Here is a 57022-nt window from a genome sequence, read left to right as displayed (position 1 = left end):
CGGCCACCCGGTCGGCGGGCGACTCCACGTCCCGGTCGGCGGCGACGCGCATCAGCGCGCGGTAGCGGGCGGCCTCGGTGCGGCGGTGCCGGGAGATGAGCTTGGTGAGGATGCCGAACAGCCACGGCCTGGCGTCGGGGCAGCTCAGGTCGTAGCTGGTGCGGCGGGAGAAGGCCACCAGGAACGTCTCCCCGACGACGTCCTCGGCGGGCTCGGGGCCCAGACGCCGGGAGGCGTACCGGTAGAGCATGGCGGAGTAGCGGTCGAACAGGTTGGCGAACGCTTCGGGTTCGGTCAGCGAAGCGTTGATCAGTTCGGCGTCCGCACCCCTGGCGACGGCGGGTTGTGTGATCATCTCCGCCCTTCTGCGCGGGAATCGGTCGAAGATATCTCGCCACAACCCGCCGCCGGGGTTCACGCGGGCGGCCTACAGCTCCTTGAGGAAGCCGCCGTCCACGGCGAAGTCGGCGCCCGTGGTGCTGGCCGACCGCGGCGAGGCGAGCAGCGCCACCGCGTCGGCGATCTCCTGCGGGTGCACCAGGCGGCCGGTGACCAGGCGCATCATCTCGGGAGCCGCCTTGGTGATCACGCTGCCCTTGTCGGCGCCGACGAACCCGGCGATGACGTCGGCGGCTCCGCCGTCCTTGGTCCACCAGTCGGTCAGCACCGGGCCGGGCGAGACGGTGTTGACCCGGATGCCGCGCGGGCCGTACTCCTCGGACAGGGCCTTGCTGATGTGGTTCATGGCGGACTTGGCGGCGCCGTAGTCGACGTTCATCGCGCCGGGCTGCCGGGCCGAGCCGGAGGAGACGTTGACGATGGCGCCGCCACCGCGCTCCAGCATGACGGGCAGCGTGGCGCGGATCAGGCGGACCACGGCGAACAGGTTGAACTCGAACATCGCCTGCCAGTCGCCGTCGTCCGGCGTCAGGAAGCCGACGCGCGGCAGCGTCACGCCGGGGGGCGGCCCGCCCGCGTTGTTGACCAGGATGTCCACGCCGCCGAACGCCTCCACGGCCCGGGCGACGATCTCGGCGGGGGCCGCCGGGTCCATCAGGTCCACGGGCACGTGCAGCGCCTGCTCGGGCAGGTCGTCGCCGCGGGTGCGGGAGACGGCCACGACGTGGACGCCCTCCTCGGCCAGGGTGCGGGTGACGGCCAGGCCGATCCCCTTGGAGGCGCCGGTGACGACCGCGACGCGGCCGGAAAGCTGCAGATCCATGACATGTCCCTTTCGGTGTTCTCTATCGGTCGTAAGAACACCGGCCGGACCGGAGCGGTTGCACTTTCTAGAGGAACGGCGGGAAAGCGTGGCCGCGACGCAGCCTGAGCTGGTCGAGCAGCTGCTGGATGACCTCGCGGACGTGGTCGGTCAGGTTGAAGACGAGCATCGGGTCGTCGGCCGCGCCCGGCTCGTACTCGTCGGTCCGGATCGGCTCGCCGAACTCGATCATCCACTTCGACGGCAGCGGCACCAGCCCGAGCGGCCCGAGCAGCGGGAAGAACGGCGTGATCGGCAGGTAGGGCAGCCCGAGCAGCCGGGCCAGCGAGGGCAGGTCGCCGATCTTCGGGTAGATCTCCTCCGAGCCCACGATCGCGGTCGGCACGATCGGCACCCCGGCGCGGATGGCCGAGGCGACGAAGCCGCCGCGGCCGAACCGCTGCAACTTGTAGCGCTCGGAGAACGGCTTGCCGACGCCCTTGAAGCCCTCGGGGAACACTCCGACCAGCTCGCCCTTGCGCAGCAGCCGGTCGGCGTCCTCGGGGCAGGCCAGCGTGTGGCCGGTCTTGCGTGACAGGTGGCCGAGCACCGGGAGCTGGTAGACCAGGTCGGCGCCGAGCAGGCGCAGCGCCCGGCCCGCCTCGTCGTGCAGCGCCACCTGCATCATGAGCGCGTCGACGGGCAGCGTGCCGGCGTGGTTGGCGACGACGAGCGCGCCGCCCTCGTCGGGGATGTGCTTGAGCTCGGCGGTCTCCACCCGGAACCAGTGGCGGTAGAGCGGCCGCAGCAGGTCCAGCAGCACCTTGTCGGTCAGCTCGGCGTCGTAGCCGAACTCGTCGACCTCGTAGTCGCCGGTGAGCCGCCTGCGCAGGAACGCCAGCAGCTCGGCCGTCCGGTCAGCTGCGGGGTCGGCTGCGGGGTCGGCTGTGCCGTCCGCTACGGGGTCGGCCGTCACAGGTGCGCACCTCCCACGAGCGGGCGCAGCTCGCGCGAGCGCAGGAAGTCGTCGAACGCCGCCCCGGTGCTGAACTTGGGCTTCCAGCCCAGCTCGGCCTCCAGGTCGGCGGTGTCGACGGCCCGGCCGTGGCTCATCAGCCGCAGCTGCTCGGGCGAGTAGTCGACCAGCCCGGCGCGGCGCACGGCGGTGCCGAGGAGCCGGAAGGCGGGCGAGGGCAGGGGCAGCGACAGCCGCCCGGCCCGGCGCACGCACTGCGACAGCAGCAGCACGCCGGCCCCGGCCACGTTGTACGTGCCGGGGTGATCCTCGGTCGCCATCCGGCGCAGCACCTCGACCGCGTCGTCCTCGTGGACGAACTGCAGCCTCGGGTCGAAGCCGAACACGGTCGGCAGCACCGGCTGGGTGAAGTAACGGGTGAGCGGCGAGTCGACGCCCGGCCCGAGAAAGTTGGCGAAACGCAGCAGCGACACGGTGACGTCGGGCCGGCGGCGCGCGAAACCGCGCACGTAGCCCTCGACCTCCACCGCGTCCTTGGCGTAACCGTGGCTGGGGCCGTCGTGCGGCTCCAGGTCCTCGGTGAAGACCGCCGGGTCCCTGGGCGAGGAACCGTAGACGGCGGTGGTGGAACGGACGACCACGCGGCGCACCGTCGCCGACCGCTGGCAGGCGCCGAGCAACTGCATGGTGCCGATGACGTTGTGCTCTTTCATGGCCGCCCGGCCGGTGCTCCGCGAGGGAGCGCTCACCAGGCTCATGTGCACGACGGTGTCGATGTCGGCGGCCGCGATCACCTGAGCGATGTCGGGGCTGCGCAGATCGACCCGTACGTACTCGATCCGGCCGGCTGTGCCGTCGTCCCGGTTGCCCGGGGGAGGCGACAGCCCATCGGACGCAACATCGGACCCTGCGTCGGACACAGAATCGGGTCCTGCATCGGACACAGCGTCCACTCCGATGACGCGGCTGATGTCCGGGTCGGCCGCGAGAACACTCGCCACCCGGGCGCCGATGTGGCGCGAGACCCCGGTGACGAGCACGGTGTGGGTCATCAGCGCCTCGCAGCTGCGTCGTCTTACTTCTTGTTACGCCGCTGGATGCGCGTCTTCTTGAGCAGCTTGCGGTGCTTCTTCTTGGCCATCCGCTTGCGGCGCTTCTTGATCACAGAGCCCACGGGACCCCCAGGTACTGATAGCAAGTCTGAATCGATGTGCGAGCGCACACCGGGTGACAGACTACCGGCGATCGGCGGTGGATCGCCCCTCGGGGTGAGGGCCCGGCACCGCAATCGGCGACCGGGCCTCTCCCGCGACCGTATTCACGGCGCGCCCGGCGCGCCGCTACGCCTGTCTCACCCTGCTTCGATGTAGGCTTCGCGAAGATAATCGTGCACCGCCTGCTCGGGCACTCTGAACGAGCGGCCGACCCGGATGGCCGGCAACTCACCAGAGTGCACCAGCCGGTAGACGGTCATCTTCGACACTCGCATGACCGTGGCCACCTCGGCCACCGTCAGGAACTTCACCTCGCTGAGAGGTCTTTCGCCTGCAGCCATCGGACGCCTCTTCCGCACGTGTTTCCGGGTTATCCCCACTGGTGCCATTGCTCACGCACGTGTACTGCCGTCAGCGTAAGTCGGGACTCCGAGCGCGCAAACCCCCTAGTTTCTCAGTCCCCGCAGCCGCCTGTCAGCCGAACCCGCAAAGCCGCTGGCCAGACATCGCACCGAGCACTCAATCGGACGTTGGAACTGTCCAATTTGTCACCTATAAGAGTCGCCCGGGCTCCATCCAAAGTTGGCAAAGGGACGGCGAGCCTCTGGGAATGCAGGCGCGAAAAGACGGTATGGGGATGACCGATTTCAACTCATAGGGCTCGTGAGACTCGAGTGACGAGTCGTTCGGTCAACGGCGCGTAGTAGCGCGGTAGCACATTGTCGTCAAGCGGCACCACCACATCGATCTTGCCCTCGGCCTCTCCGACGAAGAGCCCGGGATCGTTGCTGTCGGCGAAAGCCACAGTGGGCACTCCCGCCTCTCCCGCTGCCCCTGCCCACCCGTGGTCGGCGATAACCAGGTCGGGCCGGTCGTCGCCCAGCTCGGCCAGCATGTGCTCCATCGGCGCGGCGTCGTGGGTGTGGACGAACGCGCCCTTGTCGTCGAGCATCGCCACGTCGCCGAGATAGCGGATGCGGCGCGGTCGCCCGAACCCGGAGCCGGAGTAGGTCCAGCCCTCGGCGGGCGACAGCAGCACGGCCCCGCGTTCGGCGGCGAGCCTGGCCAGCGGCAGGTGGACGGCGAGCAGGCCGGTCGGGTGCCCGGTGGCGAACAGCACGCGCGGGCTCTCCTGCGACAGCGCCGCGGCGATGCGGTCGGCCATGGCGTCGAGCGCGTCGATGGTCCGCTCGGGGTCGATGGTGTCCTGTCCCCAGCGGTGGCCCGGGTCGGCGACCACGCCCGCGGCCTTGGCCATCAGGGCCAGCACGTCGCGGTAGGTCCACGGCTGGTCGAACGTCAGCCCCAGCATGTAGTAGGGATCACGGTTGGCCAGCGAGCTGTAGTGATCCAGGTTGTTCTCGCGCGGGGTCGCGACGTCGCCGGCGATGCGGCTCATGATCAGGTGCTCGCGGAGTTCGTCGCGGGTCAGCACTGCGTGTCCTTAGGGCATCGGGTCGAGGCCGTGCAGGGGGAACACCGCGTGCCGGGTCGCCATGACCGCACGGTCGATGGGGTCCGCTGGGTCATAACCATGTGAGATGTCCTGAAATTCCGGGTCTCGGCCGTCTGTCATGGTGAGCGGGGCCGTCTCGCCTGTACGTTCCCGTACCAGCCGTTGCCAGGCCTCGCCCGTCGGGGTGGAGGGGGCGAGCGGGTGGCCCGACAGCTCCGCGATCAGGTGGGTCCACGCCCGCGGCACCACCTGGACCAGCTCGTAGCCGCCCCCGCCGGTGGCGATCCAGCGCCCGCCGGCGGTCTCGTGCGCCAGCCGGTGCAGGGCCGCGTAGGCGGTCCGCTGGCCGTCGAGGCTGAGCATCAGGTGGGCGAGCGGGTCGAGCGCGTGGCTGTCGCAGCCGTGCTGGGTCACCAGGACCTCCGGCGCGAACTCGCGCAGCAGCGGCGGCACCACCGCGTGGAAGGCCCGCAGCCAGCCGGAGTCGCCGCACCCGGCGGGCAGCGCCACGTTGACCGCGGTGCCCTCGGCGCCGGTCTCCCCCGGCCTGCCGGTGCCGGGGAACAGCGTCAGCGGGCTCTCGTGCAGGCTGATCGTCAGCACCCGCGGGTCGTCGTAGAAGGCCGCCTGCACCCCGTCACCGTGGTGCACGTCGACGTCCACGTACGCGACCCGCCTGGCGCCCTGGCGCAGCAGCCAGGCGATGGCCAGCGCCGGGTCGTTGTAGACGCAGAAGCCGCTGGCCGAGGCCGCCATCGCGTGGTGCAGCCCGCCCGCGACGTTGACCGCGTGCTCCGCCTCGCCCTCCCAGACGGCCCGGGCGGCGGCCAGCGACGCGCCCGCGATCAGCGCGGACGCCTCGTGCACGCCCGCGAACGCCGGGTTGTCGCTGCTGCCGAGCCCCACCGACAGGTCGGGGGCCCCGGTCGCGGAGACGCGCTTGACCGCCTCGACGTAACCGGGGTCGTGCACCATCGCCAGCTCGGCGTCCGTGGCCGGGTCGCAGCCTGCCAGGTCCACCTTGTCGAGCACCCCGAGCGCCCTGGCCAGCTCCATCGTGAGCGCCACCCGGACGGGAGCCAGCGGATGGCCGGGGCCGAAGTCGTAGGAGGTGAGGGCGTCGTCCCAGATGACCCGTGCCGACTGGCTCATGCATGCTCCCGTTTCCCGCGCCTTGAGGTGACGTTACCGCAGCGTCAACGGCACCGGTCCAGCCGGATCGCCCGGTCGCACGGGAGTTTCGTGACGTAATCTCGATCCCATGCGCATCGTGCGACGCGTCAAGGCCGCATGGCGGTTCTTCCGGCGTCCGCGGGTCTTCGACATCACGCTCGTGATCGCGCTCCTCCTGCCGGGGATCATCGGCGGGCTGGCCGTCCTGTCCCAGGGCCAGCCGATGACCTTCAGCCTGCACTACCTGCTGACCGTGCCGCCGCTGCTGATGCGGCGCAACCGGCCGGTGCTGACGGCGGCGCTGATCACGGCGCTCGACGTCGTCGCCGTCTCCGCCGACATCGTCTCCCCCGGCAGCCCGGTCACCATGATCGCCGCCTACAGCCTGGGCCGCTACACCTCCGGCCGCACGGTCTGGATCGCCGCCGGGCTGATCTCCCTCCTCTACGCGACCGCGAACGAGCTCGCCACCCGCTTCCAGCCCGGCCCGCAGCCTCAGGGCGCGTGGCTGACCGGCCTGACCCTCATCGCCATCCCCGTCGTTCTGGGCCAGTTCAACCGCGTACGGGCCGAGCTGCGCGAGCGCGGCAAGCGGGAGGCCGCCGAGAGCGCGGTGCGGGCCGAGCGGCGGCGGATCGCCCGCGAGCTGCACGACGTGGTCTCCCACCACCTGAGCGTCATCAACGCGCTGGTCGGCGGGGCGCGGGCGACGCTCGCGCCGGGCCAGGAGGTGACCCGCGAGGCGCTGTCCGGGGCCGAGCAGAGCGCCCGCCAGGCGCTGTCGGAGATGCGCGAGCTGCTCGACGTGCTGCGGGCCGACGACGGCGGCGGCTCCGACGCCGCGACCGGGGTGGGCGCGTCCCGGCTGCCCGCGCTGGTCGAGGAGGTCAGGAGCGCCGGGCTGCCCGCGAGCCTGGTCGTGACCGGCGAGCCCGTCCCGCTGCCCACGACCGTCGACCACGCCGTCTACCGGATCGTCCAGGAGGCGCTGACCAACACCCGCAAGCACGCCGAAGGCGCGCGGGCCAGCGTCCGCCTGGTCTACGATCCGGGTGCCATCGAGGTCGAGGTGCTCGACGACGGCGCCCCCAAGCACCCGATGGCGGCGGGGTTCGGGCTGGGCGGGATGGCCGAGCGCGTCGCCCTCTGCGGCGGGCAGTTATGGACCGGTCCCCGGTTGGAAGGCGGTTTCCGCGTGCACGCGCGCATCCCCCTGGAGAAGACGTGATCTCGGTGTTGCTGGTGGACGACCACGCGCTGGTCCGCAAGGGCTTCCGGCTGATGCTCGACGCCCAGCCCGACCTGACGGTGGTCGGCGAGGCCGCCGACGGTGACGAGGCGGTCGACCTCGCCACCCGGCTCAGGCCCGACGTGGTGCTGATGGACCTGCACATGCCCGGCCTCGACGGGGTGCGCGCCACCGAGCGGATCACCGGCGGCGTGCCGGGCGTGCGGGTGCTCGCGCTGAGCACGTTCGACCTGGACGAGAACGTGGTGGCGGCGCTGCGGGCGGGCGCCGACGGGTTCCTGCCCAAGGACGTCTCCCCCGAGGAGCTGGTCGAGGGCGTACGGATCGTGCACCGGGGCGAGGCGGCCGTGGCCCCCCGGCTGCTCACCCGCCTGATCGGCGCCTACGTGCGGGCGCCCCGGCCGCAACGGCACACGGCGCCCCTGCACCGGGCCGGGCTGACCGGCCTGACCGACCGCGAACGGCAGATCCTGGTGCTGATCGCGCGCGGCAGGTCCAACGCGGAGATCGCGGCCGAGCTGGGCGTGTCCGCCTCGACGGTGAAGAACCACGTGACGAGCGTGTTCGCCAAGATCGGCGTGAGGGACCGGGCCCAGGCGGTGATCGCCGCCTACGAGGCGGGGCTGATCAACCCAGGAGAGTAGGACCACGCTCCTACCGGCCCGCCCGCAGGACTGTCCCGCAGCAGGAAGATTCGGCCCGCGCCGCCGATCATCCTGAACATATGACCGCGATTCGGGCAACGAACCTGAGCAAGCATTACGGGAAGACCGCGGCCGTGACCGATCTGTCCTTCGACGTCGAGCCCGGCCAGGTGACCGGCTTCCTCGGCCCGAACGGCGCCGGGAAGTCGACCACCATGCGCATGATCCTCGGACTCGACCGCCCCACCGGCGGCGGCGTGCTCGTGGACGGCAAGCCGTACGGGGAGCTCAGGCACCCGCTGCGCAAGGTGGGCGCGCTGCTGGACGCCAAGGCGGTGCACGGCGGGCGCAGCGCCCGCAACCACCTGCTGGCCATCGCGCAGAGCAACGCGATCCCGGCCGCCCGGGTCGAGGAGGTGCTGGAGCTGGTCGGCCTGAGCACGGTGGCCAAGCGGCGCATCGGCGGCTTCTCGCTCGGCATGTCGCAGCGCCTCGGCATCGCCGCCGCGCTGCTCGGCGACCCGGAGATCCTGCTGTTCGACGAGCCGGTCAACGGCCTGGACCCGGACGGCATCCTGTGGATCCGCACGCTGATGCGCAAGCTGGCCGCCGATGGGCGCGCGGTGTTCGTCTCCAGCCACCTGATGAGCGAGATGGCGCAGACCGCCGACCACCTGGTGGTGATCGGCAAGGGCCGGCTGATCGCCGACACGAGCGTGCAGGAGTTCATCGGCCGCAGCTCCCAGGGGTACGTGCGCGTACGGTCGCCGCGCCTGGCCGAGGTCGCCGAGCTGATCAAGGGCGCCGAGCTGCACCCGGACCACCTGCGGGTGACCGGGGTGGAGCCGCTGGAGATCGGCACCGCGACCGCGCGGGCCGGACTGCCGCTGGAGGAGCTGACGTTCGTGCGGCCCTCGCTGGAGGCCGCGTACATGGAGCTGACCAAGGACAGCCTGGAGTTCTCGTCATGATGGACGTCATCCGGTCCGAATGGACCAAGATCCGCTCGGTGCGCTCCACGATGTGGACGCTGGCCTGCGCCGGGCTGCTGCTGATCGGGTTCAGCATCCTGCTGACCGTGTCGATCGCCAACTCGGCGGGCGAGCCGCCCACGGGGATCGAGGCCGCCAGGGTCACCCTGTCGGGCACGCTGTTCGCGCAGCTCGCGCTCGCCACGTTCGGGGTGCTGGTGATCTCGAGCGAGTATCGGACGGGGTCCATCAGGACGACGTTCATGGCCGTGCCGCAGCGGCTGCGGGTGCTGTCGGCCAAGATCGTCGTGTTCACCGTCGTGACGCTGGTGGTCTCGGCGGTCTCCGCCCTGGCGGCGTTCCTGGTGGGCGGACCGCTCATCCTCGGGACGGCGGCGCTCGGAGACCCGGGCGTCGCGCAGGTGGTGGTCGGCACCTCGCTCTACCTGACCGCGAGCGGGCTGTTCGGGCTGGCCCTGGGCGCGCTGATCCGGCACACGCCGGGCGCGGTCGTGTCGGTGATCGCGCTGATCCTGGTGCTGCCGCAGGTCACGTCCATGCTGCCGGGCGACCTGGGCAGGACGGTGCACCACCACTTCACCTCGAACGCCGGCCTGCAGGTGATAGCACCGAACCCGGACAACCCGCTGGGCCCGTGGTCCGGCTACGGCGTCTATCTCGCCTGGATCGCGGTCACGCTGGTCGTGGCGGCCGTGCTGATGCGGCGGCGCGACGCCTGACCCCATGACTCGCCGGCTGGGGACGACCGTGTCGAGGCGGTCTCCTCAGCCGGCGGCGAGCTCGCGGCCCCGGTCGCGGGCCGCCTCGATCGCGGCCAGGAAGGCGGCGCGCACGCTGTGGCGCTCCAGCTCGGCGATGGCGGCGATCGTGGTGCCGCCCGGCGAGGTGACCGCCTCGCGCAGGATCACCGGGTGCTCGCCCGAGTCGCGCAGCATGACGGCCGCCCCGACGATCGACTGGGTGACCATGTCGAGCGCGGCGGCGCGCGGCATGCCGAGCAGGATGCCCGCGTCGACCATGGCCTCGACCAGGTAGAAGAAGTAGGCGGGCCCGCTGCCCGACAGCGCGGTCGCGGCGTCCTGCTGCGACTCGGGGATGCGCAGCACCTTGCCGACCGGCCTGAGCAGGTCCTCGGTGAGCCTGAGGTGCTCCTCGCCGGCGTGGGACCCGGCCGAGATCACGCTCATCGCCTCGTCGAAGCGGATGGGCGTGTTGGACATGACCCGGACCACCGGCGCGTCGACGCCGAGGCGCTGCTCGACGAAGGCCGTGGTGATGCCGGCGGCGGCGGTGATGACCAGCCGGTCGGCGGGCACGCAGGGGGCGATCTCGGCCAGCAGCGCCGCCATGTCCTGCGGCTTGACCGCGAGGATGAGCGTGTCGGCGGACTTGGCGGCCTCGGTGTTGGACACCGTGCGGACCCCGTAGGTCTCGCGCAGCGCCTGGGCGCGCTCGGCGCGGCGCGCGGTGGCCAGCACGTCGCCGGGCTTGAAGCCCGCCCGCAGCAGCCCGGACAGCAGCGCCTCGCCCATCTTGCCGGTGCCGAGAATCGCAATCATGTGCGCAGCCTACCGGCGGCTATCGGCGTGACAGGAGCGTGCGCGCGAAGAAGGCGGGCCGCTCGGCGAGGCGACGCATCAGGTACGGATACCAGCCGGCGCCGTAGGGGACGTGGACGCGCACCCGCGCGCCCTGCCCGGCCAGGCGCCGCTGCTCGTCGGGGCGGACCCCGTACAGCATCTGGTATTCGAACCCGGCGGGTTCGAGCCCTTCGAGGACGGCCAGGGCGGCCGTGACGCGCAGCAGCCGGGGGTCGTGGGTGGCGATCATCGGGTAGCCGGCGCCGGACATCAGCACCCGCAGGCAGCGCGCGAAGGCGCGGTCGACCTCGGCGGGCGCGGTGCGGGGGCCCTTGACGAGCCGGACGCGGGCGCCGTCGAGGCGGGCGCAGCGCTCGGCGGAGCCGGGCTCGCCGGCGCGCACCACGACGCCCACGGCGGGGTGCTCCTTGCGCAGGGTGGCGTGGATGGAGTGCAGGCCGGTGGCGGCGCCGGGCCCGCTCGCGTCGAGCGTGAGCGTGACGCCGCGCTCGGCGGCGCTCTCGCAGAGGGTGGCCGCGTTGTCGAGCGCGAGCTGCTCCGACAGGCGCAGCCCGAGCGCGGTGAGGTCGACCGACACGTCGGCGTCGGCGTCGGCGGGCAGGCTCTCGACGAGCCGCTGGTGCGCCAGGACGTTGCCCTCGGCCTCGGCCCGGTCGCCGGCCTCGGCGACGAGGCTGCCGACGGTGACGAGCAGGCCCCTGCGGGTCAGCTCCGTCACGGCGGCCCCGACGTCGTCGGCGACGTAACGCCTGACCATGGTGCCGGTGAGCGGCGAGGCGGACACGACGCGCTCGGCGCGGTCGCTCCGGGATGCGGCGAGCAGGGCCTGACGAAGCACGCCACAACCCTAGCTTCGCCGACGCTGAACCGGTGGCCGATCTGATCCGTCGTAGAGGTATGCGCACTGTGACGACGACTCTCGTGGCCGGATGCCTGCTGCTCGCGACCGGGTGCGGCTCGGCCACGCCGCAGGAGCGGCCGCTGTCCAAGGCGCCCGGCGCGCCCGTGACCAGCGCCTCGGTGGCCACGACCACGCCGCCCGACGCCAAGCCCAAGCCGGTCAAGCCGACCGGCGACGCGCTCAACACGCGCAAGGTCCGCTGGACGAAGGCCAAGGCGGTGTCCAAGGGCCACAAGGTGCAGCTCAGGTGGTGGTCGGGCGTGGAGCCCTGCACGGTCCTGGACCGCGTCAAGGTCAAGGAGACGAGGAAGCGGGTCACGATCACGCTGTACGAGGGCACCTCGCCCAAGGCGAAGGGCGTGTCCTGCATCATGATGGCCGTGGAGAAGACGACCACGGTCAAGCTCAAGGCCCCGGTCGGCAAGCGGAAGATCGTGGACGGCGCCAAATCCTGACATGTCCACATGCGGACAACCCCAGTGACATTTGATCGATTTGTTGCGATACATCGATCAAGGCACCTAAGGCGCGGGGGCGCCCCGGTGATGGTGTGCGTGACTGGGGGAACCCGTGAAGCGGCTCGTTCGTGCCCTGCTGCCCGTCATCCTCATGACCACCGGACTGATCGGGCTGGCCGCGCCGCCCGCGCAGGCCCTGCCGGAACGCTTCGAGAAACAGACGATCTTCAGCGGGCTGACCAGCCCCACCAACGTCGAGTTCGCCGCTGACGGGCGGGTGTTCGTGGCCGAGAAGGGCGGCTACGTCAAGGTCTTCGACTCGCTCACGGACACCACGCCCACCGTCTACGCCGACCTGCGCACCAAGGTGCACGACTTCTGGGACCGCGGCCTGCTCGGCCTGGCCCTGCACCCGGACTTCCCGCAGGACCCCCGCGTGTACGTGCTCTACTCCTACGACGCCGAGCCCGGGGGCGGCGCGCCGCGCTGGGGGCAGGCGAACGACGACTTCGACGAGTGCCCCTCGCCGCCCGGCCCGACCGGGGACGGCTGCCGCATCACCGGCCGCCTGTCGGTCATCTCCCCCACCGGCGCCGAGACGCCCCTGATCACCGACTGGTGCCAGCAGTACCCCAGCCACTCCATCGGCGACCTGCAGTTCGGCCCCGACGGCATGCTCTACGCCTCGGCGGGCGACGGGGCCAGCTTCCAGTTCGCCGACTATGGGCAGGACAACCTGCCCGGTTCGGACGTCGTACCGGACAACCCGTGCGGCGACCCGCCGACGGCGGTGGGCACCTCGCCCACCCCGCCCGCGGCCGAGGGCGGCGCGCTGCGCTCCCAGGACGTGCGCACCGGCGGCGACCCGGCCACGCTGGCCGGCAGCATCATCCGCATCGACCCCGACACCGGCGCCGCCGCCCCCGGCAACCCGAACGCCGGCGCCGCCGACCCGAACGTGGCCAGGATCGTCGCCCACGGCCTGCGCAACCCGTTCCGCATCACCAACCGGCCGGGCACCGGCGAGATCTGGGCGGGCGAGGTCGGCTGGGGCTCCTTCGAGGAGATCAACCGCGTGGCCGACCCCACGGGCGGCGTGGCCAACTTCGGCTGGCCCTGCTACGAGGGCGCGCCCCGCGAGGACGGCTACGACGCGCTCAACCTGACCCTGTGCGAGAACCTGTACGCCGAGGGCGCGGCGGCCCACACCAAGCCGCACTTCGCCTGGAACCACGGCCAGCGCCTCTACCCGGGCGACCCGTGCGCCCCCGGCGGCCAGTCGTCCTCCAGCGGCGTCGCCTTCTACCCAGGTGGGCCCTACCCGCAGGCGTACGACGGCGCGCTGTTCTTCTCCGACTACAGCCGCAGGTGCGTCTGGGTGATGACCGAGGGCGCGAACGGGCTGCCGGACCCGGCGACGGTGACCGCGTTCGACACCGGGATCGGCACGGTCGAGCTGGAGAGCGGGCCGAACGGCGACCTGTTCGCCGTCGACCACGACGGCGGCGCGGTCGTGCGCTACATCTACGACAACGCCCCGCCCACCGCGGTGATCGACGCGACACCGACCTCCGGCGCGGCCCCGCTGGCCGTGACGTTCTCCGGCACGGGCTCCAGCGACGCCGACGGCGACCCGCTCACCTACGCGTGGGACCTCGACGGCGACGGCGAGCTGGACGACTCGACCTCCGCCACCCCGTCCCGCACCTACGCGCAGAACGGGTCCTACCAGGTCAGGTTACGGGTGAACGACGGCAAGGGCGGGCAGGGCGACGCCACCGTCACCATCAACGTCGGCAACAGCGCGCCCACGGCCGCCATCACCACCCCGGCGGCCACCACGACCTGGGCGGTCGGCGACACGATCGGCTTCTCGGGCACCGGGACCGACGCCGAGGACGGCGCGATCCCCGGCTCCCGCATGACCTGGACGCTGATCATGCACCACTGCCCCGGCGCCTGCCACGAGCACGAGATCACCCGCTACACCGGCGCGTCCGGCTCCTTCCAGGCCCCCGACCACGAGTATCCGTCGCACCTGGAGCTGCGGCTCACCGTCGAGGACGGGCACGGCCTGACCGACACCGCGAGCGTCCTGCTCCAGCCCAGGACCGTCGAGCTGACCTTCAGGACGGACCCGCCGGGGCTGCGGCTCGGGTTCAACCAGGAGCAGACGATCGCGCCGTTCACCCGGACCGTGATCGCCGGGTCGAGCAACTCCGTCACCGCGCCGTCGCCGCAGGGCGACCAGGCGTTCGACGCCTGGTCCGACGACGGCGCGGCCACGCACAACATCACCGCCCCGGCGTCGGCGGCCACCTACACGGCGACGTTCGAGACCTCGCACTCCCCGGCGGGCCTGGTGGCCGCGTACGCGATGAACGAGGGCTCGGGCACCGCCGTCGGCGACGCCTCCCCGGCCGGCAACCCCGGCACGGCGGCGAACACGACCTGGGCGGCGACCGGCAAGTTCGGCAAGGCGCTGGCCTTCGACGGCTCGTCGAGCTGGGTCACGGTCGCCGACTCGGCCAGCCTGCGCCTCACCACCGGCATGACGCTGGAAGCGTGGATCAGGCCGGAGACGGTGACGAGCTGGCGCACGGTGATCATGAAGCAGTACGGGACCGACCTGGCCTACACGCTGTCGGCCGGGAGCTACACCGACCGGCCGCACGCCGTCATCCACACCACCGGCGAGGTCGGCGCGGGCGGCACGGCCTCGCTCCCGCTGAACACCTGGAGCCACCTGGCCGCCACCTACGACGGCGCCACGCTGCGCCTGTACGTCAACGGCACGCAGGCCGCCGAGCGCGCCGCGGGCGGCCCGATCCGCACCGACGGCGGCGTGCTGCGCATCGGCGGCAACAGCCTGTGGGGCGAGTTCTTCGACGGCCTCATCGACGAGGTCAGGATCTACGACCGGGCGCTCACCCCGGCCCAGATCCAGCTCGACATGACCACCCCGATCGGCGCCACGCCCGAGCCGGACACCACGCCGCCGAGCACCCCCGGCTCCCTCGCCGCCACCGGCGGACCCGGCCACGCCCAGCTCGCCTGGACCGCGTCCACGGACGACAGGGGCGTCGAGGGCTACACCGTCCATCGTTCCGCCACCTCCGGCTTCACCCCCTCGGGAGCCAACCAGGTCGGCTCGTCGCAGACCACCGCGTTCACCGACCCGGGGCTGGCCGAGGGCACGTACTACTACCGCGTGGTGGCCTTCGACACGGCGGGCAACACCAGCACGCCGTCCGCCGAGGACGCGGCCGCCGTCACCGCGCCGCCCAGCAGCCAGGGCCTGGTGGCGGCGCTCGGCATGAACGAGGGCGCCGGGACCACCACGGCCGACTCCTCCGGCCTGGGCAACGCCGGCACGCTGAAGGACGCCACCTGGACGGCCTCCGGCAGGTACGGCCAGGCGCTGTCGTTCAACGGCTCGTCGAGCTGGGTCACGGTCGCCGACTCGGCCGGCCTGCGCCTCACCACCGGCATGACGCTGGAAGCCTGGGTCAAGCCGTCGACCGTGACGAGCTGGCGTACGGTGATCATGAAGGAGTACGCGGGCGACCTGGCGTACGTCCTGTCGGCCGGGAGCTACACCGACCGGCCGCACGCCGTCATCCACACCACCGGCGAGGTCGGCGCGGGCGGCACGGCCTCGCTCCCGCTGAACACCTGGAGCCATCTGGCCGCCACCTACGACGGCGCCACGCTGCGGCTGTACGTCAACGGCACGCAGGTGAGCCAGCAGGCCGCCGGAGGGCCGATCCGCACCGACGGAGGAGCCCTGCGCATCGGCGGCAACAGCCTGTGGGGCGAGCACTTCGACGGCCTGATCGACGAGGTCCGCGTCTACAGCGAGCCCCTGACCGCCGCCCGGATCCAGTCGGACATGAACACGCCCGTCTGAGCCCTCGAGCCGTCTCCCGGGAGTCCCCTCCTCGCCCCCTCTCCCGGGAGACTCGGGGGCTTTTTCGCGCGCCGGGGGTTGAGCCGAGTAGGCTCAAGTCGTTTGACAAAGACGGCACACATTCGTAGGTTGAGTCCAACCAACTCAACTTTGACCACAAGGACGTACTCATGGCACGTGCGGTAGGTATCGACCTTGGGACGACCAACTCCGTCGTCTCGATCCTCGAGGGCGGTGAGCCCACCGTCATCGCCAACGCGCAGGGCTCGCGGACCACGCCGTCCGTGGTCGCCTTCGCGAAGAACGGCGAGGTCCTGGTCGGCGAGGTCGCCAAGCGGCAGGCCGTCACCAACGTGGACCGGACGATCCGCTCGGTCAAGCGCGAGATCGGCACCAACTGGTCCCAGGAGATCGACGGCAAGAAGTTCTCCCCGCAGCAGATCAGCGCCTTCGTGCTGCAGAAGCTCAAGCAGGACGCCGAGGCCTACCTGGGCGAGAAGATCACCGACGCGGTGGTCACCGTCCCGGCCTACTTCAACGACGCCCAGCGCCAGGCCACCAAGGAGGCCGGCACCGTCGCGGGCCTCAACGTGCTGCGCATCATCAACGAGCCGACCGCGGCCGCCCTGGCCTACGGGCTCGACAAGGAGGAGGACCAGACGATCCTGGTCTTCGACCTCGGCGGCGGCACCTTCGACGTGTCCCTGCTCGACGTCGGCCAGGAGGACGGCCACGGCTTCGTCGAGGTCAAGGCCACCTCGGGCGACAACCACCTCGGTGGTGACGACTGGGACCAGCGCGTCGTCGACGAGCTCGTCAAGCGCTTCCAGAACGCCCACGGCGTCGACCTGGCCAAGGACAAGATGGCGCTCCAGCGCCTGCGCGAGGCGGCCGAGAAGGCCAAGATCGAGCTGTCCAGCCAGTCCGAGACCAACATCAACCTGCCCTACATCACGGCCTCCTCCGAGGGCCCGCTGCACCTGGACGAGAAGCTCACCCGCAGCGAGTTCCAGCGGCTGACGGCCGACCTGCTCGAGCGGACCAAGGGCCCGTTCAACCAGGTCATCAAGGACGCCGGCATCAAGGTCTCCGACATCGCCCACGTGGTGCTCGTCGGCGGCTCGACCCGCATGCCCGCCGTCTCCGAGCTCGTCAAGGAGCTGACCGGCGGCAAGGAGCCCAACAAGGGCGTCAACCCGGACGAGGTCGTCGCCATCGGGGCCGCCCTGCAGGCCGGCGTGCTCAAGGGCGAGGTCAAGGACGTCCTGCTGCTCGACGTGACCCCGCTGTCGCTGGGCATCGAGACCAAGGGCGGGATCTTCACCAAGATCATCGAGCGCAACACCACGATCCCGACCAAGCGCTCCGAGGTCTTCACCACGGCCGAGGACAACCAGCCGTCGGTGCAGATCCAGGTCTACCAGGGCGAGCGCGAGATCGCTTCCTACAACAAGAAGCTGGCCACGTTCGAGCTGACCGGCATCGCCCCGGCGCCGCGCGGCATCCCGCAGATCGAGGTCACCTTCGACATCGACGCCAACGGCATCGTCAACGTCTCCGCCAAGGACCTGGGCACGGGCAAGGAGCAGACGATGACGATCACCGGCGGCTCCGCGCTGCCGAAGGACGACATCGAGCGGATGATGCGCGAGGCCGAGTCCTACGCCGAGGAGGACAAGAAGCGCCGCGAGGAGGCCGAGGTCCGCAACAACGCCGACGGCCTGGCCTACCAGACGGAGAAGTTCCTCCGCGAGAACGACGACAAGGTCCCCGGTGACATCAAGACCGAGGTCAACGACGCGCTCGCCGAGCTGAAGAAGGCTCTGGAGGGCACCGACACCGACGTCATCCGCACCTCGGCCGAGAAGCTCGCCACGGTCAGCCAGAAGATGGGTTCGGCGATCTACGCCCAGGGCCAGCAGGCCGCCGGCGGCGAGGGCGCCCCGCAGGACGCCTCCGCCCCTGGTCAGGAGCAGAAGGCCGACGAAGACGTCGTCGAGGCCGAGATCGTGGACGACGAGCCGAAGAAGGACAAGTGATCAAGTGATGCCGCCGCGTGACAACGGGCACGATGAGCCGGTGATCCGCGACAATCGCAAGATCGACCCGGAGACCGGGGAGGTGCGGACGCAGGCCGAGGAGACCGAGGAGGCCGAGCAGCCGCCCGCGCCGGCCGCCGGAAGCGCCGCGGACGGCGCGGTCGACGGCGAGCTGCAGGCGCAGCTCGCCGAGCGGACCGCCGACCTCCAGCGTCTTCAGGCCGAATACACCAACTACCGCCGCCGGGTGGAGCGCGACCGCGTCGCGGTCCGCGAGCTGGCCGTGGCGGGAGTGCTCACCGAGCTGCTGCCCGTGCTCGACGACATCGGCCGGGCCCGCGATCACGGTGAGCTCACCGGAGGCTTCGCGAAGGTGGCAGAGTCTCTGGAATCGGTGCTCACCAAGCTCGGCCTCAGCCCCTACGGCCAGAAGGGCGACCCCTTCGACCCGACGGTGCACGAGGCCCTGATGCACAGCTACTCGCCGGAGGTGACCGAGCCGACCGCCGTCGAGGTGCTGCAGCTGGGCTACCGCATGGGCGAGCGGGTGCTGCGCCCCGCGCGGGTCGCGGTCGCCGAGCCCGGGGACGCCCCCTCGGCGTCCGATGACGAAGACAACTGACGAGGACGAAGGGCGTTAGATGAGCACCAAGGACTACCTGGAGAAGGACTACTACGCCGTCCTTGGTGTGCCCAAGTCCGCCAGCGCCGAAGACATCAAGAAGGCCTATCGCAAGCTGGCCCGCCAGTATCACCCCGACACCAACCAGGGTGACCCGTCCAAGGAGACCAAGTTCAAGGAGGTCTCCGAGGCGTACGACATCCTGTCCGACAGCAAGCGCCGCAAGGAGTACGACGACGCGCGCACGCTGTTCGGGTCGGGGGTGGGCGGCCAGCGCGCGGGCGGCGGCTTCCCGTTCGACTTCGGCGACCTGTTCGGGGGGACGGCCGGGCAGCAGCAGCCCGGCCAGGGCGCCGGGGAGCGCTTCAGCGACCTGTTCGGCGGCCTGTTCAACCGGGGCGGCGCGGGCACCCGCAGCACCGGCGCGACCAGGCCGCGGCGTGGGCAGGACATCGAGTCCGAGGTCACGCTCTCGTTCACCGAGGCGGTCGAGGGCACCACGGTCTCGCTCCGGCTGACCAGCTCGGCGGCGTGCACCGGGTGCAGCGGCACGGGGGCCAAGGCCGGCACCACCCCGCGGGTCTGCCCGACCTGCGAGGGCACCGGCGCGGCAAGCCGCAACCTGGGCAACTTCGCCTTCTCCGAGCCCTGCCGCGACTGCAAGGGCCGCGGCCTCCTCGTGGACGACCCCTGCCCCGTGTGCGAGGGCAGCGGCCGGGCCAAGAGCACCCGCACGATCCAGGCGCGCATCCCCGCGGGGGTCGCCGACGGGCAGCGGGTCAAGCTCAAGGGCAAGGGCGCACCGGGCGAGAACGGCGGCCCGGCGGGCGACCTGTACATCCAGACGCACGTCAAGCCGCACGCCGTGTTCGGCAGGTCGGGCGACAACCTGACCATCACCGTGCCGGTGACGTTCACCGAGGCCGCTCTGGGCGCCGAGATCAAGGTGCCCATCCTCAAGGGCATGCCCGTCACGCTGCGCATCCCGCCGGGCACGCCCAACGGGCGCACGTTCCGGGTCCGCGGCCGGGGCGCCGCCCGCAAGGACGGCACCAAGGGAGACCTGCTCGCCAGCGTCGAGGTCGTCGTGCCCAAGACGCTGGACGACAAGTCACGCGAACTCCTGACGGAGTTCAACACCGCGACCGCGGCCGAGGACCCGCGGGCTGATCTCATACAGAGAGCCAGAAGCGAGTAGCCGATGGACGCCAACTATTTCGATCTCTCAGACGACACACCCGTCTACGTGATCTCGGTGGCCGCGCAGCTGTCGGGGCTGCACCCGCAGACCCTGCGGCAGTACGACCGGCTCGGGCTCGTGTGCCCGGGCCGCACCGCGGGGCGCGGCCGCCTCTACTCCACACGCGACATCGTCCAGCTGCGCGAGGTCCAGCGGCTCTCCCAGGAGGAGGGCATCAACCTCGCCGGCATCAAGCGGATCCTGGAGCTGGAGAACGAAGCGCTGCGACTGCGCGAGGAGGTTCACCGGCTGCGCGCCGAGATGCAGATGGTCAGGGCGCTGATCCGCTACGAGCTGCCACCGGGGGCCTAGAAAGCAATGGACTACAAGCTCACCCAGAAGAGCCAGGAGGCTCTCGCGGGTGCCATGAGGCGCGCCGCCGCCGAGGGCAACCCCGAGATCGCCCCGGCTCACCTGCTCACCACGCTGCTCGGCCAGACGGGCGGCACCGCCGTGCCGCTGCTCGACGTCGTCGGCGCCGACTGGCGCACACTGCGCGCCAAGGCGGAGGAGCAGCTCGCGACGCTGCCCAAGGCGCAGGGCGCCACCGTCGGCGCCCCGTCGAGCTCCCGTCACCTCCTCAAGGTGATGAACACCGCCGCCCAGCACGCCAACCGTCTCGAAGACCTCTACGTCTCCACCGAGCACCTGCTCGTCGGCCTCGCGGCCGACGGCGGCCCGGTCGCCGACCTGCTCAAGGCGCAGGGCGCGACCCCGCAGGCGCTGCTCGACGCGTTCGAGAAGGTACGGGGCAACGCCCGCGTGACCAGTGAGACCCCCGAGGACACCTACCAGGCATTGCAGAAGTACGGCGTCGACCTGACCGAGCGCGCCCGCGCGGGCAAGCTCGACCCGGTCATCGGCCGCGACTCCGAGATCCGCCGCGTCGTCCAGGTGCTCAGCCGCCGCACCAAGAACAACCCGGTGCTGATCGGCGAGCCCGGCGTCGGCAAGACCGCCGTCGTCGAGGGCCTTGCCCAGCGCATCGTGGCCGGCGACGTGCCCGAGTCGCTGCGCAACAAGCGGCTCATCTCGCTCGACCTGGGCGCGATGGTGGCCGGCGCCAAGTACCGGGGCGAGTTCGAGGAGCGGCTCAAGGCCGTGCTTTCCGAGATCAAGGAGAGCGAGGGGCAGATCGTCACGTTCATCGACGAGCTGCACACCGTCGTCGGCGCGGGGGCCGCCGAGGGCGCCATGGACGCGGGCAACATGCTCAAGCCGATGCTGGCCCGCGGCGAGCTGCGCATGATCGGCGCCACGACGCTCGACGAATACCGCGAGCGCATCGAGAAGGACCCGGCGCTGGAGCGGCGCTTCCAGCAGGTCTACGTGGGCGAGCCCACGGTCGAGGACACGATCGCGATCCTGCGCGGCCTCAAGGGCCGTTACGAGGGCCACCACCAGGTCCAGATCGCCGACGGCGCCCTCGTGGCCGCCGCCGCACTGTCCGACCGCTACATCACCAACCGCTTCCTGCCCGACAAGGCCATCGACCTGGTCGACGAGGCCGCCTCGCGGCTGCGCATGGAGATCGACTCCCGGCCTGTGGAGATCGACCAGCTCCAGCGCAACGTCGACCGGATGAAGATGGAGGAGCTCGCGCTCTCCAAGGAGACCGACGACGCCTCCGTACAGCGCCTCGAACGGCTCCGCCAGGAGCTCGCCGACCGCCAGGAGGAGCTCAACGCGCTCGTCGGCCGCTGGGAGAACGAGAAGGCCGGCCTCAACAAGGTCGGCGAGCTGAAGAAGCAGCTCGACGAGGCGCGCGGCACCGCCGAGCGGGCCCAGCGCGACGGCGACTTCGAGACCGCGTCCAAGATCATGTACGCCGAGGTGCCCCGGCTGGAGCAGGCCATCAAGGCCGCCTCCGAGGCCGCGCCGCCCGACAACGCCATGGTCAAGGAGGAGGTCGGGGCCGACGACATCGCCGAGGTGATCTCGTCCTGGACCGGCATCCCGGCGGGTCGCCTGCTGGAGGCGGAGACGGCCAAGCTGCTCCGGATGGAGGAAGAGCTGGGCCGGCGCCTGATCGGCCAGCAGCAGGCCGTACAGGCCGTCTCCGACGCCGTCAGGCGCAGCCGGGCCGGCATCGCCGACCCTGACAGGCCGACGGGCTCGTTCCTGTTCCTCGGGCCGACCGGCGTCGGCAAGACCGAGCTGGCCAAGGCGCTGGCCGAGTTCCTGTTCGACGACGAGCGGGCGATGACCCGCATCGACATGAGCGAGTACGCCGAGAAGCACAGCGTCGCCCGGCTCGTCGGCGCGCCCCCCGGCTACGTCGGCTACGAGGAGGGCGGCCAGCTCACCGAGACCGTCCGGCGGCGCCCCTACACGGTCGTGCTGCTCGACGAGGTGGAGAAGGCCCATCCCGAGGTCTTCGACGTGCTGCTCCAGGTGCTCGACGACGGCCGGCTCACCGACGGGCAGGGCCGCACCGTCGACTTCCGCAACACGATCCTGATCCTCACCTCCAACCTGGGCTCGCAGTTCCTCGTCGACCCCCAGCTCGAGAACGGCGCCAAGCGCGAGGCCGTCATGACCGCCGTACGGGCCGCGTTCAAGCCCGAGTTCCTCAACCGGCTCGACGACGTCATCCTGTTCGACGCGCTCGGCTCCGAAGAGCTGACCAGGATCGTCGACCTCCAGGTCGACCGGCTCGCCCGCCGGCTGGCCGACCGCAGGCTCGTCCTGGACGTCACCCCGGCGGCCCGCGAATGGCTGGCGCTCACCGGCTACGACCCGCTGTACGGCGCCCGGCCGCTGCGCCGGCTCGTCCAGTCGGCCATCGGCGACAAGCTCGCCAGGGCCGTGCTCGCCGGTGACGTCGTCGACGGCGACAAGGTCCTCGTCGATCTCGGCGACGACGAGCTCACCGTCCAGCGCGGCTGACCACAGCCCGCACGCAGCGCCCGGAGGCCGGTCGGCCCCCGGGCGCACGCGTTCCACGCCCCGGTCATCGGCGCCCCGCGTGCGTAAGGATCGGCCCAGCCTTCGGGCAAGCCGCCCACCACGTGCCGCGGGCCTGGCTAGCTTCAGCGTTCGTCAGATCACCGAGCACGATCAGGGGGACGTGAAATGTCATCTCGGAGCATCCGAAGCATCCTTGCCATGGTCACTCTGACCGCGGGGGTCACCTGGCTGGGGGCGGGCGCCGCCGAGGCTGCCGCTCCGTGCCAAGAGCGGTCGGCGACCGTACGCGCCCAGCGAACCGTCACCACGATGTGCGACGGCGTCACCCGGTTCGGGGTGGACGACCCCACCGGCACCGCCGAGCTCGTCGAGTCCGAGACCTCCCGCCTGGCCCACAGCGCCGCCCGGCTCGCCCAGCGCATCGGCCTGACCGGTCTCGGCTCCGTCCGCGCCATGGGCCTCTCCGACCTCGGCGGCTTCGCCGCCTCCTCCGCCATGCCCGCGCTCTCCCAGGGCGTCCCCCTCTCCGGCGCGCTGCCCAGCCTCACCCGGCTGCCCGAAGTGCCGGACCTGCCCAACCTGCCCACCATCCCCGGCATCCGCGACCTGCCCGTCGGCGCCAGCGTCGGCAAGCTGCCCGACCCCGCCAAGGTCGCCGCCGAGGGCTTCAAGGCGCCCCTCAACCTGCCCCAGCCGGTCAACAAGCTCAAGGACGAGCTCGTCAACAAGATGCTGCCGCAGGTCCCGGCGGCCGTCGGCGGCATCAACGACGCCACCCGGCTCCCGGACGCGCACACCTCCCTCACAGGCCTGCTGGACGCCCTCGATCTGAGCTGACCACCGGGCCTGCCTTCCCCGGCCGCCCACCGACCGCACCGGCGCGGCGCCCCGGGAGCACGCCCCCCGCGAACCGTGGCGCGGGCCGCGCCACCCGCCCACGGTCCCCTGAGGGGCCGCGACCCCGCCGTCGCGGCCCCTCAGCACGTACGCGCCCGACAGAGCCCAGCGCAGGACGGCGAGGGCAACGCAGGACGGCGGGGCGTCGGCCCGTCTTGCGGGGCGTCGGCGGGCAGGGGGCAGCGCGGCGCCGCGCAGGTCGCCCCCGGGAGGCCGCTCGCAGATGGCCACGGCCGGGGGCGGCTCCCTCCTCGCGGAGGGCGTCGGCCCCGGGCGGGGTCAGGAGATCAGGGCGTCGAGGTCGTCTTCCGGCAGGCCGAGGTCGACCCGGATGCGGTAGCGGGTGCGGAGCATCGCCTTGTGCTCCGGGTCGTCCTCGTCACAGGCCAGCACCGCCTGGGTCACCCACTCGAGCCCGCCCTGGAGGTCACCGTAGGCGACCAGGGTCTCGGCGACGGTGTGGGCGGTGGCCGCCGAGGCGGCTCCTTCGGCGCGGATCGTCTCGATGACCTCCCTGGCCTCGTCGTGCCGGTCGAGCTCGAACAGCGTGTCGGCGATGCCGGCACGCGGGTCGAAGCTGACCTCGCCGCCGTCTTCGAGCGCGCGCTGGAAGCATTCCAGGGCACGCGCGGGCTGCCCGGCGGCTCTCCACTCCTCGGCTGCCTGGACCAGGATGGACGCCCTGGAAACGTCGCCGGTGGAATAGCTGAGCGCCACGTCGTACAGCCGCCTGGCCAGCGAGCTGTGGTCGTCGGCCAGCAGCGCCTGCTCGAGCAGGCGATCAAGGTGCTCACGGGTCACATGCGCCACAACGCGAGACTACCGAGCGCGCTGCGGTTTCGCCCGGCCAATGCGTATCGCGGATGACGATCGGCTATGGCAACGCGTTGGCCAAGGCTGCCCATGCCGTGCGTATCACCGCACGTCAACGGGCAGGTACGGAGTGTGCCTCCGCGACGGAAGGGGCTGACGATGGGCAGGTCCAGGCAGTTGACCTTCACGTTGGCCTGTGCCGTCGTGCTGTCGGCGCTGGTGCCGGGGGTGTCCGGCTACCTGTCGGCCCGGCTGGAGGCGATCGAGTCGGCGGAGCGCAACCTGCGGGCGCTGGAGGCGAGGCTCGACGCCCGGCAGGCGCGTCACGTCCGTCCGGTGTCGTTCCCGGCGCCGTGCGACCTGCCGGGCCGGCGTCCTGACTGGCTGCCGGAGTTGCTGGAAGCGCTGAAGGGTCAGGGCCGACCGGCGGTCGCCGATCGTCCGGGGCACGGCTGACGGGTCAGCCGGCCTGCCGGGCCCAGGAGGCGAGCTGGCGGGACAGGAAGCCGCAGACGAGCTGTTTCGCGGCTTCGATGATCTCCGGTGAGCCGTCAGGGTCGCGCCGGAAGGCGAGCTTGAGCACGGCGTCACCGGCCTCGACGGCGACCAGGACGGCCACGTCGAGCTGGTGGCTGTCGGCCAGCCCGAACTCCTTGAGCAGCAGCCCGCGCAGCCGCCCGGCGATCACGGTGTTGTTGTCGGAGTCGGAGTCGAGCAGGTTGAGGTCGACGACGTCGCCGAAGTGGAGGCTCTTGAAGCCGGCGACGGACCGGTGCATGGAGACGTACTCGTCGATGATCGCCTCGACGGCCTCCCACCAGCCCCGGTAGTCCTCCTCCATGAACCTGCGCCCGACCCTCGTGACGAACTGCTCCACGTTGCGCCGGGTGAGCTCCTGGGTGATGGCGCGCTTGTCGGGGAAGAACTGGTAGACGGAGCCGATCGCGACCCCGGCCCGTTCGGCGATGCGGGTCGTCGACAGGGCCTCGTAGCCGATCTCGTCGAGGAGCTCGGCACAGGCGTCGAGCATCCGCTCGACCCGGCGGGCGCTGCGGCGCTGGGTGGGCTGGCGGCGCAGCGGCTTCGGTGACGCACAGTCATCTTCTGCTAGCGGCGAGGACACAGGAAACATCTTCCCCCCATGGGGCCGATCGTTACCTGCGATTCTGCGGATTTCCTGGGGGCCGGTCCGTCAGCGTTCGGCGGACAGCCCGGCGCAGGAGCGCAGGGCCTTCCAGTCGGCGATGGCGCCGGTCCGCGCGGTGCCGGTCATGGGCACCGGGACGCCGCCCTGGATGGTGGCGGGGGTCCAGGAGTCCTTGAGCACCTTGCGGCCGTTGATCGTCAGCGTGAGCACTCCGGTCCGGCCGGTGGTGGCCGGGTTGGAGTTGTAGAAGACGAAGTTGCCGAGCCCGTAGCTGACGTAGGCGTTGTCCAGGTAGCCGGAGCCGAGCAGGATGTGCGCGTGCCCGCCGACGATCACGTCGGCGCCCGCCTTGATCAGCTTGGGGGCGAGGGAGAGCTGCGCCTGGTTGGGGCACTTCTGCATCTCGGTGCCCCAGTGCAGGTGGACGATCACGGTGTCGGAGTTGCGGCGCGCCTGCCGTACCGCCTTGATCAGGCGGGGCTCGTTCTTCGCGGAGGCCAGCCCGCCCTTGTCCGGCGTGGCCGTCCACGCCTGGATGAACTCGTCGTCGAGCACCTGCGTCGCGCCGATGATCGACACGCGGTTGCCGTTGACGACCTTCCGGTACGGCTTGTACGCCTGGGCCTCGTCGGCGCCGATGCCGACGACGGGGAACCTCGACCGCTTGACGGCGGCCAGCGAGTCCTGGAGGCCGCTGTCCATGTAGTCCATGCCGTGGTTGTTGGCCATCGACGCCACGTCCACGCCGGCGGCCTTGAGCGCGGTGAGCGCGCTGGCCGGGGCGCGGAAGGTGAACTGCTTGCCGGGGGCGGGGGTGCCGCCGGTGGTGATGGCCGTCTCCAGGTTGACCATGGCCAGGTCGGCCTTGCGCAGCACCTTGGCGATGGGGCCGAGGGCGGTGCGGGGGTCGTTCAGCCGCGGCCTGAGGATGCCCTCGAAGTGCACGTCCCCGCCGAAGGCGATGGTGTACGGCTTGCGCTGCGGCTTGGGGGGAGCGGTCGGCTCGGCGGACGTCTTGCCCGCGAGCTGCTCACGTCCGGGGGCGGCGGGTTCGGCTGATGAGCAGGCGACGAGGGACGCGACGACGACGGCTAACGCCGGGAGGACGCGGGGGAGGTTCATCGGTCGCCATTTCCGCTCGATTCAGACTTTCAGGGATGAGCATGCCATGTGCGGATGTTCCCCGCGCGGCTCGGCATCCCAGTCGAGAGCAGACCGTGACCAGCCAAACTGGATTCGTTCTCAAAGTTGAATGATTCAGGTTTAGGGCATAGCCTGGGCCGCATGAGGGACGATGACCTGCTGCGTCAGGCCGGACTCCGCGTCACGGCGGCCCGCCTGGCGATCATGCACACCGTGCGCGCCGGCGACCATCTCGACGTGGACGCCGTCTGCCGCGGGGTGCGCGAGCGCGTGGGTCAGGTGTCCCTCCAGGCCGTCTACGACTCGCTGCACGCGATGCACGGGGCCGGTCTTCTGCGGAAGATCGAGCCGATGGGCAGCCCGGCCCGCTACGAGGCCAGGGTGGGCGACAACCACCATCACCTCGTGTGCCGGCAGTGCGGATCGGTCACGGACGTCGACTGCGTCGCGGGGGCCGCCCCCTGCCTCGACCCGGTCGACTCCGCCGGTTACGTCGTGGACGAAGCCGATGTCACGTTCTGGGGCGTGTGCCCGAGCTGTCAATGATGATGATTCCGGAGGATCACGCGATGCCGACCAGGCCTCTCACCACCGACGACGCGGGCGTTCCCGCGCCGAGCGACGACCATTCGCTCTCCGTCGGCGCGAACGGCCCCCTGCTTCTTCAGGACCACTACCTGATCCAGAAGATGGCGCACTTCAACCGTGAGCGCGTGCCCGAGCGCGTGGTCCACGCCAAGGGCGGCGGCGCGCACGGCCGGCTGCGGATCACCGAGGACGTCAGCCAGTTCACCCGCGCCGGGCTCTTCCAGAAGGGCAAGGAGACGCCGCTCTTCCTGCGCTTCTCCACCGTCGCCGGCGAGCTCGGCAGCGCCGACACCGCCCGCGACCCGCGCGGCTTCGCGATCAAGTTCTACACCGACGAGGGCAACTACGACATCGTCGGCAACAACACGCCGATCTTCTTCATCCGCGACCCGCAGAAGTTCTCCGACTTCATCCACAGCCAGAAGCGGCGCGCCGACAACCACCTGCACGACCACAACATGCAGTGGGACTTCTGGACCCTGCACCCCGAGTCGGCCCACCAGGTGTCGTTCCTCATGACCGACCGCGGCACGCCCGCCTCCTGGCGGCACATGCACGGCTTCGGCTCGCACACCTTCCTGTGGTACAACGCCGCGGGCGAGAAGTTCTGGGTCAAGTATCACTTCAAGACCGACCAGGGCATCCGCAACTTCACCGCCGCCGAGGCCGACGCGCTCGTCGCGACCGACCCCGACTACCACATCCGCGACCTGTACGACTCGATCAAGCGCGGCGACCACCCGTCGTGGACGGTCAACGTGCAGATCATGCCGTTCGAGGACGCCGCCGACTACCGGTTCAACCCGTTCGACCTGACCAAGGTGTGGCCGCACAGCGACTACCCCGAGATCACGATCGGCAGCTTCACCCTCGACCGCAACCCGGACAACTACTTCGCCGAGGTGGAGCAGGCGGGCTTCGAGCCGGCCAACCTGGTGCCGGGCATCGGCCCGTCGCCGGACAAGATGCTGCAGGGCCGCCTGTTCTCCTACCCCGACGCGCACCGCTACCGCATCGGGCCCAACTACCTGCAGCTTCCGGTCAACCAGCCGAAGTCGCCGGTCAACTCCTACAACTTCGACGGCCCGATGACGTTCCGGAACCCGCAGGACCCGGTCTACGCGCCCAACAGCTACGGCGGCCCGGCGGCCGACCCGTCGCTGTACGAGGGCTCGCACTACAGCGTCACCGGCGAGATCGTCCGCTCGGCCTACACCAAGCACGCCGAGGACGACGACTTCACCCAGCCGCGCGCGCTGTGGGAGAACGTGCTGTCCGACACCGACCGCGCCCACATGGTGTCCAACATCATCGGCCACGCCTCCAAGCCGGAGGTCACGGGCGAGATGAAGAAGCGGGTCGTGGACTACTGGACCAACGTCCACAAGGACCTCGGCCAGGGCGTCGCCCAGGGCCTCGGCCTGCTCTGACCTGACGGATCCGGCGGCGCGTCCCTCCCCGGAGGCACGCGCCGCTCCCGTGCGGGGGAAGTTCGCACTCGGGGAGCGGGGAGGCGCGGCACGAATGGCCGTGTCGCGGGTGATCTTGGGACGGGTGCTGTGCCAGGATGTGGCTCCTGCGAACGGCCCTGCGGGTTGCTGCGACCAACACGCCAGGGCCGTTCGTCACGCTCCGGCCGTCAGGGCCTCCAGGTCGAACTCACCGTCGCGGACGCCGGCGGTGAAGGCCGCCCATTCGGCCGGGGTGAAGACCAGGATGGGGCCGTCCTGCTCCTTGCTGTCCCGCAGCGCGACGTTGCCGTCGGCCAGGGGGGCGACTTCGACGCAGCTGCTCGCGCCGTTGCAGAAGCTGCTCTTCTGCCATGCCGCCATCATGGGTTGGGTGCGCATTTTCTCCCCAAATGGGTAAAGGGGCGCCATTGCCCCTTGATGTTGTTCTTTTCGCTAGCCCCGCCACATCATGGCCTTGCGCTGGATGAGCACGCGTGATTCGTCCTCGTCAAGCGCCTGCGACCTGATGTGCTCGAAGGCGGTCTCGTAACCAGCCACCCGTTCGAGATCTTCGACGAAGTGTGCAGTATAGAGCTGCTCCAGGTAGACCACATCGTCGAACTCCGCGAACTTCAGGTGAATGAACGCCCCGGTGTTGACCGGATGGAGCGCGTCCATCGGCAGCACCTGGACACTCACGTGCGGCAGCAGGGACAGCTCCAGAAGGTGCTCCATCTGCTCCCGCATCACCGAGGGCTCGCCGAATCGGCGCATCAGGGCCGGCTCGTCGAGCACGAAGCGCATCTGGCAGGGATCCGCCCGGTGCATGACCAGCCGCTGACGGTCGAGGCGGGCCTCGACCCGGCTCCGGACACCGCTGTGCGTGATGCGCACGATGCCGCGGACGGCCAGGATGACCTCTCGCGCGTAGTCCTCGGTCTGTAGGAGGCCAGGCACGATCTGGGGTTCCCAGTTGCGCTGAAAAGTGGCCTCCGCCTCCAACCCGAGGAATCTTGTGTATTCCTCAGGCAGAGCGTCTTCGTAATCCTCCCACCACCCACGCTGGTCCGCGTCTCGCAACAAGCCGAAGAGTTCTTCAAGTTTGTCGCCGTCGGCACCGTAGAGCTTGGCCATCGCCTTGACGTCTTCGGTGCTGGGCATGGTCTTGGCCGCTTCGATGCGGCTGATCTTGCTGGGCGACCAGCCGAGCTCGTGGGCGGCCTTGGAGCCGGTCAAACTGCGCCGCTCGCGCAGGAGGCGCAGCTCCTGGCCGAGTCTCAGCCTGCGGACGGTGGGGCTGCCCTGCTTCGATGGCACCGTCGACTCTCCTTGCCGGGAATGAAGGTGTAGCCGGAAGGGATCGTTTCGAGCCCGCCGTTCTGGGCCGTTCTCTTAATCTTACACTGCAACTTGCACGAGTACTGCCGCGAGGCCTTGCCAGAAGGCTGACATGGGTAGAGCGTAGAGGCAAGCAACGCTCCTCAGGGGAAAGGAGCCGGGGGCCGTGTTCGCCGTGTTCGTCAACCCATTCCGCGCCTCTATACGCCCGCGCTTATTGCGTGCAAGTTGCATTGACCTGTGCACCGCAAGTCGTCGCACAATCTGCGAAGAAATTCCAATCTTTCTTGCGAAAGGTATTGCAGCAGGGCAGGGGCGGGAGGACGATCGTCCCAGGAAGGTTCACCTTCTCGCTGAAAGCGGCTCAGGCCGCCACACCGGCAACGTCGCCGTCCCGGATTCGAATCACCGCCCCAGGGAGGCCGCCTGCCGGAGGGATCTCGCACTCGCCTGAAGAATCGCCGCCGTCATCGCTCATCAGAGCACAGCGAATGCCGGACCGAGGCCAACGTACGCGCCCGCCGCATCAAGGGCTGCCACCCTGCGACGCGGCCGTCATCGGCCTGCAGTCCGGCGGAAAGAAGCCACCTCGAGTAATGCCGCGAAAGGGGTCTTCTATGTACTCACAAGGTACCAAGGGACTCGGTCGAATCAAGTCCCGGCTCCTGGAACACATCGCCTGGGCCGACAGGGAGATCTGCTGGGAGCCCGACGAGTTCGCCATGCGCAGGGGCTGGACCGTGACCAGGACCGGCTTCGGCGCCCGTCGCTACCGCGACCCACGCTTCGACCAGCTCAGGATCGCGCTCAAAGTGCCGGAGGAGGTGTCCTGACATGCCGAGGAACCCGCGCAACCAGATCTTCCCGGCCAACGAGGACCTGCCGGCCGCGCGCGGCGCGGGGCCGCTGGTGCGGCTCTGGCGCGCCCGCAGCGAGCTGCTGCTGGCCGCCGCGCTCGCGCTGTTCGCGCTGACCGTGCTGGGAGCCGCGCAGGAGGGCAGCTGGCTGCCGTTCATCCTGCTGACCAGCGCCGTCTCCATGCCGGCTGCCACGAGGGCCGGCCGGAGCTGGCTGACCGCGCACTTCTGGTGCGTGGTTTCCCGGCACCGGCTGCAGCGCACCTGCCTGGAGACCACCATGCACACCAGGGCGGGCCGGATCCCCCTGGTGCTGTGGATCACCCCGACCACCACAGGTGAGAAGGCGCTGATCCTGACCAGGGCCGGCATCAGCGCCGAGGAGTTCGGGGCGTACGCGGAGGAGATCGCCGCCGCCTGCTGGGCCAGGAGCGTCACTGTGCACCGGCACCGGGAGCGGGCCAACCTGGTGATCGTGGAGATCGTCCGGCGGGACGAGCTGCCGGGCGCCGTCTCCCCCGGGCTCGACCGGCTCTTCGGCCGCAGCGCGTGGGAAGCGCTCCGGCCCGGCCTCCGCGGCGACGTGCGCGAGGTGGAGGAGCCGCCCGATCTGAGCCGGCGGCTGGCGCTGCCGCAGCCGGGCTGAGACTCCGGCGTCCGCCCGGGGCCAAGGGGCGGACGCCGGTACGAGGCCCCGGGGACCGCGGGGGCTCCGGGGCTTCCCAACGCCCTCTGCACCGGACGAGCATGCGGAACGGGCCTTCCCCGCGGAGGGCGTACGGGTGAAGATGAGTTCAGATGACGAACTCAGGAGTGGCGATGACCTCGACCGTCCACCGGACCTGCCCGCTGTGCGAAGCCGTCTGCGGGCTCACGCTCACCCTCGACGACGGCGGCCGGGTCACGAGCGTGCGCGGCGACCGCGACGACCCCTTCAGCAAGGGCTTCATCTGCCCCAAGGGCGCCAGTCTCGGCAAGCTGGACGAGGACCCGGACCGGCTGAGCAGGCCGCTGATCCGCGAGGGCGACGTGTGGCGCGAGGCGGGCTGGGACGAGGCGTTCGCCGCCGTGAAGCAGGGTTTCGACCGGGTGGTGGCGGCGCACGGCCGCCAGGCGACGGGCGTCTACCTGGGCAATCCGAACGCGCACACGATGGCCGGGACGCTCTACGGCACGCCGCTGATCAAGGCGCTGGGCACCCGCAACGTGTTCTCCGCCAGCACCGCGGACCAGATGCCCAAGCACGTGGCCAGCGGGCTGATGTTCGGCCATCCGATGACCGTCGCGGTGCCGGACCTGGACCGCACCGGCTACCTGCTCATGCTGGGCGCCAACCCGCTGGAGTCCAACGGCTCGCTCTGCACCGCGCCCGACTTCCCCGGCCGGCTCAAGGCCCTGCGGGCCAGGGGCGGGCGGCTGGTCGTGGTCGATCCGCGCCGCACCAGGACCGCCGCGCTGGCCGACGAGCACGTGTTCGTCCGGCCGGGCTCCGACGCGTATCTGCTGGCCGGCATCGCCCACACGCTGTTCGCCGAGGGCCTGACGGACGTGCGGCAGCGGGTCGCCGGGCTGGCCGAGGCGCGCGACGCGGTCAAGCACTTCCCGCCCGAGGCCGTCTCCCGCCGCACCGGCGTGCCGGCCGAGGTGATCGTACGGCTGGCCAGGGAGCTGGCCTCGGCACCGGCCGCGGCCGTCTACGCCAGGATCGGCACCTGCACGGCCGAGTTCGGCACCCTGGCACAGTGGCTGGTGGACGTGCTGAACGTGCTCACCGGCAACCTCGACAGGCCGGGCGGCGCGATGTTCCCCAAGCCCGCCACGGGTTCGGCGGGCCGGCGCAGGACGTACACGGTGGGCCGGTGGCGGAGCCGGGTGCGGGGGCTGCCGGAGGCGAACGGCGAGCTGCCGGTGGCCACGCTCGCCGACGAGATCGAGACGCCGGGCGAGGGGCAGATCCGGTTCCTGGTCACGGTGGCGGGCAACCCGGTGCTGTCCGCACCGCACGGCTCCCGGCTGGACGAGGCGCTCGCCGGGCTCGACTTCATGGTGAGCGTGGACCCGTACCTGAACGAGACCACCCGGCACTCGCACGTCATCCTGCCGCCGCCGCGCGTGCTGCAGTCGGGGCACTACGACTTCGCGCTGCTGGGGTTCGCGGTGCGCAACTACGCGCGTTACTCGCCGCCGGCGCTGCCGCTGGACGGGCGGCCGTCCGAGGCGGAGATCCTGGCCAGGCTGACCATGATCGCCTCGGGGCTGGAGGGCGATCTGGACGAGTTCGTGATCGGGCAGACGCTGGCCAGGGCGGTCGGCACGCCGGGCTCCGGGGTCGAGGGGCGCGACGTGGCGGAGCTGCGGGCCGCGCTGGACGGCGACACGGGCGCGGAGCTGCGACTGGACCTCATGCTCAGGCTCGGGCCCTACGGCGAGTGGTCGGGCGAGGGGGACCTGTCGCTGCGCAAGCTGCTGGACCATCCGCACGGGCTGGATCTCGGGCCGCTGGAGCCGCGCCTGGACGAGGTGCTCAACACCGCGTCGGGGCTGGTCGAGCTGGCCCCGCCCGAGATTCTCGGGGACGTGGAGCGGCTGCGTGCCGGGCTGGAGTCGGAGCCGCCCGACCTGGTGCTGATCGGGCGGCGGCACCTGCGCTCCAACAACAGCTGGATGCACAACGTGAGCCCGCTGGTGGGCGGCAGCAACACGTGCACGCTGCAGATCAACCCGGCCGACGTGGCCCGGCTCGGGCTGGGCGACGAGGCCGAGGTGCGCTCGGCGACGGGCCGGCTGACGGTGACGCTGGAGCCGACCGACACGATCATGCCGGGGGTGGTGAGCCTGCCGCACGGCTGGGGGCACACGGCGGGCGGCCAGCGCGTGGCGGCCGAGCACGCCGGGGTCAGCGCCAACGTGCTGACCGACGCGTCCACCCTGGATATTCTGTCCGGTAACGCAGTGTTCAACGGAGTTCCGGTAAGTATTTTGCCAACTGGGGTGATCACCGCACATTAGGGTGTCGCGCGTGACTATCGCACCAGAAGAGGACCGCCTGAACACACAGATCGCCTTCGCCGTCGAGATCGACAAGTTGAAGCGGATCATCCGCCGCAACCTGCTCATGGACGGCTCCCGGCGGGAGAACGACGCAGAGCACTCCTGGTACGTGGCCACGCTAGCCATGGTCCTGGGCGAGCACGCCCCGCCCGGGACCGACCTGCAGCGCGTGACGGCGATGCTGCTCGTGCACGACCTGGTCGAGATCGACGCGGGTGACACGTTCATCTACGACCCCGTCGCGGTGGCCGCGCAGGCGGAGGCCGAGCGGCAGGCCGCCGACCGGATCTTCGCGCTGCTGCCCGGCGACCAGGGGGCGCGGCTGCGCGAGCTGTGGGACGAGTTCGAGGCCAGGGAGACGCCCGAGGCGAGGTTCGCCAAGGCGCTCGACAGGTTCGCGCCGATCCTGGCCAACCATCACACCGAGGGCGGCACCTGGCAGCTGTTCAAGGTGACCTCGGCGATGGTGCTGGAGAAGGTCCGGATCATCGAGGAAGGCGCGCCCACGCTGGGCGCGTACGCCCGCGAGCTGGTCGAGCTCTCCGTCGCCCGGGGCCACCTGCCCGAGTGATGCCGGTAAGGCTGGGGTAGGGGAATGTCGTGAAAGAGACAGTTCGGGCGAGACGTCGGCAGTTGCGGCGTTTCGTGGGGCCGATCGACCTGACCGATCGGCTCGAGAGGTCCAAGTCCATGGACAGGCCGATCAGAGGGCTGGCCAAGGCCGTGCGCGCGCGCATCCGCCCGGGGCTGTTGCGTGACCTGCTGCACGGGGTGCCGACGGGCAAACCCGTGCATCCCCCGCTGGCCACGGTCACGCTGGGCTGCTGGATGTCCGCCACCCTGCTCGACGCGGCGAAGGCCGATCCCCGGGCGGTGCGGCTGCTGCTGGCCACCGGGATCGCCACCTCCCTGCCGACGGCGGCGGCGGGCATGACCGACTGGTCGTCGCTGCACATCGAGCAGCAGCGCGTCGGCTTCATCCACATGCTGGCGAACGTGACCACGCTGGGCCTGTTCTCCGCCTCGCTGCTCGCCAGGATGCGCGGACGCGAGCAGGCCGGCCGGGCGCTGTCGTACGCCGGGCTCGGGATGGGGGCGCTGGGCGGCTATCTGGGCGGGCACCTGGCCTACCGGCTCGCCGCCGGGGCCAACCACGCCCCGCAGGTCACCCACCTGGTGCCGCTGGGCTGGCATGATCTGTGCCTGCTGACCGACCTCCCGGAGGGCAGGCCCGTCTCGCGGCGGCTGGGTTACATCGAGCTGTTCGTGCTGCGCCGCAACGACGCCGTCACCGTGCTGGTCGACCGGTGCCCGCATCTCGCCGGGCCGCTGCACCAGGGCAGGATCGTCATGGACGGCGACGAGCCGTGCGTGGTGTGCCCGTGGCACGGCAGCACGTTCCGGCTGGACGACGGCTCGGTGCGGCACGGGCCCGCGACGGCGCCCGCGCCGATGTTCGACAGCCGCGTACGCCGTGACGGCACCGTGCAGGTGCGGCCGAGCTTGACCTGAAGTCCACTTGAGGTTTTATCGTCGGCCGCATGATTCTGGTAACCGGTGCGACCGGCAACGTGGGCAGACATGTGGTGGCGCAACTCGCGGGAGCGGGCCTGCGGGTACGCGCTCTCGTGCGTGATCCCGGCCGGGCGGACCTACCCGAGGGCGTGGAGGCGGTCAAGGGCGATCTCACCGCCCCGGAGACCCTGGCGCCGGCGCTCACCGGCGTGGAGAGCGTGTTCCTGGTGTGGCCCGGCTTCTCCGGCGAGGCGGCCAGGCCCGTGGTGGACCTCGTCGCCGCGCACGCCCGCCGCGTGGTCTACCTGTCGGCGAACGCCCCCGCCGGCACGCCCACCTTCCACGCCGACGTCGAGCGGCTGATCAGGGGCTCGGGGATCAACTGGACGTTCCTGCGGCCCGGCGGGTTCGCCGCCAACACGCTCGGCTGGGCCGACCAGATCAGGACCGGCGTCGTGCGCTGGCCGTACGGGCAGGCGTCCAGGTCGCTGATCCACGAGAAGGACATCGCGGCGGTCGCCGTGCACGTGCTGACCTCCGCCGGCCACAACGGGGCCGCCTACACGCTGAGCGGGCCGGCCAGGCTGACGCAGGCCGAGCAGGTGGCGGTCATCGGGCGGGCGGTCGGGCGCGAGGTGCGGTGGGAGGACCAGGAGCCGCAGGAGGCCCGCGAGGCGCTGCTGGCGGCCTGGGGCAACGCCGCGTTCGTCGACGGCGCGCTGAAGGCGTGGGGGCGGCTGGTGGACGAGCCCGAGGAGGTCACGCCCACCGTGGAGCGGCTGATCGGCCGGCCGGCGCTGCCGTTCGAGCAGTGGGCGGCCGATCACGTGGCGGACTTCCGCTGACGCTACTGCTCGTCGGCGGGGTGCTCCACCAGGGCGAGGATGCGGCTGGACATGAACCGCGCCGTGCGGATGGCCGTGCCGCTGCGGGTGACCTCGCTCACCTCGACGAGCCCCCGCCGCGTGGCCACCTCCACCCGGCGGCCCGCCCGGGTGGAGGCGACCTCGTAGGTACGCGGGGTGCCGCCCGCGTCGATGACGATCTCCACCCGATCACCCTTCATGTACGGATTTATACCCACAAAGCCCGAAATTTATCCGTACACCAGTTTGACAATCGCCACGACTCCCACCACCACGATCACCCCGCGCAGCACCGGGGCCGGGATGCGGCGGCCCACCTTGGCACCCAGGAAGCCGCCCAGCATCGCGCCCAGCGCGACCGCCAGCACCGCCCACCAGTCGACCTCGGCGATCAGCGTGAACAGGACGGCGGCGGTGCCGTTCACGATCAGCGACAGCACGTTCTTGGCCGCGTTCACCCGTTGCAGGCCCTCGTCCAGGAACGCGCCGAGCAGCCCGATCAGCAGCACGCCCTGGGCCGCGCCGAAGTAGCCGCCGTACATGCCCGCGCCCAGCACGCCCAGCCAGAGCGCCATCCCGCCGTGCGGGTGCGCGTGCTCGCGCCGGGCCGCCAGCCAGCCGTTCAGCTTCGGCTGGAGCACCACCAGCACGCACGCCAGGCCGATGAGCACCGGCACGACGACCTTGAACACGTCCGGGTCCAGGTAGAGCAGCAGCACGCCGCCGGCCGCCGCGCCGACGGCCGACGCCACGCCCAGCCGCGCCAGCCTGGCCCGCTGCCCACGCAGCTCTGCACGGTAGCCGTAGGCGCCGGTGAACGAGCCGGGGACGAGCCCGACGTTGTTGGACACGTTCGCCACGATCGGGTCGATCCCGACCGCCACCAGCGTGGGGAACGTGATCAGCGACCCGGACCCGACGACCGCGTTGATCGCACCGGCCGCCACCCCGGCCGCCCACACGGCGACCACTTCCCACACTGTCACGCTGACCCTCCAGACCCAGCCGTTGGTGTCACCAGAGCCTAGAGGGGCGCCTTCCTGGGACAACGCCCCAGGGTGGGGCTCAGGCGGGCTTGTCGGGGTCGCGGGGGGAGAACAGGCCGCCCAGGCCCTCCAGCACCTTGCCCATCTCGGAGGGGACGATCCACAGCTTGTTCGCGTCGCCCTTGGCGATCTCCGGCAGGGTCTGCAGGTACTGGTAGGCGAGCAGGTGCTGGTCCGGGTTGCCCTCGTGGATGGCCTTGAACACCATGCCGATCGCGTCCGCCTGCCCCTTGGCCCGCATCGCCTCCGCCTCGGCCTCGGCCTGGGCGCGCAGCACGGCGGCCTCGGCGTCGCCGCGTGCCCGCAGGACGGCCGCCTGCTTGTCGCCCTCGGCGGCGAGGATGGCGGCCTGGCGCTGCCCTTCGGCGGTGAGCACGGCGGCGCGCTTGTCCCGGTCGGCCCGCATCTGCTTCTCCATCGAGTCCTGGATGGAGGCGGGCGGGTCGATGGCCTTGAGCTCGACCCGGTTGACCCGGATGCCCCACTTGCCGGTGGCCTCGTCGAGGGAGCCGCGCAGCTCGGTGTTGATCTCCTCGCGGGAGGTGAGCGTGCGTTCCAGGTCCATCCCGCCGACGACGTTGCGCAGGGTCGTGACGGTCAGCTGCTCGACGCCCACGAGGAAGTTGGCGATCTCGTACGTGGCGGCCTTGGGGTTGGTGACCTGGAAGTAGATGACGGTGTCGATGGAGACGACGAGGTTGTCGGAGGTGATCACCGGCTGCGGCGGGAACGAGACCACCTGCTCGCGCAGGTCGATCAGGTCCTTGATGCGGTCGATGAACGGCACCACCAGGTTGAGCCCCGGGGTCAGCGTGCGGTGGTAGCGGCCCAGGCGCTCGATGACGGCGGCCGTGGCCTGGGGGATGATGCGGATCGTCCGGGCGAGACCGAAGCCCACCACCGCGACCACGACGAGGGCGACGATGAGCTGCTGCGTGGTCATGGCGACGCTCCGAAGCCGATATAGCGCGACTCGGTTGATGATATTTGGTTTCGCCGTTCCGTGACCGTTTTGATCGATTCCGGTTGACCATACTTCGCGAGCCGAAGTATGGTCCTGCGTCATGGCTGAAGGATCACGTGGGCTCAGCGAGCCCGCGTACTTCGTGCTCGCGGCGCTGCTCGACGGCCCCAAGCACGGGCACGCGATCATCAAGACGGTCCTGGCGCTCTCCGAGCACCGGGTCAAGCTCCCCGTGGGCACGCTCTACGGCGCGCTGGACCGGCTGGCGGCCGGCGGCCTGGTCGTCCTGGACCGGGAGGAGACCGTCGACGGCCGCAGGCGCCGCTACTTCCGGCTCACCGAGGAAGGCGGCACGCAGCTCCGTGCCGAGGCCCTGCGCCTGCGCCAGGCGGCCTCGATCGTCATCGGGACGGCCCTGGCATGACGACGCTGGAACGCCAGTACCGGCTGCTGCTGCGCGCCTACCCGCACAACTACCGGTCCGACCACGGCGGCGAGCTGCTGGACGTGCTGCTGGAGACCACCGAGCCCGGCCGCCGGCTGCCCCCGGCGCGGGAGGCGGTCGCCCTGCTCGTCGCCGGCGCCCGCACCCGGCTCACGCAGGCCGCCCGGGGACGCGCCTGGCCGGACGGGCTGCACCTGGGCGTCACCGTGCTCACCCTGATCCAGCTCGCGACGCTCGTCCCGTACGCGGGGCGCGTCCCGCTGTGGGTCGCCGTGTCGGCCGCCGCCTTCCTGGCCGTGCTGCGCGGCCGGGTGCTGCTCGCGCTCCCCCTCGTCGCCGCCGCCGGGGTCAAGGTCTGGGGCATCACCCACGGCCGTCCGGTCCTGGACCACACGATCCTGCCCGTCTACGCCGATCCGCTCTGGGACGCCCCCGCGCTGTACGGCACCGGCGGCCCGATCGCCCCGGCCGTCTCGTACCTGGTGGCGGTCGCCGGGCTGGCGGTCCTGGCACTGCGGCGGGAGCCGGTGCGCGCCAGGTCGTGGGCCTGGGTGGCGGCGGCGCCGGTGCTCGCGGGCGCGGACCCCGCCTGGCTCGACGTGGGCGGCGGGCTGGGCGGCGGGTCCATGCCCGTCGTGGCCCGGGTGGCCCTGGAGTCCGCCCTGCTCGCGGGGGCCGCCTGGGCGGGCCGGCTCACGGGCGACCACCGGTGGGCGATCGCCGCCGGCGCCTACCTGCTGCCCGCCCTCGCGATCCTCTTCGAGAACCTGGCCGCGCAGACCCGCCAGGACGCCGTCCACTGGATCGTGCTCCTCACGCTGACCCTGGTCGCCGCCGCGATGCCGCATCGCGGGCGCCGTCACGCCGTGCTCTGACCCCTCTCCACTCCCAGGCGGCGTCGCTCCCGCGACGCGCGCCCGGTTCGCCATGCCCTCGAACGCAAGGAGCTCACCGTGCACCGACGACTCGCCACCGCCGCCCTGCTGACCCTGGCGCTCGCCGCCTGCGGAAGCACGCCCGCCGCACAGCCCGAGGCGGCCCAGCCGTCACCCCAGGACCGCCAGCGTCAGCTCCAGACCGTGCTGGCCGACTGCATGAAGCAGAAGGGCTTCGAGTACGTCCCCTACGTCCCCCCGGCCGCCACGGTGACCGACGAGGAACGCAGGCGGGACTCGGGCGACTACGAGGCCACGAAGGCGCACCGGGCCAAGTACGGCTTCGGCGTCTGGTCGAGCATCGTCTACCCGAACGGCCCCGGCACGATGCCCCGAGACGCGGGCCCCTCGAACCCCAACGACAAGATCGTCAGCTCGCTGTCGGAAACCCAGACCGGCGCCTACTACGCGGCCCTGGACCCCTGCTACTCCAAGGCGGCCAAGCAGGCCCTCGGCAAGGACGTGAAGAGCAAGATGGACCTGTTCAAGCAGGGCGCCCAGACGGTCAAGCGCAACGTGGCCCGCGAGATCGACGGCGACCCCGGCCTAGTGGACCTGGCCGCCGCCATGGGCGACTGCCTCAAGGGCAAGGGCTACGCGGTCGCCTCGGCCAAGCCCTCGGCCCTGGCCCGGCGGGGGCCTGACCGGTTCCAGGACGAGATGACCGAGATCGGCCGCGAGCAGCAGCCGGGCATGGCCGGGTCCAAGAACGAGAACGCGATCATCATCCCGGAGATGACCGCCGACCAGGCCAGGCCGTACCTGGACAAGGAGATCAAGGCGGCACTGGACGACCTGGAGTGCGGCAAGGACTTCTACGCGGCCTACCAGCCGAGGAAGACCGAGATCGACCGCCGCATGCTGGAGGAGTTCGCCATGGAGCGGTCGTGACCCGGCGTCCCCGGCGGGTGCTGGGCGGCGTCCTGGCCGGCGTGCTCGTCATCGCGGGCACCGGCTGGGCGGTGGGCTCCCGGCTGCGCTCCCCCGCCGACGAGGCCGCCGCCCGCCAGGCGCCCGCGCCGTCGCTGGTGACCGCGCCGGTGCGGCGGCAGAAGCTGACCAGCACCGTCGCGGTCAGCGGCACCCTGGAGTACGGCTCGCCGCTGCCCGTCACGCTCGCCGGGGCGGTCGGCGGCACGGCCGAGGCGCAGCGCGTCACCCGCGCCCCGCGCCCCGGCCGGCTCGCCGAGGGGTCGGTCCTGATGGAGGTCAACGGCCGGCCGGTGTTCGCGCTCGAAGGCAGGGTGCCGATGCACCGGACGATCGCCCCCGGCACCGAGGGCGCCGACGTCCGGCAGCTCCAGCGGGCGCTGCGGCGCTTCGGCCACGGCACGGCGGCCACCGGGGTGTTCGACGCGGCCACCGCCTCCGCCGTCCGGCGCTGGTACGCCAGGAAGGGCTACCGGGCCCAGGAACCCGACCTGACCGCCCGGCAGACGCTCGACCAGCTCCGCCAGGCCGTACAGACCGCCGAGGAGACGCTGCTGACCGACCGCAAGGCGCTGGAGGCGGGCCGCGAGGTGCGGCCGCTCAAGGTCGCGCTCGACCACGCCCGCCAGGATCTGGCCGAGGCCGAGAGCGCGCTCGCCGAGGCCGAGCAGGCGGAGACGACCCCCGCGGACGAGGGCAGGCTCGATGCCCTGCACCAGGCCGTACGCGCCGCCGAGGAGGAGCTGCTGGCCGCCCGCCAGGCGCTCGCCGCGGCCAAGCCCGAGGACGACAGGCGGCTGCTGGAGCTCAAGGCGGCCAACGCCGAGCGGGACCTGGAGTCGGCGCAGCGGGCCGTGGACCTCTTCCTGGAGGAGGCCGCGACCACCAGGGACGCGCGCCTGGCGGAGCTCCGCAAGGCCGTCAGGACCGCCGAGGAGGCCGTGCTCACCGCCGGCCAGGCGCTGAAGCGCGCCAAGGAGACCTCGCCGCTGCGCCTGAAGATCGCCAACGGGCGCCGGAACGTGGCGAGCGCGCGGGCCACGCTGGCCGAGTACCGCAGGACGTACGGGGTCAGCGTCCCGCCCGGCGAGATCGTGTTCCTCCCGAAACTGCCCGCCCGGCTGCACAAGGCCGAGGCGCGGGCCGGCGAACGGGTCGAGGACGAGGTGGCCACCGTCACCAACACCGCGTTCATGGTCACCGGCTCCGTCGGCGAGGCCGAAGGCAGACTGCTCAAGCCTGGCATGGCCGCGGTGGTCGAGCTGTCCGACGGCCGCACGTACCGGGCGCGGCTGACCGCCAAGGGCCCCGGCGCGCGGGTGGACAGGGCCGCGGACGCGGAGCCCGGCGTGGGCACGGTGCCCGTCCTCATCACGCCCGCCGCCGCGAAGGGCCTGCGCGCCGCCGTGGGCGCGCCGGTGACCGTGAAGATCGCCGTGGGCTCGACCAGGAGCGCGGTGCTGACCGTCCCCGTCACGGCGGTGGTCACCTCGGCCGACGGCCGGGCGCGGGTGCGCGTGGAGAGCGCCCCCGACCGCGCCCAGGACGTCGAGGTGCGCACCGGGCTCACCGCGCACGGAACCGTCCAGATCACCCCGGTACGGACGGCCGCGCTCAAGGAGGGCGACCGGGTGGTGGTCAGCGATGGATGACCCGGTCATCCGGCTCACCGACGTCAGCCGGGAGTTCCCCGCCGACCCGCCCGTGCGGGCGCTGCACCGGGTGTCGCTGAGCGTGGCGAAGGGCGACTACGTGGCCGTCGTGGGCCCGTCGGGCTCCGGCAAGTCCACGCTGCTCAACACGCTGGGCCTGCTCGACCGGCCCACCTCGGGGTCGTACCGGCTGGACGGGATCGAGACGACCACACTGAAGGACGGCGCGCGGACCCGGGTGCGCGGCAGCCGGATCGGCTTCGTCTTCCAGGCGTTCCACCTGCTCCCGCACCGGACCGTGCTGGAGAACGTGGCCCTGGCCGAGGTGTACGGCGGCGACCGGCGCAACCGGTGGCGGCGCGCCGAACGGGCGCTGGAGCGGGTGGGGATGACGCACCGCGCCGGGTTCATGCCCGGACGCCTGTCGGGCGGCGAGAGACAGCGCGCCGCCATCGCCCGCGCGCTGATGGGGCGGCCCTCGCTGCTGCTGTGCGACGAGCCCACCGGCAACCTCGACAGCCGCAACACCGCCCTGGTCCTCGACCTGCTCGACGAGCTGCGCGAGCAGGGGCACACGATCGTGGTCATCACCCACGAGGACGAGGTGAGCGCGCGTGCCGGACGGCGGGTGCGCATCACCGACGGCATCCTGACGGAGGAGTGAACGGGTGGATCCGCGCGATCTCTGGACGGAGGCCCTCGCCGGCGTGCTGGCCCGCCCGCTGCGCTCGGCCCTGACGACGCTCGGCACCGTGATCGGCATCGCCACGCTGGTCGTCACGCTGGGCGTCGCCGGCACGGCGGGCAACCAGATCGTCGGCCGGTTCGACGAGCTGAGCGCGACCGCGCTCACCGTCGAGGTGCCGCGGGACGACGACCCGCTGGTCACCTGGGAGGCCGCCGATGAGCTCACCCGGCTGCGCGGCGTCGCCGCCGTCACCGCGATCGCCCAGACGGAGGAGAGCTCCAACCTGACGGTGACCGCCAACGCCCTGGTGGACCCCACCCGGATCACCGGCCAGTCGCTCGCCGTCGTGGCCGCCACGCCGAGCCTGCCGCAGGCCGCCCGGGGCCGGATGGTCCGGGGCCGCTTCTTCGACGCCGGGCACGTGCGGCGCGGCGACCGCGTGGCCGTGCTCGGCGAGCAGGCTGCGCGGATGCTCGGCATCGGCGGCCTGGACGGACAGCCCGCGATCTTCGTCGGCGGCCGCCCCTACAGCGTCATCGGCGTCGTCGGCGACCTGAAGCGGGAGCGCATCCTGACCGGCGCCGTCATCGTGCCGCCCACGGCCGGCGCCGAGTTCGGGCTGCGCGACGTCACCCGCGTGCTGGTCGCCACCGACCTCGGGGCCGCCGACCTGGTCGCCCGCCAGGCCCCGCTCGCGCTCAGCCCCGCCGACCACGCCCTGCTCCAGGTCGTCAAGCCGCCCAGCCCCGAGCGTGCCCGCGACGGCGTCCAGAACGACCTCAACGGCCTGTTCCTCATCCTCGGCCTGGTGTCGCTGGTGGTCGGCGCGGTCGGCATCGCCAACGTCACGCTCGTCACCGTGATGGAACGGGTGCCCGAGATCGGGCTGCGCCGGGCGCTCGGCGCTGCCCGCAGGCACGTCGCCGGCCAGTTTCTGCTGGAGTCGACGCTGGTCGGGCTGGCCGGCGGGGTGATCGGGACCAGCGTGGGCGTCGTCGCCGTCGTCGCCGTGTCGGCCGTCCAGCGCTGGACGCCGCTGCTCGACGTCCGCCTCGCCCTGGCCGCGCCGGTCGCGGGCGCGCTGGTCGGCCTGCTGGCCGGGCTCTACCCGGCGCTGCGGGCGGCCCGGCTGGAGCCGGTCGAGGCGCTGCGCTAGTACGGCCTGACGTACCAGCGGCCCTGGGCGCTGCGGTCGAGGGCGAGCGGCACGCCGAACGTCTGCGACAGGTTGTCGGCCGTCATCACGTGCTCCAGCGGCCCCTGAGCCACCACCGAGCCGTGACGCAGCAGCAGCCCGTGCGTGAACCCGGCCGGGATCTCCTCCACGTGATGCGTCACCAGCACCAGCGCGGGCGAGCGGTAGTCGCCCGCGAGCACCGACAGCCGCCGCACCAGGTCCTCCCGCCCGCCCACGTCGAGCCCGGCCGCCGGCTCGTCGAGCAGCAGCATCTCCGGGTCGGGCATGAGCGCGCGGGCGATCTGCACCCGCTTGCGCTCACCCTCCGACAACGAGGCGAACCGCCGCCGGATCAGATGGGCGGCGCCCATCATGTCGATCAGCTCGACGGCCCGCGTGACGTCGTTGGAGTCGTACTCCTCCGTCCACCGCCCCAGCAGCGCGTAGGAGGCGGTGAGCACCAGGTCGATGACCTTCTCGTCCGGCGGGATGCGCTCGGCCAGCGCGGAGCTGGCCAGCCCGATGCGCGGGCGCAGGTCGAACACGTCGGCCACGCCGATGCGCTCCCCCAGCACCTCGGCCACCCCGTCGCTGGGATGCAGCAGCGTGGCCGCCACCTGCAGCAACGTCGTCTTCCCCGCCCCGTTCGGCCCGAGCACGACCCAGCGTTCGTCCTCCTCGACCGTCCAGTCGATGCCGCGTAGCAGGGTCGCCCCGTCGCGCCTGTAGGCGACATCCTGGAACCGCAGCACCTGACCACCCATCCCCGTTCCTCCTCCAGGAGTGACCCTTGGGACAAACCTATTGCAGGGCGAGCGCTTATCGTGGATCGGTGCACCCTGAATCGCCTGTCTGTGCCGCGCTCGTCGCCTGGGGGAACGCCTGGCTCGCCGGTCATGTCGGTCTTGACGAGGCCGTCGACCACGTCGAAGCCGTCGGCGGGCCCACCGTCGCCGGCGAGGTGCCGCTGCGCCGCTACCTGGCAAACCTGCGTGCCGACCGGCTCGCCGAGCTCCGCCTGGCGCTCCCGGCGCCCGGCGACCCGCTCGGGCTGTCCGGGCCGCCGTCGTTCAACTCCGCCGCGGTCGACGCCGGGCAGGCCGTCATCGCGGTGCTGCCCGACCGGTGTCTCGGCCTGGTCCCGTCGCTCGATCTGCGCGGGTCGTCCTATGTCGGCGTACGGCTGGACGTACAGGAAACCGGGCCCGCCCGGCAGGACCTGCCGTCGGTGGCCGAGGCGGAGCGGGAGCTGTCGGAGGCCATGCGGTCGGCCACGCAGGCGCTCACGTCCGTCGGCGGGCCCGCGCAGAGCCGCCCCGAGCACGTCGGGCAGGGCGGCGAGCTCGCCCCCGGCTATCCGGGGCGCGCCCACCGCGTGTCGGCGCTCGCCACGCGGCTCGGCGCGGTGCTGCGGCTGGCCGAGGAGCGCGGGCTCACCGCGGGCCAGCTCGCCGACGCCGGGGCCGCCCTGCGCGAGCTGGACCGCGCCGTGCGCCGCGCCGTCGTGGCCGCGCACCACGCGATCTTCGAGCCGGTCAGGAACGAGCAGGGACGCTGATCAGGTCAGGCCGTGCCGGACCGCGTAGAGCGCGGCCTGGGTCCGGTCCTGCACCCCCAGCTTCATCAGCACGTTCGACACGTGCGTCTTGACCGTCTTCTCCGCGACCGCCAGGCTGCGGGCGATCTCCCGGTTGGACCGGCCCGCCGCGATCAGCGCCAGCACCTCCCGCTCGCGCTCGGTCAGCGGCACCGACGTGGGCACGCCCGAGCCGCCGCCGTTGAGCATCGCCTCCGCCGCCTCCGGCGCCAGCAGCACCTGGCCCTCGTGCACGGCGCGCACGGCCTGCACGAGTGCGGTCGGGTCGACGTCCTTGTAGAGGAACCCCGACGCGCCCGCGCGCATCGCCGGCCCCACGTCGGACCGGTCGCTCACCGAGGTCAGCACCAGTACCCGGGTCGCCGAGCCGGTCAGCCTGCCGAGCGCGCCGAGGCCGTCGAGCACCGGCATCCTCAGGTCGAGCAGCAGCACGTCGGGCGCGAGCTCGCCGACCAGGGCGACGGCCTGCTCCCCGTCGGCCGCCTCGCCCACCACCGTGATGTCGTCCTGCAGGTCGAGGAAGGTGCGCAGGCCCTGCCGCACCACCGGATGGTCGTCGGCGATCAGCACCCGGATCACACGTCCACCTCCACGCGTACGGTCGTCCCACGGCCAGGGGCGGACTCGACGCTCATCCGCCCGCCCACCGACTCGGCCCTGTCACGCATCGACACCAGGCCGAGCCCCCGGGTCTCGCCGTGCTCGAAGCCGCTGCCGTTGTCGTGCACGGTCAGCACCAGCCTGCCGCCCTCGTGCGACAGCTTGGCGGCCACCTCGGAGGCGCCGGAGTGCCTGAGCGCGTTGTGCAGCGCCTCCTGCGCCACCCGCAGCACCACCACCTCCGACTCCGAGCCCAGCGGCGGCACCTCGGCGCACTCGTAGCTGACCGAGGCCGGGTGCAGCCGGTCGAGCATGCGCACGTGCTTGCGCAACGTCTCCGACAGCCCGTGCCGGTCGAGCTCCGCCGGACGCAGCTCCACGATCACCGCGCGCAGCTCCGCCAGCGCCTCGCCGGCCAGGCGCTGCACCCGCTCCAGCTCGGCGGCGGCCTTGTCCGGCGCGCTCTCCACCAGCGCGGCGGCGGCCTGCGCGGTGAGCCGGAGCGAGAACAGCTTCTGCGTGACGGCGTCGTGCAGCTCGCGCGCCATCCGGTTGCGCTCCTCCAGCATGGCCAGCTCGCGGCCCCGCTCGTACAGCCGCGCGTTGGTCAGCGCGATGGCGGCGTGCGCGGCGAACAGCGTCAGCAGCTCCTGGTCGGCCTGGGTGAAACCGCCGGGCGTGCGCTTGTTGGCCAGGAAGATGATGCCGAGCGTCTGGCGGCCGTCGAGGATGGGGACCCCGAGGAAGTCCTTCATCACCGGATGCGCCTTCGGCCAGTATTCGAACCGCTCGTCCTCGCGCAGGTCGGGCAGCCGGACCGGGACCCCGTCGCGGAGCATCGCGCCGAGCATGCCATGCTGGCGGGGCAGCGGGCCGATCGCGTCCCACTGCTTGTCGGTGATGCCCTCGGCGACGAACTCGGCGAACGAGCCGTCGTCATCGGGCACGCCGAGAGCCGCGTAGCGGGCGTCCAGCAGCCGCTGCGCCGAGCGCACGATGACCTGCAGCACCTCCCGCACCGACAGGTGCCGGGTGACCGCGAGCACGGCGGAGCTCACCGCCTGCAGGATCTCGTCTCGGTCCGCCGTCACGCGGTCCACTCTAAGGTCCTAGGACGAAGTGCCCAGCCGCGGGCGGGGCCAGCGACCGATGTGCCCGCGTCCGCCGGTTCCTACCGTCGAGTCATGACGAACACCGCACTCATCACCGGCGCCTCCCGCGGTCTCGGCCTCGCCCTGGCCAGGTCCCTGGCGGGCGCCGGCTGGAACCTCGTGCTCACCGCCAGAGGAGCGGCCGACCTCGACCGGGCCGCCGCCGAGCTGGGCGCCACCGCGCTGCCCGGCGACGTGCGCGATCCCGCCCACGTCGCCCGCCTCGCGGCGGCCGTACCCGAGCTGGACCTGCTGGTCAACAACGCCAGCGGGCTCGGCGCGACCCCGCTGCCGTCGCTGGCCGCGTATCCGCTGGCCGAGTTCAGGGAGCTGCTGGAGACGAACGTGACCGCGCCCCTGGCGCTCGTCCAGGCCACGCTGCCCGCGCTGCGCGCCCGGCGCGGCGCCGTCGTGAACGTCTCCTCCGACGCCGCCACCGGCGCCTACCCGGGCTGGGGCGGCTACGGCGCCACGAAGGCCGCGCTCGACCAGCTCTCCAACGTGCTCGCCGCCGAGGAGCCCGGCCTGGCCGTCTGGTGGGTCGACCCCGGCGAGATGAACACCCGCATGCTGGCCGACGCCGTGGGCGCCGACGAGGCCGCCGCCGCGGGCGACCCCGCCAAGGTCGCCGCCACGCTGCACGACCTGATCAGGACCCGGCCCGCGAGCGGCAGGGTGAGCCTGCAATGAGCACGGCACTCGACTTCGCGCTCCCGCCCGCGCTGTCCGCCCACGAGCCGCCCGAGGCGCGCGGGCTGACCAGGGACGGGGTGCGGCTGCTGGTCTCCCCCGGCGCGGGCGAGCCCCTGCACCGGCGCTTCACCGACCTGCCCGGCCTGCTCTCTCCCGGCGACCTGATCGTGGTCAACAACTCCGCGACCCTGCCGGCCGCCGTCCGGCTGGACCGGCTCGCGGTGCACTTCTCCACCGCCCGCGACGACGGCACCTGGCTGGTCGAGCTGCGCCGCCGTACGTCCACCGCGTCGGAGCCGTACCTGGGCGGCGAGGCAGGCGAGTGGCTGCCGCTGCCGGGACGCGCCACGCTGCGGCTGCTCGGCCGGGAGACGCCGCGCCTGTGGCGGGCCTCCCTCGACCGCGACGTGCCCGCCTACCTGCGCGAGCACGGCGCCCCCATCCGCTACTCGTACGTGGAGCGCGACTGGCCGCTGGACGCCTACCAGACCGTGTTCGCGACCGTGCCGGGCAGCGCCGAGATGCCCAGCGCCGGGCGGCCGTTCTCCGCCGAGCTGGTGACCGCGCTGGTGGCCGGCGGCATCGGCATCGCGCCCATCACCCTGCACACCGGCGTGGCCTCACCCGAGAAGGACGAGCCCCCGTACGCCGAGCGCTACGAGGTGCCCGAGTCCACCGCCCGGCTGGTCAACCTGGCCAGGCGGAGCGGCGGCCGGGTGGTGGCGGCGGGCACGACCGTGGTGCGCGCGCTGGAGACCGCCGCGGGCGCCGACGGGCGGGTGTCGGCCTCGACCGGCTGGACCACCCGCGTCGTCACGCCCGACGACGGCGTCCGCGCGGTCACCGGGCTGATCACCGGCCTGCACGAGCCGCGCTCCAGCCACCTGCAGATGCTCACCGCCATCGCCGGCGAGGAGCCGCTCAGGCGGGCCTACGAGGCGGCGATACGGGAGCGGTACCTGTGGCACGAGTTCGGCGACACCCACCTGATCCTCTCGGCATAGGAGGGCACCTGGTACGCGAGCACACGAACGGGCGCAGTACCGTGGCTGAATGTGGACCAGCGCACCCTCCTGATCACATTTACCGGCCCTGACCGCCCGGGCGTTACTTCGAGACTTTTCTCCGTCCTGTCTGGTTTTCCGGTGACCGTGGCCGACATCGAGCAGGTCGTCATCCGCGGCAGGCTCACCCTCGGCGTGCTCGTCGCCTACGCCGGCGGCCCCTCCACCGGCACCGGCACCACGCTCGGCGCCATGTGGACCGCCGTCGAGCAGATCGCCGAGGACCTCGGCATGGAGGTCGAGCTCTCCACCGGCTCCACGGCCAAGGAACAGCGCCGCCGCGGCCGGCTGTCGGTCAGCGTCCTCGGCCCCACCCTCCAGCCCGCCGCCATCGCCGGCATCGCCGGGCGCATCGCCGCCGCCGGCGCCAACATCGACCGCATCGAACGCCTCGCCCAGTGGCCCGTCACCTGCATCGAGCTGTCCGTCTCCGGCGCCAACCCCGACGCCCTGCGCATCGAGCTCGCCGCCGAGGCCGCCCTCCAGCAGGTCGACGTCGCCGTGCAGCGCACCGGGCTGTCCCGGCGGGCCAAGCGGCTCATCGTGATGGACGTCGACTCCACCCTCATCCAGGGTGAGGTCATCGAGCTGCTCGCCGCCCACGCCGGCTGCCTCGACGAGGTCGCCCGCGTCACTGAGGAGGCCATGCGCGGCGAACTCGACTTCGCCGAATCGCTGCGCCGCCGCGTCGCCCTCCTCGAAGGGCTGCCCGCCGAGGTGTTCGAGCAGGTGCGCAAGGAAGTCGTGCTCACCCCCGGCGCCCGCACCCTCGTCCGCACCCTCAAGCGGCTCGACTACCGCTTCGCCATCGTCAGCGGCGGCTTCACCCAGATCACCGACGCGCTCGTCGACGACCTCGGCATCGACTACTCCGCCGCCAACGTGCTCGAAGTCGTCGACGGCAAGCTCACCGGCCGCGTCGTCGGCGAGATCGTCGACCGCCCCGGCAAGGCCAGGGCCCTGGAGCGGTTCGCCAAGGAGGCCGGGCTGCCCATCAGCCAGACCGTCGCCATCGGCGACGGCGCCAACGACCTCGACATGATCGCCACCGCCGGGCTCGGCGTCGCCTTCAACGCCAAACCCGTCGTCCGGCAGGCCGCCGACACCGCCGTCAACACGCCCTACCTCGACTCCATCCTCTACCTGCTCGGCATCTCCCGGGACGAGGTCGAGGCCGCCGACGCCGAGGACGCGCTGCTCACGGCTCCTTGGGGTCCCACAGCGTGACCAGGCGGCCGCCGCCCGGCCACAGCTCCGCCCACGCCGACTCCACCTCCATCACCGCGAACGCCCCCGGCCGGAAGCCGAAATCGCCGCCCGTGAGCTGCATCGCCAGATCCAGGGCGCCCGGATTGTGCCCGCACAGCACCACCGTCCGGCGCTCCGGATCCGCCCTGCGCACGATCTCCAGCAGCTCCTCCGGCCAGGCGCCGTAGACGTCCCGCTGGTAGTCGACCTCGACGCCCGGGAAGGCCAGCTCCGCGGTGCGCGTGGTGCGCCGGCTCGGCGAGCAGATCACCAGGTCGGGCTCCAGGCCCAGCGCCCTGATCTCCGCCCCCGCCCGCACCGCGTCACGCTCGCCCCGCTCCGTCAGCGGCCGCTCCCGGTCCGGGACGCCGGCGTCCTGGGCGGCCTTGGCGTGCCGCAGCACGATCAACGTACGCGGCCCCGTCATCTCGACGCCCACACGGCCAGCCCTACGAGCACCGCCAGGATCGCCAGCATCGCGAGCAGGATGATGGCCAGCGTCTTCCCGCCGTTGGGCGGCTTCTCGTCCATCCGCCCAGTTTCCCACCGGGGCCGCCCGCCCGGCGAACACCCCTCCCGGATGACCACGGCCGCACCGTAACGCCCGGGGGGATCGCGGACGGGTCAGGAGGGGGCGGGGCCGGTCGGGAGGCTACGGGGCGGGGCGCTCACAGGCCGGTCGGGAGGCTACGGGGAGTGCTCACCGGGGCAGGCACTGCGAACGCCCGCCCCCAGGCTCGGGAGCGGGCGTTCGCGGGCGGGTCAGGAGGCCACGGGCTCCTGCTCGCGGTGGTTGTCGTTGTTGGCCGGCTCGGCGTTCACCGAGCGGCGCTTGGAGACGATGATGGCCACGACCACCACGCCCACGGCCACCACGGTCATCCCGATGCGCAGCATCGCGTTGTCCGCGTACAGCACCACGGCCGGCGCGACCAGGAGCGCCACCAGGTTCATCACCTTGATCAGCGGGTTGATGGCCGGACCGGCGGTGTCCTTGAACGGGTCGCCGACGGTGTCGCCGATGACCGTGGCCGCGTGGGCCTCGGACCCCTTGCCGCCGTGGTGACCGTCCTCGACGAGCTTCTTGGCGTTGTCCCAGGCGCCGCCCGAGTTGGACAGGAACACCGCCATGAGCGTGCCGCACGCGATGGCACCGGCGAGGAACGCGCCCAGCGGCGCGTAACCCATCGCGAAGCCGACCGCGATCGGCGTCATGACCGCCAGCAGGCCGGGCGTGGCCAGCTCGCGCAGCGAGTCGCGGGTGCAGATGTCGACGACGCGCCCGTACTCGGGCTTCACGCTGCCGTCCATGATGCCCGGGTTGTTGCGGAACTGGTCGCGTACCTCGAAGACCACGCGCATCGCGGCCCGGCCGACGGCCGAGATCGCCAGTCCGGAGAACAGGAACACCACCGCGGCGCCGATGATGAGGCCCACCAGCACGTTCGGCGCGTCGATGCCCAGGTTGAACACGGCGCCCTGCGGCAGCTCGCTCTCCACTGCCGTCCGGAACGCCCCGAACAGCGCGGTGGCCGCGAGCACCGCCGTGGCGATCGCGATGCCCTTGGTGATGGCCTTGGTGGTGTTGCCGACCGCGTCGAGGCTGGTGAGGACGCGGGCGCCCTCGCCCTCGACGTCGCCGGACATCTCGGCGATGCCCTGCGCGTTGTCGGAGACCGGGCCGAAGGTGTCCATGGAGACGATGACGCCGACGGTGGTCAGCAGCCCGGTGCCGGCGAGCGCGACGGCGAACAGCGCGACCGTCACGTTGCCGAACCCGAGCAGGAACGCGCCGTAGACCGCGCCGCCGATGATCAGCGCCGAGTAGACGGCCGATTCCAGGCCGACGCTGATGCCGGCCAGGATGACGGTCGCCGGGCCGGTCGCCGAGCTCTCGCCGATCTCGCGCACCGGGCGGCGGTTGGTCTCGGTGAAGTAGCCGGTGAGCAGCTGGATGGCGCTGGCCAGGACCAGTCCGATGAGCACCGCGCCGATGGCGATGATCCGCGGGTCGGCGTCGGACTGCACCTGCGCGCCGCTCAGGCCGCTGAAGCTGCTGGGCAGGTACCAGAACGCGGCGGCGGCGACCAGCACCGCCGAGATCGCCGCGGAGATGAAGAAGCTGCGGTTGATCGCGGCCATGCCGTTGCGGTCGCGGTCGCGCATGCGGGTGACGAAGATGCCGATGATCGCGGTGAGCACGCCGATCATCGGGACGATCAGCGGGAAGATCAGCCCTTCCTCGCCGAAGGCCACCCGGCCCAGGATGAGGCTCGCGACGAGCATGACGGCGTAGGACTCGAACAGGTCGGCCGCCATGCCGGCGCAGTCGCCGACGTTGTCGCCCACGTTGTCGGCGATGGTCGCGGCGTTGCGCGGGTCGTCCTCAGGGATGCCCTGCTCGACCTTGCCGACCAGGTCGGCGCCCACGTCGGCGGCCTTGGTGAAGATGCCGCCGCCGACACGCATGAACATCGCGAGCAGCGCGGCGCCGAAGCCGAAGCCTTCGAGCACGCCCGGCGCGTTGCCCTGGTAGAAGAAGACGACGACGGCCGCGCCCAGCAGGCCGAGGCCCACCGTGAACATGCCGGCCACGCCTCCGGTGCGGAACGCGATGCGCATCGCGCGCTTCTCGCCCGATTCGCGGGCGGCCGCGGCGACGCGCACGTTGCCGCGCACGGCCAGCCACATGCCCATGAACCCGGTCAGCGCGGAGAAAACCGCCCCGACCACGAAGAAGATCGAGCGGCCGACACGTACGTCGGTCTCGCCCGGAAGCAGCAGCAACAGGAAGGGGATCACGACGACGAAGATCGCCAGCGTACGGAACTGCCGCGTCAGGTATGCGGCTGCCCCTTCCTGCACGGCACGGGCGATGTTCTGCATGCGCTCCGTGCCCTGGTCAGCGGCCAGCACCTCGCGCACCAGACCGCCGGCGACGGCTAGCGCGATCAGCGCGACCGCGGCGACCACGATCACAATGGTGAGATTGCTCGAACTCAGGGCCAGATTGGACGCTGGCTCCAGTGCCAGCAGATGGCTTGACATCGTTCTCCTCGGCAAGACCGGTCGTCCTGCCCGGGCGGTGCTGCAATATCGGCGGGCGGTGCGGCACCATCCGGGTTGTGGGTGCCGCTTCCGGTTGAATCCGCAGTGTGCGCCGGATCACCTTGGCCGGTGCCGGGAGTCTACGCAGGGGATTCGCAGATATGAAGGCTCTGAGGGCGGGCATTTGCGCGCCTGTCCAGTAAGCCCCAGACAGGACGGCGATTCGCGAAGTAGAAGATGATATTTCCGGCACTTTACGGGCGTGACTACTGCGAGAAAAGTGCTGACCGAAAATGCCGCCCGGGCGTTTCGCCGATCTTCCCCATTGCCGGGCCCGAGCCACGTCGCAGCCCCGCGCCGCTCATCGGCCACCGGTCAGAGGCGGGTGCACTGGCGGTGGCAGCTCCAGGTTCGCCCGAAGGCCTCCAGAAGCTCGTACGTGCACGCACCGCCCCCGGACCGCGCAACTGCCCTCAACCGGCCGCACGGACGCTTCTGACGGCCCTACAGCGCCCCCGACGCCCCGTCGAGCCGGCGAAGACCAGGCGCCGAGCTCTCACCCAGCGGCCCTGAGCCCCCAAACCCTCCCACATCGGCCCCAAGGGCTCCGCACCATCCCCCAGCACCCCCACCGATCGCCCAAGCCCTCGGCTGATGACCCCGCCGGCCACCTCGCACGCCGAACCCATCGGCCGTCTCGCTTGGCCCCCCACCGGCCGTCCCACAAGCTGACCCCGCCGCCACCTCGCATGGCCACCCCGGCCGTCTCGTAGGCCGACCCCGCCAGCCACCTCGCATGGCCACCCCCGGCCGTCTCGCAGGCCGACCCCGCCAGCCACCTCGCATGGCCACCCCCGGCCGTCTCGCAGGCCGACCCCGCCAGCCACCTCGCGTGGCCACCCCACCGGCTGCCCAGTCCGGGCGGCGGGCTAGCCACAACGCCCGTTCACTCGCTTCGCGGGTGTCACGCCCCTGCGGCAGCCTCCTGCGCCCGTCCCCGTTCACCGCCTTCGCCGGATCGGCACGGAGCCCGCCTTCGCCTCTCCCCTGCGGTTCGCGGCGGCCCCGACCGCATGGCACCCGTACCGACGCTCCTGCACACAGCCCCACGCTTACGGCGGGCCGGGGGCCGAAGGCCGGGGCCGGGGGGAGCCGAAGGCCGGGGCCGGGGGCCGGGGAGCCCGAGGGCATCGGGGCAGGATGGCCGGGGGCATCGGACGCCCACGCACCGCCTGCCTGGCTCCGTCACCCCGTACATCGCGCCGTACATCACAGGCGGGACCGTACGCCGCTCAGGCCGGGCGGAGGGCGGAGGGCGCGGGAGAGCACCCCGCCCATCCCCACGCGGGAGAGGGCCGAGGGACGGCCTCAAGTGCCACGGGAGGCCGGCAAGCACGGCGATGCGATCCAGGCAGACATGGGGGCCAGGCTGGAATCGATGAACGCCCTGCCCCTCCCTCGCGTTGGGGGTGCGCGGGAGGGGGGTGGGTGGTCAGCCGGTTCGGCCGTTGGCCACGGCGGGCCAGCTCATGCGGATGCGCATGCCCTTGGGGCTGGGGAAGACCTCGACGTCGTCCGCCAGGCCCGCGATGACCGCGATGCCGAAGCCGGACATGAACGAGTCGGAGAGCATGCCCAGATCGAGGGGTTGTTCCTGTTTGATCTCGTCGCTGGGCGCCTGGTCGCTGACCGTGACCTCGAAACGCCCGGAATCGTCTCGGAGCTCGATGCGGATGGGCTCGCCCGGGCAGTGGACGCGATGCGCCTCGACCGCCCGGGAACACGCCTCACCCACGGCGAGCCTGACTTCGTCCAGCAGGGACTCCTCCACGCCGGTGCGCCGGGCTATCGCGGTCGCGACCAGCCGGGCGGTCCGCACATGCGCGGGAAGAGCGCTGAACGTCAGCTCGACAGTGGCCATCTACTTGTCTTTGCCGTGAGCTTCCTTGGCCTCGTCGACCGAAGCGTAGATCCCGAAGACCTTGGTCAGACCGGTGATCCGGAAGATCTTGAGGATGCGCTCCTGGGTGCACACCAGCTCAAGGGAGCCGTCGTGGGCGCGGACTCGCTTGAGCCCGCCGACCAGGACGCCAAGACCGGTCGAGTCGAGGAAGTCGACCTTCTCCATGTTGACGAGAAGGTGGAAGTTGCCCTTGTTCACCAGGTCGATGAGAAGCTCACGCAATCTCGGCGCCGTGTAGACATCGATCTCACCCTCGACCTCGACGATGGTGAGTCGGTCCTCGTTGTGGTGATCCAACTTCAGATCCACAGATCCTCCAGCGCCTCGCCTGCGAAAGTACTCTTGCGGGCCTGGCAGTCTGGAGCGGGGCTCCCGACTGTCGGACCCTGACGCGCGGCATTCAACCACGCGTCTGGCTTGTGTCTATACGAAATCACGATTCCCGGCGACTTTGCCCACGGACGCAGACTGGAAACAGTGACTTCCTCCGCTTCCTCCCCACACCGAACGGGTCCACTCCTCCAACACCTGCTCGGAGTTCCCGCACGTCATGAGCGTGTCACCCATGTGGAGCATGTTCCAGCACGTCAAGCGGGTCAAGTGGGATGGCCGAAATGGGCGCCGGAAGTCCTGGTTACGCGCTTGGCGAACCGGGGCGTGGCGGGGCTCTGGTCACATCAGTACGAAGCAGCCGACCTGGCTCACCGTGGCCTAAACGTGATCATCTCCACAGGAACGGCGTCCGGGAAGTCGCTCGCGTACCTCACCCCGGCGGTCGCCTCATGTCTCGACGGCGGCACCGTCCTCTATCTCACGCCGACCAAGGCGCTGGCCGCCGACCAACTCCGCAGTCTCCGCGACCTGCACATCACCCAGGTGCGCGCGGCCTGCTTCGACGGCGACACGCCGTTCGAGGAACGTACGTGGGTGCGCAAGCACGCCAACTACGTCCTGACCAATCCCGACATGCTGCACCGGAGCATCCTGCCCCGGCATGCGCAGTGGTCGTCGTTCTTCCGGCGGCTGCGGCTCGTGGTCGTCGACGAGTGCCACGGCTACAGGGGCGTGTTCGGCTCCCACGTCGCGCAGATCCTGCGCCGCCTGCGCCGCATCGCGGCCCGCTACGGCAGCCGCCCGGCGTTCCTGCTCGCCTCGGCCACGGCCAGCGAGCCGGGAACGTTCGCCAAGCGGCTCACGGGGCTCGACATGGCCGAGGTGACCGAGGACGGCTCGCCGAAGGGCGCGACCACCATCGCGCTGTGGGAGCCGCCTCTGACGGAACTGCGCGGCGAGGGCGGCGCCCCCGTCCGCCGCACCGCCACGGCCGAGGCCGCGGACCTGCTGGCGGACCTGGTCCTCGCCGACGTCCGCACCCTCGCCTTCGTCCGTTCGCGACGCGGCGCCGAAACGGTCGCCCTCACGGCCCGCGCCAAACTCGCCGACGTAGCCTTCTCCCTCTCCGCCACCCACCCCCACCTCGCCACCAGCCCCGGCACCCCTAACACCGCCGCCCACACCGGACCTGAGCCCACCCCCGCCAACGACCCCGCCCCCAACCTCGATCCCACC

General features: G+C 71.6%; 56 protein-coding genes and 1 pseudogene (1 of these 57 cut by a window edge). 32 read left to right on the top strand and 25 right to left on the bottom strand.

Annotation, left to right across the window (positions count from 1 at the left end):
• The 8 genes from KME80_RS29285 to KME80_RS29250 all read right to left on the bottom strand — a co-directional run.
• On the bottom strand, positions 1–355 hold the 5' portion of the coding sequence (locus tag KME80_RS29285; RefSeq protein ID WP_219509598.1) for an RNA polymerase sigma factor. It extends 230 nt beyond the left edge of the window; 355 of the gene's 585 nt are visible here — the first part of the coding sequence; it begins with the start codon at positions 353–355; its stop codon lies beyond the left edge, outside the window.
• Positions 356–427: 72 nt separating this feature from the next.
• Positions 428–1222 carry an SDR family NAD(P)-dependent oxidoreductase gene (locus KME80_RS29280; protein ID WP_219509597.1) on the bottom strand — a complete coding sequence of 265 codons (795 nt, stop codon included), beginning with the start codon at positions 1220–1222 and terminating at the stop codon, positions 428–430.
• Positions 1223–1289: 67 nt separating this feature from the next.
• Entirely contained in the window at positions 1290–2177 is an 888-nt protein-coding gene (locus KME80_RS29275) for a lysophospholipid acyltransferase family protein (protein ID WP_219509596.1), read from the bottom strand.
• Positions 2174–3229, bottom strand: coding sequence for an NAD-dependent epimerase/dehydratase family protein (locus KME80_RS29270; protein ID WP_219509595.1), 1056 nt, complete (start codon positions 3227–3229; stop codon positions 2174–2176). The genes KME80_RS29275 and KME80_RS29270 overlap by 4 nt, the downstream gene beginning before the upstream one ends.
• A 23-nt stretch (positions 3230–3252) precedes the next feature.
• Entirely contained in the window at positions 3253–3351 is a 99-nt protein-coding gene (locus KME80_RS29265; RefSeq protein WP_018654693.1) for a 30S ribosomal protein bS22, read from the bottom strand.
• 177 nt (positions 3352–3528) lie between these two features.
• Entirely contained in the window at positions 3529–3732 is a 204-nt protein-coding gene (locus KME80_RS29260; protein ID WP_043629748.1) for a helix-turn-helix domain-containing protein, read from the bottom strand.
• Positions 3733–4043: 311 nt separating this feature from the next.
• Positions 4044–4826 (bottom strand): phosphatase, encoded by a 783-nt coding sequence (locus KME80_RS29255; protein WP_219509594.1) that lies wholly within the window; start codon positions 4824–4826, stop codon positions 4044–4046.
• 9 nt (positions 4827–4835) lie between these two features.
• Positions 4836–5999 (bottom strand): acetoin utilization protein AcuC, encoded by a 1164-nt coding sequence (locus tag KME80_RS29250; protein WP_219509593.1) that lies wholly within the window; start codon positions 5997–5999, stop codon positions 4836–4838.
• A gap of 109 nt (positions 6000–6108) precedes the next feature.
• Here KME80_RS29250 and KME80_RS29245 point away from each other — a divergent pair, with 109 nt between their 5' ends.
• From KME80_RS29245 to KME80_RS29230, 4 genes are all read left to right on the top strand, one after another.
• On the top strand, positions 6109–7248 hold the full coding sequence (locus KME80_RS29245) for a sensor histidine kinase (protein WP_219509592.1): 1140 nt from the start codon (positions 6109–6111) through the stop codon (positions 7246–7248).
• Positions 7245–7913, top strand: coding sequence for a response regulator (locus KME80_RS29240; protein WP_219509591.1), 669 nt, complete (start codon positions 7245–7247; stop codon positions 7911–7913). Before KME80_RS29245 ends, KME80_RS29240 begins: the two co-directional genes overlap by 4 nt.
• Positions 7914–7993: 80 nt before the next feature.
• Positions 7994–8884: an ABC transporter ATP-binding protein gene (locus tag KME80_RS29235; RefSeq protein ID WP_219509590.1), complete on the top strand. Its 891-nt coding sequence runs from the start codon at positions 7994–7996 to the stop codon at positions 8882–8884.
• On the top strand, positions 8881–9624 hold the full coding sequence (locus KME80_RS29230; protein WP_219509589.1) for an ABC transporter permease: 744 nt from the start codon (positions 8881–8883) through the stop codon (positions 9622–9624). Before KME80_RS29235 ends, KME80_RS29230 begins: the two co-directional genes overlap by 4 nt.
• A 45-nt stretch (positions 9625–9669) precedes the next feature.
• On the opposite strand, the gene proC is transcribed toward KME80_RS29230, so the two are convergent.
• On the bottom strand, positions 9670–10464 hold the full coding sequence (proC, locus tag KME80_RS29225; protein WP_219509588.1) for a pyrroline-5-carboxylate reductase: 795 nt from the start codon (positions 10462–10464) through the stop codon (positions 9670–9672).
• A 19-nt stretch (positions 10465–10483) separates the two neighbouring features.
• A complete protein-coding gene (locus tag KME80_RS29220) occupies positions 10484–11344 on the bottom strand; it encodes a proline dehydrogenase family protein (RefSeq protein WP_308125977.1) in 861 nt (286 codons plus the stop codon).
• 68 nt (positions 11345–11412) lie between these two features.
• Here KME80_RS29220 and KME80_RS29215 point away from each other — a divergent pair, with 68 nt between their 5' ends.
• The 8 genes and pseudogenes from KME80_RS29215 to KME80_RS29180 all read left to right on the top strand — a co-directional run bounded on the left by KME80_RS29215 (position 11413) and on the right by KME80_RS29180 (position 23423).
• Positions 11413–11862 (top strand): hypothetical protein, encoded by a 450-nt coding sequence (locus KME80_RS29215; protein ID WP_308125976.1) that lies wholly within the window; start codon positions 11413–11415, stop codon positions 11860–11862.
• Between the two features lie 115 nt (positions 11863–11977).
• Complete coding sequence (locus KME80_RS29210) at positions 11978–15775, top strand: LamG-like jellyroll fold domain-containing protein (RefSeq protein WP_219509587.1); 3798 nt, start codon at positions 11978–11980, stop codon at positions 15773–15775.
• 170 nt (positions 15776–15945) lie between these two features.
• On the top strand, positions 15946–17814 hold the full coding sequence (gene dnaK, locus KME80_RS29205) for a molecular chaperone DnaK (protein ID WP_219509586.1): 1869 nt from the start codon (positions 15946–15948) through the stop codon (positions 17812–17814).
• A gap of 7 nt (positions 17815–17821) precedes the next feature.
• A complete protein-coding gene (gene grpE / locus KME80_RS29200; RefSeq protein WP_219509585.1) occupies positions 17822–18436 on the top strand; it encodes a nucleotide exchange factor GrpE in 615 nt (204 codons plus the stop codon).
• 19 nt (positions 18437–18455) lie between these two features.
• Positions 18456–19634: a molecular chaperone DnaJ gene (gene dnaJ, locus KME80_RS29195; RefSeq protein WP_219509584.1), complete on the top strand. Its 1179-nt coding sequence runs from the start codon at positions 18456–18458 to the stop codon at positions 19632–19634.
• 3 nt (positions 19635–19637) lie between these two features.
• A pseudogene (locus KME80_RS29190) lies at positions 19638–19961 on the top strand (heat shock protein transcriptional repressor HspR); the annotation flags it as partial.
• Between the two features lie 33 nt (positions 19962–19994).
• The gene (clpB, locus tag KME80_RS29185; protein ID WP_219509583.1) at positions 19995–22565 is read left to right on the top strand and encodes an ATP-dependent chaperone ClpB; all 2571 of its coding nucleotides are present in this window, start codon (positions 19995–19997) and stop codon (positions 22563–22565) included.
• Between the two features lie 219 nt (positions 22566–22784).
• Positions 22785–23423 carry a hypothetical protein gene (locus KME80_RS29180; protein ID WP_219509582.1) on the top strand — a complete coding sequence of 213 codons (639 nt, stop codon included), beginning with the start codon at positions 22785–22787 and terminating at the stop codon, positions 23421–23423.
• 339 nt (positions 23424–23762) lie between these two features.
• Here the strand turns inward: KME80_RS29180 and KME80_RS29175 are convergent, their stop codons facing one another.
• Positions 23763–24293 (bottom strand): tetratricopeptide repeat protein, encoded by a 531-nt coding sequence (locus KME80_RS29175; protein WP_308125975.1) that lies wholly within the window; start codon positions 24291–24293, stop codon positions 23763–23765.
• Between the two features lie 180 nt (positions 24294–24473).
• Between KME80_RS29175 and KME80_RS29170 the strand changes: the two genes are divergently transcribed.
• On the top strand, positions 24474–24752 hold the full coding sequence (locus tag KME80_RS29170; protein WP_219509581.1) for a hypothetical protein: 279 nt from the start codon (positions 24474–24476) through the stop codon (positions 24750–24752).
• A gap of 4 nt (positions 24753–24756) precedes the next feature.
• Here KME80_RS29170 and KME80_RS29165 read toward each other — a convergent pair whose 3' ends face one another.
• Together KME80_RS29165 and KME80_RS29160 are read right to left on the bottom strand one after the other, a co-directional pair.
• On the bottom strand, positions 24757–25326 hold the full coding sequence (locus tag KME80_RS29165; RefSeq protein ID WP_219509604.1) for a TetR/AcrR family transcriptional regulator: 570 nt from the start codon (positions 25324–25326) through the stop codon (positions 24757–24759).
• 162 nt (positions 25327–25488) lie between these two features.
• Positions 25489–26565, bottom strand: coding sequence for a CapA family protein (locus tag KME80_RS29160; protein WP_219509580.1), 1077 nt, complete (start codon positions 26563–26565; stop codon positions 25489–25491).
• Between the two features lie 162 nt (positions 26566–26727).
• Here KME80_RS29160 and KME80_RS29155 point away from each other — a divergent pair, with 162 nt between their 5' ends.
• On the top strand, positions 26728–27132 hold the full coding sequence (locus KME80_RS29155; RefSeq protein ID WP_219509579.1) for a Fur family transcriptional regulator: 405 nt from the start codon (positions 26728–26730) through the stop codon (positions 27130–27132).
• A gap of 23 nt (positions 27133–27155) precedes the next feature.
• Positions 27156–28604 carry a catalase gene (locus KME80_RS29150; RefSeq protein ID WP_219509578.1) on the top strand — a complete coding sequence of 483 codons (1449 nt, stop codon included), beginning with the start codon at positions 27156–27158 and terminating at the stop codon, positions 28602–28604.
• Between the two features lie 195 nt (positions 28605–28799).
• Here the strand turns inward: KME80_RS29150 and KME80_RS29145 are convergent, their stop codons facing one another.
• Positions 28800–29024, bottom strand: coding sequence for a DUF397 domain-containing protein (locus KME80_RS29145; RefSeq protein ID WP_219509577.1), 225 nt, complete (start codon positions 29022–29024; stop codon positions 28800–28802).
• A 54-nt stretch (positions 29025–29078) separates the two neighbouring features.
• Positions 29079–29942, bottom strand: a complete 864-nt coding sequence (locus KME80_RS29140; RefSeq protein ID WP_219509576.1) for a helix-turn-helix domain-containing protein — start codon at positions 29940–29942, stop codon at positions 29079–29081.
• 638 nt (positions 29943–30580) lie between these two features.
• On the opposite strand from KME80_RS29140, the gene KME80_RS29135 reads away from it, so the two are divergent.
• The 6 genes from KME80_RS29135 to KME80_RS29110 all read left to right on the top strand — a co-directional run bounded on the left by KME80_RS29135 (position 30581) and on the right by KME80_RS29110 (position 36231).
• Complete coding sequence (locus KME80_RS29135; protein ID WP_219509575.1) at positions 30581–30796, top strand: hypothetical protein; 216 nt, start codon at positions 30581–30583, stop codon at positions 30794–30796.
• A gap of 1 nt (position 30797) precedes the next feature.
• Positions 30798–31466: a hypothetical protein gene (locus tag KME80_RS29130; protein ID WP_219509574.1), complete on the top strand. Its 669-nt coding sequence runs from the start codon at positions 30798–30800 to the stop codon at positions 31464–31466.
• Positions 31467–31618: 152 nt separating this feature from the next.
• Positions 31619–33829 carry a molybdopterin-dependent oxidoreductase gene (locus KME80_RS29125; protein WP_246645953.1) on the top strand — a complete coding sequence of 737 codons (2211 nt, stop codon included), beginning with the start codon at positions 31619–31621 and terminating at the stop codon, positions 33827–33829.
• A 1-nt stretch (position 33830) separates the two neighbouring features.
• A complete protein-coding gene (locus KME80_RS29120; RefSeq protein WP_219509573.1) occupies positions 33831–34442 on the top strand; it encodes an HD domain-containing protein in 612 nt (203 codons plus the stop codon).
• A 119-nt stretch (positions 34443–34561) separates the two neighbouring features.
• Complete coding sequence (locus tag KME80_RS29115) at positions 34562–35383, top strand: Rieske (2Fe-2S) protein (RefSeq protein ID WP_219509572.1); 822 nt, start codon at positions 34562–34564, stop codon at positions 35381–35383.
• A gap of 29 nt (positions 35384–35412) precedes the next feature.
• Positions 35413–36231 (top strand): NAD(P)H-binding protein, encoded by an 819-nt coding sequence (locus tag KME80_RS29110; RefSeq protein WP_219509571.1) that lies wholly within the window; start codon positions 35413–35415, stop codon positions 36229–36231.
• 2 nt (positions 36232–36233) lie between these two features.
• Here KME80_RS29110 and KME80_RS29105 read toward each other — a convergent pair whose 3' ends face one another.
• From KME80_RS29105 to KME80_RS29095, 3 genes are all read right to left on the bottom strand, one after another.
• Positions 36234–36452, bottom strand: coding sequence for a DUF8836 family protein (locus KME80_RS29105; protein ID WP_219509570.1), 219 nt, complete (start codon positions 36450–36452; stop codon positions 36234–36236).
• A gap of 30 nt (positions 36453–36482) precedes the next feature.
• Complete coding sequence (locus KME80_RS29100) at positions 36483–37238, bottom strand: sulfite exporter TauE/SafE family protein (protein WP_219509569.1); 756 nt, start codon at positions 37236–37238, stop codon at positions 36483–36485.
• Positions 37239–37317: 79 nt separating this feature from the next.
• Positions 37318–38241, bottom strand: coding sequence for an SPFH domain-containing protein (locus KME80_RS29095; RefSeq protein WP_219509568.1), 924 nt, complete (start codon positions 38239–38241; stop codon positions 37318–37320).
• Positions 38242–38362: 121 nt separating this feature from the next.
• Here KME80_RS29095 and KME80_RS29090 point away from each other — a divergent pair, with 121 nt between their 5' ends.
• The 6 genes from KME80_RS29090 (at position 38363) to KME80_RS29065 (ending at position 44068) form a co-directional block, all read left to right on the top strand.
• Positions 38363–38686, top strand: a complete 324-nt coding sequence (locus tag KME80_RS29090) for a PadR family transcriptional regulator (protein ID WP_219509567.1) — start codon at positions 38363–38365, stop codon at positions 38684–38686.
• On the top strand, positions 38683–39582 hold the full coding sequence (locus tag KME80_RS29085; protein ID WP_219509566.1) for a hypothetical protein: 900 nt from the start codon (positions 38683–38685) through the stop codon (positions 39580–39582). The genes KME80_RS29090 and KME80_RS29085 overlap by 4 nt, the downstream gene beginning before the upstream one ends.
• A 78-nt stretch (positions 39583–39660) precedes the next feature.
• Positions 39661–40533: a hypothetical protein gene (locus KME80_RS29080; RefSeq protein ID WP_219509565.1), complete on the top strand. Its 873-nt coding sequence runs from the start codon at positions 39661–39663 to the stop codon at positions 40531–40533.
• Positions 40530–42224, top strand: a complete 1695-nt coding sequence (locus KME80_RS29075) for a peptidoglycan-binding protein (protein ID WP_308125973.1) — start codon at positions 40530–40532, stop codon at positions 42222–42224. The genes KME80_RS29080 and KME80_RS29075 overlap by 4 nt, the downstream gene beginning before the upstream one ends.
• Entirely contained in the window at positions 42217–42888 is a 672-nt protein-coding gene (locus KME80_RS29070; RefSeq protein ID WP_219509564.1) for an ABC transporter ATP-binding protein, read from the top strand. The genes KME80_RS29075 and KME80_RS29070 overlap by 8 nt, the downstream gene beginning before the upstream one ends.
• A gap of 4 nt (positions 42889–42892) precedes the next feature.
• Entirely contained in the window at positions 42893–44068 is a 1176-nt protein-coding gene (locus KME80_RS29065) for an ABC transporter permease (protein WP_219509563.1), read from the top strand.
• On the opposite strand, the gene KME80_RS29060 is transcribed toward KME80_RS29065, so the two are convergent.
• A complete protein-coding gene (locus tag KME80_RS29060; RefSeq protein WP_219509562.1) occupies positions 44065–44853 on the bottom strand; it encodes an ABC transporter ATP-binding protein in 789 nt (262 codons plus the stop codon). The genes KME80_RS29065 and KME80_RS29060 overlap by 4 nt on opposite strands.
• A 68-nt stretch (positions 44854–44921) precedes the next feature.
• Between KME80_RS29060 and KME80_RS29055 the strand changes: the two genes are divergently transcribed.
• Positions 44922–45647, top strand: a complete 726-nt coding sequence (locus KME80_RS29055) for an Rv1486c family protein (RefSeq protein WP_219509561.1) — start codon at positions 44922–44924, stop codon at positions 45645–45647.
• On the opposite strand, the gene KME80_RS29050 is transcribed toward KME80_RS29055, so the two are convergent.
• A complete protein-coding gene (locus tag KME80_RS29050) occupies positions 45648–46265 on the bottom strand; it encodes a response regulator (RefSeq protein ID WP_219509560.1) in 618 nt (205 codons plus the stop codon).
• Complete coding sequence (locus KME80_RS29045) at positions 46262–47377, bottom strand: GAF domain-containing sensor histidine kinase (protein ID WP_308125972.1); 1116 nt, start codon at positions 47375–47377, stop codon at positions 46262–46264. Before KME80_RS29045 ends, KME80_RS29050 begins: the two co-directional genes overlap by 4 nt.
• Positions 47378–47470: 93 nt before the next feature.
• Here KME80_RS29045 and KME80_RS29040 point away from each other — a divergent pair, with 93 nt between their 5' ends.
• Genes KME80_RS29040 through serB form a run of 3 tightly spaced genes read left to right on the top strand, consistent with a single transcriptional unit; the run spans position 47471 to position 50421 of the window.
• Positions 47471–48127 carry an SDR family oxidoreductase gene (locus tag KME80_RS29040; RefSeq protein ID WP_219509558.1) on the top strand — a complete coding sequence of 219 codons (657 nt, stop codon included), beginning with the start codon at positions 47471–47473 and terminating at the stop codon, positions 48125–48127.
• Positions 48124–49134 (top strand): S-adenosylmethionine:tRNA ribosyltransferase-isomerase, encoded by a 1011-nt coding sequence (locus tag KME80_RS29035; RefSeq protein ID WP_219509557.1) that lies wholly within the window; start codon positions 48124–48126, stop codon positions 49132–49134. Before KME80_RS29040 ends, KME80_RS29035 begins: the two co-directional genes overlap by 4 nt.
• A gap of 51 nt (positions 49135–49185) precedes the next feature.
• Positions 49186–50421, top strand: coding sequence for a phosphoserine phosphatase SerB (serB, locus tag KME80_RS29030; RefSeq protein WP_219509556.1), 1236 nt, complete (start codon positions 49186–49188; stop codon positions 50419–50421).
• Here serB and KME80_RS29025 read toward each other — a convergent pair.
• From KME80_RS29025 to KME80_RS29010, 4 genes are all read right to left on the bottom strand, one after another.
• On the bottom strand, positions 50393–50869 hold the full coding sequence (locus KME80_RS29025) for a SixA phosphatase family protein (protein ID WP_219509555.1): 477 nt from the start codon (positions 50867–50869) through the stop codon (positions 50393–50395). The two genes, serB and KME80_RS29025, sit on opposite strands and share 29 nt — an antisense overlap.
• Positions 50870–51204: 335 nt before the next feature.
• Positions 51205–53490: a sodium-translocating pyrophosphatase gene (locus tag KME80_RS29020; RefSeq protein ID WP_219509554.1), complete on the bottom strand. Its 2286-nt coding sequence runs from the start codon at positions 53488–53490 to the stop codon at positions 51205–51207.
• A 1492-nt stretch (positions 53491–54982) separates the two neighbouring features.
• Positions 54983–55411 (bottom strand): ATP-binding protein, encoded by a 429-nt coding sequence (locus tag KME80_RS29015; protein ID WP_219509553.1) that lies wholly within the window; start codon positions 55409–55411, stop codon positions 54983–54985.
• On the bottom strand, positions 55412–55762 hold the full coding sequence (locus KME80_RS29010; RefSeq protein ID WP_020542579.1) for an STAS domain-containing protein: 351 nt from the start codon (positions 55760–55762) through the stop codon (positions 55412–55414).
• Positions 55763–55930: 168 nt separating this feature from the next.
• Here KME80_RS29010 and KME80_RS29005 point away from each other — a divergent pair.
• Positions 55931–57022, top strand: a 1092-nt coding sequence (locus KME80_RS29005; protein ID WP_504739726.1) for a DEAD/DEAH box helicase, incomplete at its 3' end; no start/stop codon positions are given.

It is taken from the genome of Nonomuraea ceibae, assembly GCF_019396325.1.
GTDB classification, from domain to species: domain Bacteria; phylum Actinomycetota; class Actinomycetes; order Streptosporangiales; family Streptosporangiaceae; genus Nonomuraea; species Nonomuraea ceibae.
The sequence above is the reverse complement of the archived record's forward strand: the minus strand, read 5'-3'. Positions and strand labels throughout refer to the sequence as shown.

Coding starts and splice junctions, on each gene's coding strand:
- KME80_RS29015 (WP_219509553.1), bottom strand. CDS start 55,411: ATGGCCACTGTCGAGCTGACGTTCAGCGCTCTTCCCGCGCATGTGCGG.
- KME80_RS29270 (WP_219509595.1), bottom strand. CDS start 3,229: ATGACCCACACCGTGCTCGTCACCGGGGTCTCGCGCCACATCGGCGCC.
- KME80_RS29160 (WP_219509580.1), bottom strand. CDS start 26,565: ATGAACCTCCCCCGCGTCCTCCCGGCGTTAGCCGTCGTCGTCGCGTCC.
- grpE (WP_219509585.1), top strand. CDS start 17,822: ATGCCGCCGCGTGACAACGGGCACGATGAGCCGGTGATCCGCGACAAT.
- KME80_RS29230 (WP_219509589.1), top strand. CDS start 8,881: ATGATGGACGTCATCCGGTCCGAATGGACCAAGATCCGCTCGGTGCGC.
- dnaK (WP_219509586.1), top strand. CDS start 15,946: ATGGCACGTGCGGTAGGTATCGACCTTGGGACGACCAACTCCGTCGTC.
- KME80_RS29070 (WP_219509564.1), top strand. CDS start 42,217: ATGGATGACCCGGTCATCCGGCTCACCGACGTCAGCCGGGAGTTCCCC.
- KME80_RS29165 (WP_219509604.1), bottom strand. CDS start 25,326: ATGCTCGACGCCTGTGCCGAGCTCCTCGACGAGATCGGCTACGAGGCC.
- KME80_RS29235 (WP_219509590.1), top strand. CDS start 7,994: ATGACCGCGATTCGGGCAACGAACCTGAGCAAGCATTACGGGAAGACC.
- KME80_RS29040 (WP_219509558.1), top strand. CDS start 47,471: ATGACGAACACCGCACTCATCACCGGCGCCTCCCGCGGTCTCGGCCTC.
- KME80_RS29280 (WP_219509597.1), bottom strand. CDS start 1,222: ATGGATCTGCAGCTTTCCGGCCGCGTCGCGGTCGTCACCGGCGCCTCC.
- KME80_RS29105 (WP_219509570.1), bottom strand. CDS start 36,452: ATGAAGGGTGATCGGGTGGAGATCGTCATCGACGCGGGCGGCACCCCG.
- KME80_RS29090 (WP_219509567.1), top strand. CDS start 38,363: ATGGCTGAAGGATCACGTGGGCTCAGCGAGCCCGCGTACTTCGTGCTC.
- KME80_RS29245 (WP_219509592.1), top strand. CDS start 6,109: ATGCGCATCGTGCGACGCGTCAAGGCCGCATGGCGGTTCTTCCGGCGT.
- KME80_RS29060 (WP_219509562.1), bottom strand. CDS start 44,853: ATGGGTGGTCAGGTGCTGCGGTTCCAGGATGTCGCCTACAGGCGCGAC.
- proC (WP_219509588.1), bottom strand. CDS start 10,464: ATGATTGCGATTCTCGGCACCGGCAAGATGGGCGAGGCGCTGCTGTCC.
- clpB (WP_219509583.1), top strand. CDS start 19,995: ATGGACTACAAGCTCACCCAGAAGAGCCAGGAGGCTCTCGCGGGTGCC.
- KME80_RS29085 (WP_219509566.1), top strand. CDS start 38,683: ATGACGACGCTGGAACGCCAGTACCGGCTGCTGCTGCGCGCCTACCCG.
- dnaJ (WP_219509584.1), top strand. CDS start 18,456: ATGAGCACCAAGGACTACCTGGAGAAGGACTACTACGCCGTCCTTGGT.
- KME80_RS29145 (WP_219509577.1), bottom strand. CDS start 29,024: ATGCGCACCCAACCCATGATGGCGGCATGGCAGAAGAGCAGCTTCTGC.
- KME80_RS29095 (WP_219509568.1), bottom strand. CDS start 38,241: ATGACCACGCAGCAGCTCATCGTCGCCCTCGTCGTGGTCGCGGTGGTG.
- KME80_RS29135 (WP_219509575.1), top strand. CDS start 30,581: ATGTACTCACAAGGTACCAAGGGACTCGGTCGAATCAAGTCCCGGCTC.
- KME80_RS29250 (WP_219509593.1), bottom strand. CDS start 5,999: ATGAGCCAGTCGGCACGGGTCATCTGGGACGACGCCCTCACCTCCTAC.
- KME80_RS29020 (WP_219509554.1), bottom strand. CDS start 53,490: ATGTCAAGCCATCTGCTGGCACTGGAGCCAGCGTCCAATCTGGCCCTG.
- KME80_RS29150 (WP_219509578.1), top strand. CDS start 27,156: ATGCCGACCAGGCCTCTCACCACCGACGACGCGGGCGTTCCCGCGCCG.
- KME80_RS29110 (WP_219509571.1), top strand. CDS start 35,413: ATGATTCTGGTAACCGGTGCGACCGGCAACGTGGGCAGACATGTGGTG.
- KME80_RS29260 (WP_043629748.1), bottom strand. CDS start 3,732: ATGGCTGCAGGCGAAAGACCTCTCAGCGAGGTGAAGTTCCTGACGGTG.
- KME80_RS29180 (WP_219509582.1), top strand. CDS start 22,785: ATGGTCACTCTGACCGCGGGGGTCACCTGGCTGGGGGCGGGCGCCGCC.
- KME80_RS29035 (WP_219509557.1), top strand. CDS start 48,124: ATGAGCACGGCACTCGACTTCGCGCTCCCGCCCGCGCTGTCCGCCCAC.
- KME80_RS29125 (WP_246645953.1), top strand. CDS start 31,619: ATGACGAACTCAGGAGTGGCGATGACCTCGACCGTCCACCGGACCTGC.
- KME80_RS29025 (WP_219509555.1), bottom strand. CDS start 50,869: ATGACGGGGCCGCGTACGTTGATCGTGCTGCGGCACGCCAAGGCCGCC.
- KME80_RS29155 (WP_219509579.1), top strand. CDS start 26,728: ATGAGGGACGATGACCTGCTGCGTCAGGCCGGACTCCGCGTCACGGCG.
- KME80_RS29130 (WP_219509574.1), top strand. CDS start 30,798: ATGCCGAGGAACCCGCGCAACCAGATCTTCCCGGCCAACGAGGACCTG.
- KME80_RS29115 (WP_219509572.1), top strand. CDS start 34,562: ATGGACAGGCCGATCAGAGGGCTGGCCAAGGCCGTGCGCGCGCGCATC.